The 57,671-nt window shown below is 67.3% G+C and carries 33 protein-coding genes and 4 pseudogenes (1 of these 37 running past the window's edge); 23 read left to right on the forward strand and 14 right to left on the reverse strand.

What is annotated here, in order from left to right; translation table 11 throughout:
* The 3 genes and pseudogenes from ON32_RS24800 to ON32_RS24810 form a co-directional block, all read left to right on the forward strand.
* Nucleotides 1-6,067 (forward strand): type I polyketide synthase (locus tag ON32_RS24800; protein WP_040793448.1); only part of this gene is annotated, 6,067 nt, incomplete at its 5' end.
* 38 nt (nt 6,068-6,105) lie between these two features.
* Nucleotides 6,106-17,034 (forward strand): annotated as a pseudogene (locus tag ON32_RS29190) (type I polyketide synthase); the annotation flags it as partial.
* 71 nt (nt 17,035-17,105) lie between these two features.
* On the forward strand, nt 17,106-18,728 hold the full coding sequence (locus tag ON32_RS24810) for a PfaD family polyunsaturated fatty acid/polyketide biosynthesis protein (protein WP_051133654.1): 1,623 nt from the start codon (nt 17,106-17,108) through the stop codon (nt 18,726-18,728).
* Between the two features lie 16 nt (nt 18,729-18,744).
* Here the strand turns inward: ON32_RS24810 and ON32_RS24815 are convergent, their stop codons facing one another.
* Nucleotides 18,745-18,996 (reverse strand): hypothetical protein, encoded by a 252-nt coding sequence (locus ON32_RS24815; protein ID WP_085995264.1) that lies wholly within the window; start codon nt 18,994-18,996, stop codon nt 18,745-18,747.
* A gap of 17 nt (nt 18,997-19,013) precedes the next feature.
* Between ON32_RS24815 and ON32_RS24820 the strand changes: the two genes are divergently transcribed.
* Nucleotides 19,014-19,664: a hypothetical protein gene (locus tag ON32_RS24820; protein WP_040793450.1), complete on the forward strand. Its 651-nt coding sequence runs from the start codon at nt 19,014-19,016 to the stop codon at nt 19,662-19,664.
* Nucleotides 19,661-21,970: a M20/M25/M40 family metallo-hydrolase gene (locus tag ON32_RS24825; protein WP_040793451.1), complete on the forward strand. Its 2,310-nt coding sequence runs from the start codon at nt 19,661-19,663 to the stop codon at nt 21,968-21,970. The genes ON32_RS24820 and ON32_RS24825 overlap by 4 nt, the downstream gene beginning before the upstream one ends.
* A gap of 61 nt (nt 21,971-22,031) precedes the next feature.
* On the opposite strand, the gene ON32_RS24830 is transcribed toward ON32_RS24825, so the two are convergent.
* Both ON32_RS24830 and ON32_RS24835 read right to left on the reverse strand, forming a co-directional pair.
* Nucleotides 22,032-22,952 (reverse strand): D-isomer specific 2-hydroxyacid dehydrogenase family protein, encoded by a 921-nt coding sequence (locus ON32_RS24830; protein WP_040793452.1) that lies wholly within the window; start codon nt 22,950-22,952, stop codon nt 22,032-22,034.
* Between the two features lie 1,155 nt (nt 22,953-24,107).
* Nucleotides 24,108-24,458 (reverse strand): annotated as a pseudogene (locus ON32_RS24835) (oxygenase MpaB family protein); the annotation flags it as partial.
* Between the two features lie 348 nt (nt 24,459-24,806).
* On the opposite strand from ON32_RS24835, the gene ON32_RS24840 reads away from it, so the two are divergent.
* Nucleotides 24,807-25,604 carry an alpha/beta fold hydrolase gene (locus ON32_RS24840; RefSeq protein ID WP_040793474.1) on the forward strand — a complete coding sequence of 266 codons (798 nt, stop codon included), beginning with the start codon at nt 24,807-24,809 and terminating at the stop codon, nt 25,602-25,604.
* A gap of 2 nt (nt 25,605-25,606) precedes the next feature.
* Nucleotides 25,607-26,851, forward strand: coding sequence for a PP2C family protein-serine/threonine phosphatase (locus ON32_RS24845; protein ID WP_040793475.1), 1,245 nt, complete (start codon nt 25,607-25,609; stop codon nt 26,849-26,851).
* Nucleotides 26,852-26,904: 53 nt separating this feature from the next.
* Here the strand turns inward: ON32_RS24845 and ON32_RS24850 are convergent, their stop codons facing one another.
* From ON32_RS24850 to ON32_RS24860, 3 genes are read right to left on the reverse strand one after another with little or no spacing between them, the layout of a single operon-like run.
* On the reverse strand, nt 26,905-27,279 hold the full coding sequence (locus ON32_RS24850; protein WP_040793454.1) for a DUF742 domain-containing protein: 375 nt from the start codon (nt 27,277-27,279) through the stop codon (nt 26,905-26,907).
* On the reverse strand, nt 27,276-27,692 hold the full coding sequence (locus ON32_RS24855) for a roadblock/LC7 domain-containing protein (RefSeq protein WP_040793455.1): 417 nt from the start codon (nt 27,690-27,692) through the stop codon (nt 27,276-27,278). Before ON32_RS24855 ends, ON32_RS24850 begins: the two co-directional genes overlap by 4 nt.
* The gene (locus ON32_RS24860; protein ID WP_040793456.1) at nt 27,670-30,042 is read right to left on the reverse strand and encodes a sensor histidine kinase; all 2,373 of its coding nucleotides are present in this window, start codon (nt 30,040-30,042) and stop codon (nt 27,670-27,672) included. The genes ON32_RS24855 and ON32_RS24860 overlap by 23 nt, the downstream gene beginning before the upstream one ends.
* 465 nt (nt 30,043-30,507) lie before the next feature.
* Between ON32_RS24860 and ON32_RS24865 the strand changes: the two genes are divergently transcribed.
* Nucleotides 30,508-31,221 carry a class I SAM-dependent methyltransferase gene (locus tag ON32_RS24865; protein ID WP_040793457.1) on the forward strand — a complete coding sequence of 238 codons (714 nt, stop codon included), beginning with the start codon at nt 30,508-30,510 and terminating at the stop codon, nt 31,219-31,221.
* Between the two features lie 58 nt (nt 31,222-31,279).
* On the opposite strand, the gene ON32_RS29195 is transcribed toward ON32_RS24865, so the two are convergent.
* The gene (locus ON32_RS29195; RefSeq protein WP_157224356.1) at nt 31,280-31,765 is read right to left on the reverse strand and encodes a hypothetical protein; all 486 of its coding nucleotides are present in this window, start codon (nt 31,763-31,765) and stop codon (nt 31,280-31,282) included.
* Nucleotides 31,766-32,076: 311 nt separating this feature from the next.
* On the opposite strand from ON32_RS29195, the gene ON32_RS24870 reads away from it, so the two are divergent.
* Nucleotides 32,077-33,060 (forward strand): hypothetical protein, encoded by a 984-nt coding sequence (locus ON32_RS24870; protein WP_157224357.1) that lies wholly within the window; start codon nt 32,077-32,079, stop codon nt 33,058-33,060.
* 184 nt (nt 33,061-33,244) lie between these two features.
* Nucleotides 33,245-34,141, forward strand: a complete 897-nt coding sequence (locus tag ON32_RS24875; RefSeq protein ID WP_051133657.1) for a Vgb family protein — start codon at nt 33,245-33,247, stop codon at nt 34,139-34,141.
* 74 nt (nt 34,142-34,215) lie between these two features.
* On the opposite strand, the gene ON32_RS24880 is transcribed toward ON32_RS24875, so the two are convergent.
* The gene (locus tag ON32_RS24880) at nt 34,216-35,568 is read right to left on the reverse strand and encodes a family 1 glycosylhydrolase (RefSeq protein ID WP_040793459.1); all 1,353 of its coding nucleotides are present in this window, start codon (nt 35,566-35,568) and stop codon (nt 34,216-34,218) included.
* A gap of 173 nt (nt 35,569-35,741) precedes the next feature.
* Here ON32_RS24880 and ON32_RS24885 point away from each other — a divergent pair, with 173 nt between their 5' ends.
* Entirely contained in the window at nt 35,742-36,584 is an 843-nt protein-coding gene (locus ON32_RS24885; RefSeq protein WP_245551281.1) for an SAM-dependent methyltransferase, read from the forward strand.
* 100 nt (nt 36,585-36,684) lie between these two features.
* On the opposite strand, the gene ON32_RS24890 is transcribed toward ON32_RS24885, so the two are convergent.
* Together ON32_RS24890 and ON32_RS24895 are read right to left on the reverse strand one after the other, a co-directional pair.
* Nucleotides 36,685-37,332 (reverse strand): GyrI-like domain-containing protein, encoded by a 648-nt coding sequence (locus tag ON32_RS24890; RefSeq protein WP_040793460.1) that lies wholly within the window; start codon nt 37,330-37,332, stop codon nt 36,685-36,687.
* Complete coding sequence (locus ON32_RS24895) at nt 37,316-37,849, reverse strand: PadR family transcriptional regulator (RefSeq protein WP_040793461.1); 534 nt, start codon at nt 37,847-37,849, stop codon at nt 37,316-37,318. Before ON32_RS24895 ends, ON32_RS24890 begins: the two co-directional genes overlap by 17 nt.
* Nucleotides 37,850-38,114: 265 nt before the next feature.
* Between ON32_RS24895 and ON32_RS24900 the strand changes: the two genes are divergently transcribed.
* On the forward strand, nt 38,115-39,101 hold the full coding sequence (locus tag ON32_RS24900; protein WP_040793462.1) for an MspA family porin: 987 nt from the start codon (nt 38,115-38,117) through the stop codon (nt 39,099-39,101).
* A gap of 112 nt (nt 39,102-39,213) precedes the next feature.
* Here the strand turns inward: ON32_RS24900 and katG are convergent, their stop codons facing one another.
* Nucleotides 39,214-41,454 carry a catalase/peroxidase HPI gene (gene katG, locus ON32_RS24905; RefSeq protein ID WP_040793463.1) on the reverse strand — a complete coding sequence of 747 codons (2,241 nt, stop codon included), beginning with the start codon at nt 41,452-41,454 and terminating at the stop codon, nt 39,214-39,216.
* A gap of 837 nt (nt 41,455-42,291) precedes the next feature.
* Between katG and ON32_RS30930 the strand changes: the two genes are divergently transcribed.
* The 3 genes and pseudogenes from ON32_RS30930 to ON32_RS24925 all read left to right on the forward strand — a co-directional run bounded on the left by ON32_RS30930 (nt 42,292) and on the right by ON32_RS24925 (nt 45,800).
* Nucleotides 42,292-43,332: a zeta toxin family protein gene (locus ON32_RS30930; protein WP_373284367.1), complete on the forward strand. Its 1,041-nt coding sequence runs from the start codon at nt 42,292-42,294 to the stop codon at nt 43,330-43,332.
* Nucleotides 43,262-43,408: pseudogene (locus ON32_RS28315) on the forward strand (LLM class flavin-dependent oxidoreductase); the annotation flags it as partial. The gene ON32_RS30930 and the pseudogene ON32_RS28315, both read left to right, overlap by 71 nt.
* Nucleotides 43,409-43,578: 170 nt before the next feature.
* Nucleotides 43,579-45,800, forward strand: a pseudogene (locus tag ON32_RS24925) (serine/threonine-protein kinase).
* A gap of 31 nt (nt 45,801-45,831) precedes the next feature.
* Here ON32_RS24925 and ON32_RS24930 read toward each other — a convergent pair.
* Nucleotides 45,832-46,338, reverse strand: a complete 507-nt coding sequence (locus ON32_RS24930) for a MarR family winged helix-turn-helix transcriptional regulator (protein ID WP_085995265.1) — start codon at nt 46,336-46,338, stop codon at nt 45,832-45,834.
* A gap of 71 nt (nt 46,339-46,409) precedes the next feature.
* On the opposite strand from ON32_RS24930, the gene ON32_RS24935 reads away from it, so the two are divergent.
* On the forward strand, nt 46,410-46,913 hold the full coding sequence (locus tag ON32_RS24935) for a cupin domain-containing protein (RefSeq protein ID WP_040793479.1): 504 nt from the start codon (nt 46,410-46,412) through the stop codon (nt 46,911-46,913).
* A gap of 254 nt (nt 46,914-47,167) precedes the next feature.
* On the forward strand, nt 47,168-48,064 hold the full coding sequence (locus tag ON32_RS24940; protein ID WP_040793480.1) for a class I SAM-dependent methyltransferase: 897 nt from the start codon (nt 47,168-47,170) through the stop codon (nt 48,062-48,064).
* Between the two features lie 73 nt (nt 48,065-48,137).
* Here ON32_RS24940 and ON32_RS24945 read toward each other — a convergent pair whose 3' ends face one another.
* The gene (locus tag ON32_RS24945; protein ID WP_040793467.1) at nt 48,138-48,392 is read right to left on the reverse strand and encodes a hypothetical protein; all 255 of its coding nucleotides are present in this window, start codon (nt 48,390-48,392) and stop codon (nt 48,138-48,140) included.
* 230 nt (nt 48,393-48,622) lie between these two features.
* Here ON32_RS24945 and otsB point away from each other — a divergent pair, with 230 nt between their 5' ends.
* Nucleotides 48,623-52,591, forward strand: a complete 3,969-nt coding sequence (otsB, locus tag ON32_RS24950) for a trehalose-phosphatase (RefSeq protein ID WP_281032255.1) — start codon at nt 48,623-48,625, stop codon at nt 52,589-52,591.
* Nucleotides 52,592-52,622: 31 nt separating this feature from the next.
* On the opposite strand, the gene ON32_RS24955 is transcribed toward otsB, so the two are convergent.
* Entirely contained in the window at nt 52,623-53,966 is a 1,344-nt protein-coding gene (locus ON32_RS24955) for a wax ester/triacylglycerol synthase domain-containing protein (protein WP_083874779.1), read from the reverse strand.
* Nucleotides 53,967-54,315: 349 nt separating this feature from the next.
* Between ON32_RS24955 and ON32_RS27375 the strand changes: the two genes are divergently transcribed.
* The 5 genes from ON32_RS27375 to ON32_RS24980 form a co-directional block, all read left to right on the forward strand.
* On the forward strand, nt 54,316-54,915 hold the full coding sequence (locus ON32_RS27375) for an Rv1733c family protein (RefSeq protein ID WP_051133655.1): 600 nt from the start codon (nt 54,316-54,318) through the stop codon (nt 54,913-54,915).
* Nucleotides 54,912-55,880, forward strand: a complete 969-nt coding sequence (locus ON32_RS24965; protein ID WP_083874771.1) for a universal stress protein — start codon at nt 54,912-54,914, stop codon at nt 55,878-55,880. The genes ON32_RS27375 and ON32_RS24965 overlap by 4 nt, the downstream gene beginning before the upstream one ends.
* A gap of 96 nt (nt 55,881-55,976) precedes the next feature.
* Nucleotides 55,977-56,429, forward strand: coding sequence for a CBS domain-containing protein (locus ON32_RS24970; protein ID WP_040793468.1), 453 nt, complete (start codon nt 55,977-55,979; stop codon nt 56,427-56,429).
* A gap of 188 nt (nt 56,430-56,617) precedes the next feature.
* Nucleotides 56,618-57,517, forward strand: coding sequence for an ABC transporter ATP-binding protein (locus tag ON32_RS24975; RefSeq protein ID WP_051133656.1), 900 nt, complete (start codon nt 56,618-56,620; stop codon nt 57,515-57,517).
* A gap of 5 nt (nt 57,518-57,522) precedes the next feature.
* A protein-coding gene (locus ON32_RS24980) for an ABC transporter permease (protein ID WP_040793470.1) crosses the window boundary here: on the forward strand, nt 57,523-57,671 show its 5' portion. 646 nt of this gene lie beyond the right edge of the window; the window shows 149 of its 795 coding nt (coding positions 1-149); the start codon lies at nt 57,523-57,525; the stop codon falls past the right edge of the window.

The raw sequence follows: 57,671 nt of genomic DNA on the forward strand, positions 1-57,671 counted from the left end.
GACCAACGGGATGACCGGTGACATGGGTGGTTCCGCGGTGGCGCGGTGGGCTCGGTTGGGGTTGGGCCGGCTCGAGGATCCCGAGGGCGTGCGGCTGTTCGACGAGGTACTCGCCGGCAGTGAGGCATTGCCGGTGGCGATCCGGTTCGATGCGGGTGTGTTGCGTCGTGGGGCCGACCCCGAGGAGGTTCCCGCGGTGCTGCACGGGTTCGTCAAGCGGCTCACGCGCCCGACCCGGACCACGGGCGATTCCGCGGTGGGACGGGCCTCGGGTGTGCTCGGCGCCCGGTTGGCGCAGGTGCCGCAGGCGCAGCGTGGTGATGTCGTGCTGGAGGTGGTGCGTGAGCAGGTGGCCGCTGTGCTCGGCCATGATTCCGGTAACGACATCCGTCCCGATCAGCGGTTCGACGAGATCGGTTTCGATTCGTTGGGTGCGGTGGAGTTCCGTAATCGGTTGGGCAAGGCCACGGGTGTGACGCTGCCGTCGACGTTGGTGTTCGATCATCCGACTCCGACAGCGGTGGCGAAACTGGTGCTGTCCAAGCTCGCCCCGACGGTGGGCCGCCCCGCGAAGAAGGCGGCGCGTCGGGCGCAGGTCGACGAACCGATTGCGATCGTGGGCATGGCCTGCCGATTCCCCGGTGGGGTGCGGTCACCGGAAGACCTGTGGAACCTGCTCGCCTCCGGCGCCGACGCCACCGGGGAGTTCCCGACGGATCGCGGGTGGGATCTGGAGCGCCTGTTCGATTCGGATCCGGACAAACCGGGGACGGTCTACACCCGCCGTGGTGGCTTCCTGTACGACGCGGGTGATTTCGATCCCGGCTTCTTCGGTATCAGCCCGCGTGAGGCCGCGGCAATGGATCCGCAGCAGCGACTGCTGCTGGAAGTGTCGTGGGAGGCGTTGGAGGACGCGGGTATCGACCCGGCCACCCTGCGCGGCACCGATACCGGCGTGTTCGCCGGCGCGGGCTACTCCGGCTATATCGACCGGGTGGTCGGCGACCTGGAAGGCTACCGGCTCACCGGTACCACCAGCAGCGTGATCTCCGGCCGGATCTCCTATGTCTTCGGGCTCGAGGGGCCCGCGGTCACGGTGGACACCGCGTGCTCGTCGTCGCTGGTCGCCCTGCATCTGGCCTGCCAGGCGCTGCGCCAGGGCGAGACCTCGCTGGTGTTGGCAAGCGGTGTGACGGTCGCGGGCACCCCCTACCTCTACGTCGATTTCGCTCGGCAGCGCGGTCTGTCCCCGGACGGTCGGTGCAAGGCGTTCTCCGCTGCCGCCGACGGTGTCGCCTTCGCCGAGGGCGTGGGTGTGCTGGTGCTGGAACGCCTGTCGGATGCCCGACGGCTCGGCCACAACATCCTCGCTCTCGTGCGTGGCACCGCGGTGAACCAGGACGGTGCGTCCAATGGTCTGACCGCGCCCAACGGTCCCTCACAGGAGCGGGTGATCGCGGCGGCATTGGCCAATGCCGGGCTCGAACCGGCGGATGTCGACGCGGTGGAGGCGCACGGCACCGGCACGACCCTGGGTGATCCGATCGAGGCGCAGGCATTGATCGCCGCCTACGGCCAGGACCGGCCGGATCGGCCGTTGCGGATCGGTTCGCTCAAGTCGAATATCGGCCACACCGTGGCCGCGGCCGGCGTCGGCGGTGTGATCAAGATGGTGCAGGCCATGCGGTACGAGATGCTGCCGAAGACGCTGCATGCCGACGAACCCAGCCCGCATGTGGATTGGTCGGCCGGTGATGTGGAGTTGTTGACCGAGGCCCGCCCGTGGCCGGTCGGTGGGCGTCCGCGTCGGGCGGGGGTGTCGTCGTTCGGGGTGAGTGGCACCAATGCGCACGCCATCCTGGAAGAAGCGCCCGCCCCGCAGATTCCCGCCGCTGAGCCCGAGACGGTGAACCGGGAGTTGCTGCCGGTGCCGCTACTGGTTTCGGCCGCCTCCCAGGCCGGATTGCGGGCCCAGGCGGACCGACTGCGGCAGTGGTGGCTCGGCAATCCCGACGCACCGATATGGGACGTCGCCGCTATCCTGGCCCGATCCCGCTCACACCTGGAATGGCGGGGAGCGATCACCGGCACGGACCGGGCGGAACTGCTCACCGGTCTCGCCGATCTCGCCACCGGCACCGACTCCGCCGCGGTGGTCGAGGCCATCGCCGGAACGGGTCGGACCGCGTTCCTGTTCACCGGTCAGGGAGCGCAACGCGCCGGAATGGGCGCGGGACTGTACCGGGCGTTCGAGGCGTTCGCGACGGCGTTCGACGATATCTGCGCCCGGATCGACCCGCTGCTCGGACGGTCGTTGAAAGATCTGATGTTCGACGGTGATCCGGAGCTGCTCGAGCGAACCGAGTTCACCCAACCCGCCCTGTTCGCCTTCGAAGTGGCCCTGTTCCGGTTGCTGGCGTCGTTCGGCGTCACACCGGACCTGCTGATCGGCCACTCCATCGGGGAACTCACGGCCGCCCACGTGGCCGGGGTGTGGTCGCTCGAGGACGCCTGCCGGTTGGTCGTCGCCCGTGGGCGGCTGATGGGGGCTCTGCCCGTGGGTGGGGCGATGCTCGCGGTTGCCGTCGGTGAGGCGGCGGCGGCGGAGCTCGTCGCCGAATACGGTGACCGGCTGTCGATCGCCGCGGTGAACGGCCCGTCGTCGGTGGTACTGTCCGGTGAACTCGAGGCCGTCGGTGAGGTCGAGCGCCGTGCCGCCGTGGCGGGGCGCAAGACCAGCCGACTGCGGGTGAGCCATGCGTTCCATTCGGCGCAAATGGACCCGATGCTGGACGAATTCCGTTCCGTGGCACGGAGTTTGACCTACCACCGTCCGAGTGTGGGGATCGTGTCGAATATCAGCGGCGCGATCGCCGGCGCCGAGTTCACCGACCCGGACTACTGGGTGGCGCAGGTGCGTGGCTGTGTCCGGTTCGCGCCGGGAATCGACGCCTTGGTCAAGTCCGGGGTGCGCCGGTTCGTGGAAATCGGCCCGGATGCCGTCCTGGCCGCCATGACCCGGCAGTGCCTGGCCGAGACACCGGATATCGAGGCGAAGTCGACGGTGCTGGCCGCCGCCCGGCGCGCGACCGATGAGCCGACCCAATTCGTGTCCGCGCTGGTCCGAGCCCATGTGGCGGGGGTGCCGGTGGATTGGCGGCCGCTGTACGCCGGGCGTTCGACCGGTCGGTTCGACCTGCCCACCTATGCGTTCCAACATCAGCGGTACTGGTTGCCGCCGGCCGCCGAACCGACGCGCCCGACCTCCGGGCATCCGGTGTTGACCGAGGTCGTGCGGCTCGCCGACAAGGACCAGTGGATGCTCACCGGCCGGATCTCACGCCGAACCCATCCCTGGTTGGTCGACCACGCCAGCTACGGGGTGGTCGTCGTGCCGAGCACGGCGCTGCTGGAGATGCTGTTGGTGGCCGGTCCGCGATTCGGTTGTGTCGGGGTGGACGAACTCACCCTGGAGGCGCCGGTGCTCCCGCCCGAGGACCGCGAGGTCGAACTGCAGGTTCTGGTCGACGAAGCGGACGAGACGGGACGCCGCCATTTCACCTTCCACTACCGGGTCGCCGGTGCCGGCGACACCGATTGGGTGCGCAACGCCAGCGGTGTCCTGGCCGGTGAGCGTCCGACGGCGGAGCCACTGATGGAACAACTGCGGGCCGAGCCGTGGCCGCCGCAGGGCACCGAACCGGTGGACCCGGACTGGATTCCGACGCATATCGCGGCGGCGGCCGGTCTCGAATACGGTCCCTCCTTCTGCGGCACCGAACGCGCGTGGCGGCGCGGCGATACGGTCTTCTCCGAGGTCGCGCTGGACCCGGCGATCGATCCCGGCGGTTACACCGTGCACCCGGGTCTGATGGACGCCATCGGACATGCCGGGCTCGCCTGCCTGATGCGGCCGGAACTCGACAGCGATCCGAGCCGGGGCAAACTGCTGTTCCGGTGGGGCGGTGTGCGGTTCCACGATGTCGTCCGCCCCGGACCGCTGCGGGTCATCGCCGTGTCGAAGGGCGAGGACACCATTGCGATCGCCGCACTGGACTCCGATGGCAACCCGGTGGTCTCCGTCGACGAGGCCGTTATGCGCTCCTACGACGTCACCCAATTCCGTACCACCCTCTCGGCCGGCGACACCGCGGTCTATTACCTGGACTGGACACGGGCACACCCGCCGTCCGGCGACCGGGCGCCCGATGCCCCCGATACCATCGCCGCCCTGGGCCCTGTCGCGGTGATCGGGGTGCGGGAACGCCACCCGGATATCGGCAGGCTGATATCGGCCGAGGGGACGGCGCCCAAGGCGGTGGTGTGGTCCGGTGCCGATACGGTCGGTGGCGACGGCGATATCCCGGCCGCCACTCACGAGCAGGTGAAATCGGCCCTGCGTACCCTGCAGGAGTGGCTTGGTCGGGACGAGCTGGAGCAGTCCCGACTGGTTGTGGTCACCCACCGGGCCGCCGCACTGCCCGGTGAGACACCCGATCCCGTCGCCGCCGCGGTAGCGGGTTTGGTGCGCAGCGCGCAGACCGAATACCCGGGCCGGATCGTCCTGCTCGATCGGCAGCCGGATACGGCGCCGCTGTCGATCGACACCGTGCAGTCCGTCCTGGCCACCGACGAACCGGAAGTGGCCGTGCGCGGGGACACGATACTGGTGCCCCGGCTGCGGCGGCGGGAGCCCGCGGTCGAGGCGCGACCGGCATTCGGCACCGGCACGGTGTTGATCACCGGCGGCACCGGCGGGCTCGGCGCGCTGCTGGCCCGGCATCTGGTGACCGAACACGGTGTCCGGCACCTGCTCCTGGTGTCCCGGCGGGGGAAGGACGCCCCGGGTGCGGCGGAACTTGCCGCGGAGCTGGGCGAATCGGGTGCGCACGTGCGAATCGAGGCCTGCGATGTCACCGACCGCACCGCGGTTCGGGAACTGATCGCCACGATCGCGCCCGAACAACCGTTGACGGCGGTGGTCCACGCGGCCGGTGCGCTCGCCGATGCGACGATCCGGACCCTCACCGCCGAACAGGTGGATCGAGTGCTGGCGCCGAAGGTGGATGCGGCATGGAATCTGCACGAGGCCGGCCGGGGGACGGATCTCGCGGCCTTTGTGCTGTTCTCCTCCATTGCCGGGGTCCTCGGCTCCGGTGGCCAGGCCAACTACGCGGCCGCCAACGGATTCCTGGACGCGTTGGCCGCCCGACGGCGCGCCGAAGGGCTGCCGGCGGTGGCGATCGATTGGGGCCTGTGGCAGCGGACGTCGGCGGGGACGGGCGGTATGGCCGACACCCTCGACGAGTCGGGTCTGGCCCGACTGGCCCGACTGGGGGTGCATCCGCTGACCCCGGCCGACGGCCTCCGCCTGTTCGACGCCGTGGCCGGCGCCGGACCCGATCCGGCGGTCGTGGCGTTCCGCTTCGACGAGCACACCGTGAGTCGGGAAACCGATGCCGACACCGTGCCCACCGCCTTGCGTGGTTTCCTCCGACCGACCGGGCCGGACACCCCGCGCCGGCAGTCGGGTGGATTCGCCCTGGACCGTATCCGGGAGGACAAGCGGGAACAGGCCGTGCTCGACCTGGTGCTCGAACAGGCCGCGACCGTGCTGGGGTACTCGTCGGCAAGCGATATCCGACCCGACAAGGGCTTCGACGAACTCGGGTTCGACTCGCTCGGCGGGGTGGAGTTCCGCAACCGACTGTCGAAGGTCACCGGTCTGCGGCTGCCGTCGACGCTGGTGTTCGACTATCCGACCCTGGCCGAGTTGGCCGCATATTTGCACGACGAGCTGGCCGCCTCCGCCGCAGCCCAACCGTCCGCCGCCGACAACCCCCCATCGGCGGCACCGGACGAGCTGGCCCGATTGACGGAAATGCTCGACCGCGTCCTCGCCACCGCCGGCGACGACGAGGCCACGGTCACCGCCCTGCTCGGCATCGGCGACCGGCTGCGATCCCATCTCGGCGACCGCTGGCGGGCCGACGAATACGACGACCTCGCCGCGCATTCCAGCAGCGAACTTCTGGACCTGATTGATGAGGAGTTTGGCCGACCATGAGCAACCCGACCACGAGCAACGAGGAACGGCTCACCCGGTATCTGCGGAAGCTCACCGGAGACCTGCGCGCTGCCAACAAACACATCGGCGAGCTGGAGGAACGGGCGCGAGAACCGATCGCGATCGTCGGGATGAGCTGCCGCTACCCGGGCGGAGCCGATACCCCCGACCGGCTCTGGGATCTGGTCGCCTCCGGCACCGACGCGGTCGGTCCGCTACCGACCGACCGCGGCTGGGACCTGGAACGGTTGTACAACCCCGACCCGGACGTGCCGAACACCATCTACACCCGTGAGGGCGGGTTCCTGTATTCGGCGAGCGAGTTCGACGCCGGTTTCTTCGGCATCGGACCGCGCGAGGCCGCCGTCATGGACCCGCAGCAGCGGTTGATGTTGGAGGCGGCGTGGGAGGCGTTGGAGGACGCAGGGGTCGACCCCACCGTCCTGCGCGGCAGTGACACCGGTTTCTTCGCCGGTGTCTTCCACCAGTACTACGGGCCGCGGGTCGGCTCCCCGAGTCTGTCGGCCGAGTCGGAGGGCCACGCATACCTGGGTGCGGCGAGTTGTGTGCTGTCCGGCCGGGTTTCCTACACCTTCGGTTTCAAGGGCCCCACCCTGTCGGTGGACACCGCGTGTTCGTCGTCGCTGGTGGCATTGCATCTGGCGTGTCAGGCGTTGCGGCAGGGGGATACGTCGTTGGCGTTGGCCGGTGGTGTGACGGTGATGTCGGATCCGTCGCTGCTGATCGCGTTCGCGCGGCAGCGGGCCCTGTCACCGGATGCGCGCTGCAAGGCGTTCGCGGCGGCCGCGGATGGGACCGGTTTCTCCGAGGGGTTGGGGATGCTGGTGTTGGAGCGGTTGTCGGATGCCCGGCGTAACGGTCATCGGGTGTTGGCGGTGATCCGGGGTAGCGCGGTCAACCAGGACGGCGCCAGCAAGGGGTTGACCGCACCCAACGGGCCGTCCCAGGAACGCGTCATTACCGCGGCATTGGCGAATGCCGGGCTCGAACCCTCCGATATCGACGCGGTGGAGGCGCACGGCACGGGCACCATGTTGGGTGACCCCATCGAGGCGCGGGCCTTGATCAATGTCTACGGTCGGCGGGGGGACAGCGGGCCGTTCCGGTTGGGGTCGTTGAAGTCGAATATCGGTCATACCTCCGCTGCGGCGGGTGTGGGGGGTGTGATCAAGATGGTGCAGGCGATGCGGTATGGGGTGTTGCCGAAGACGTTGCATGTGGATGCGCCGACGCCGCATGTGGATTGGTCGTCGGGTGGGGTGCGGTTGTTGACCGAGGCGGAGGCGTGGCCTGTGGGGGAGCGGGTGCGTCGGGCGGGGGTGTCGTCGTTCGGGGTGAGTGGGACCAATGCGCATGTGATCGTGGAGGAGGCGCCCACCGAACCCGCCACCGAGGAGCGGGCCGGCATCACGATATCCGCACCTGCCGCGGAGGCCCCCGAGCGAGCCGACAGCGCGGAGACCGCGTCGGCCGGGCCGGAGATCGACACCGATGTCGTGCCATTGCTCGTCTCGGCGAAAACCGAGTCGGGTCTGCGGGCGCAGGCCCAACGATTGCTCGAGCGGCTGGCCGCCGATCCCGAGGTGGACCTGTGGGATGTGGCGTATTCCCTCACCACAGCGCGGGCGCTCCTGGATCGACGGGGTGTGGTGGTCGGTCGGGACCGGCACGAGCTGCTGACCGGACTGGCCGCCCTGGCCGACGGCTCGGCCACCGACGGGGCCGGGGTGGTTTCCGGGGTGCTCGGGAGCGGGCGCACGGCATTCCTGTTCACCGGGCAGGGCGCGCAGCAGCCCGGAATGGGTCGCGAACTGTATGCGGCGTTCCCGGTGTTCGCGGCGGCATTGGATGAGGTGTGCGCCGAATTCGACCACCACCTCGGGCGATCGCTGCGGGAGCTGATGTTCGCCGACGACTCGGCGGCGTCGACGCTACTGGACCGCACCGAATACACCCAGCCGGCGTTGTTCGCCTTCGAGGTGGCGCTGTACCGGCTGGTCGAATCGTTCGGTATCACCCCGGATGTGCTGATCGGGCATTCGATCGGTGAGCTGGTGGCGGCGTATATCGCCGGGGTGTGGTCGCTGCCGGACGCATGTGAGTTGGTCGCCGCGCGGGGCCGGCTCATGGGCCGATTGCCCGAGGGTGGGGCGATGGTGGCCGTCGCCGTCTCCGAGGAGGATGCGACCGCGGTGGTGGCCGATTACGGCAACCGGCTGTCGATCGCCGCGGTGAACGGGCCGACGTCGGTGGTGCTGTCCGGAGACGAGGATGCCGTCGACGAGGTCGAACGACTCTTCGCCGGCCGGGGCCGCAAGACGACCCGGCTGCGGGTGAGCCATGCATTCCACTCCGCCCGAATGGAACCCATGCTGGACGAGTTCCGTTCGATCGCGACCCGGATGAGCTATCGGGTACCGGCCGTTCCGATCGTGTCCAACCTGACCGGTCGGGTGATGGACCAGGAGCCGACCGATCCGGAGTACTGGGTGCGTCAGGTCCGGTCGGCCGTGCGTTTCGCTCCCGGTATTCACACGGTGGTCGCGTCCGGAGCCCGGCGATTCCTGGAACTCGGCCCGGACGCCGCCCTGTCCGCGATGGTTCGGCAGTGCCTGGCCGTCGACCCCGAGGTGGAGGCGCGGGCCGTGGTGGCCGCAGCCGCCCGGCGCGGCGCGGACGAGGTCTTCCGATTCACTACTTTCCTCGGCGCCGCCCACGCGGCGGGCCTGGACGTGACCTGGCAACCCCTGTTCGCGGGACGTTCCCCGCGCCGGGTTTCCCTGCCGACGTACGCGTTCCAACGCAGCCGGTACTGGTTACCCGCCGGTGGTGACAGCGGCGATGTGAGCCGAGCCGGTCTGGTCCCGGTCGACCACCCCATGCTGGGGGCTTCGACCGCCATACCGGGCAAGGACGAGTGGTTGTTCACCGGTCGACTCTCCGCGCACACACACCCGTGGATCGCCGACCACCTGGTGTTCGGCACGGTGCTCCTGCCCGGAACCGGTTTCGTGGAACTGGCCTTGGCGGCGGGTGCCCGCGTGGGCGCCGAGATCGTGGACGAGCTGGTGCTGGAAGCGCCGCTGCGGATGGACGACACGGATATCGATATCCAGATCGCGGTCGAAGCACCGGATACCGACGGTCGGCGACGCTTCATCGTGGCTTCCCGCCCGGTCGGTGCCGCCGACAGCGGGTCCGGCGCCACCCATGCCCGTGGTGTGCTCGCACCGGGTGTGGTGCTCGACACCCCGGTCGCCGGTGGCGTGAGCGAGCCGGCGGTGGACCCGACCTCCGGTGCGGTGCTGTACGACGCTCTGTCCGCCCGCGGATTCGGCTACGGCCCCACCTTCCAAGGAGTGCGACAGGTGTGGCGGGACGGTGACGACGTGGTGGCGGAGGTGACCGCACCCGGCGATATCGATTCCGATGCCGCACGGTTCGGTATCCATCCCGCGCTGCTGGATGCCGTACTGCACGCCGGGGTCCACGATTGGATCGCCGACCTGCCGGGTGACGAACTCCCGCTGCCGTTCGCGTTCAACGGGGTGCGGTTGTTCCGGGCGGGGGCCACGGCCGTCCGAGCCCGGATCCGACGCACCGGAGCCGACGCCCTGCGGGTCGAGACCTTCGACGCGGCGGGAGCGCCGGTGCTGACCATAGGCTCGTTGCAGGCCCGACCGGTGAACAGCAGGGTCCTCGACGCGGGCCGTTCCGGCACCCGCCGGCCGCTCTACGAGCTGCAATGGACCCCGGTCGAGGCCGGTGCTTCGGGCGCGATTCGCCGTCTCGCCGTGGTCGGCTCGCCCACCACGAGTGGGTTCGACGAGACATACCCGAATATGGCCGCCCTGATCGAGGCGATCAGGGGCGCCGACGCGGGTGACGTGGAGCGGGACCGGGTGGATGGGGAAACCCGGCCACCCCACCCGGAGGCGGTGGTGTGGTTCGTCGAGGACGCCGAGCCGCAGCCGGAACAGGACATCCGCGCCACCGACGCGATTCGCGGCCGTGTACACGCGGTACTGGCCTCGGTTCGGGAATGGTTGACGCTGCCCACGACGATCGAGACCCGCTTGGTCGTGGTGACCCGTCGGGGCGTCGGCCTTCCGGGCGAGGATCCCGATCTGGGGGCGGCGGCGATCCTGGGTCTGTTGCGCAGCGCCCAATCGGAGCATCCCGGACGAATCGTCCTGGTGGACAGCGACGGTGAGATCACCCCCGAACTCGTCACCGCCGTCCTCGCGGGGGAGGACGAACAGGTGGCGGTGCGATCCGGTGAACTGCTCATCCCCCGCCTGGCCAAGCGGGCGCCCACGACCGCCGACCCGGACCCCACCTTCGGAACCGGTGCGGTCCTGATCACCGGCGGTACCGGGGGACTGGGCGCGCTGGTCGCCAGGCATCTGGCCGCCGAACACGGAGTGCGGGATCTGGTGCTGGTGTCCCGGCGCGGCGAGCAGGCCGAAGGAGTCGCCGAACTCGTCACCGAACTGGCGGGGCTCGGGGCGCGGACGCGGGTGATGTCCTGCGATGTGAGCGACCGATCCGCGGTGGCGGCGCTGCTCGACGAACTCGCCGCCGGGCCCGCACTCACGGCGATCGTGCATGCGGCCGGGGTCCTGGCCGACGGTACCGTGGAGACCCTCACCACCGACCAGGTCGACCGGGTGCTCGCGCCCAAGGTGGACGCGGCCCTGCACCTGCACGAACTCACCCTGCACCGGGATCTGACGGCGTTCGTCCTGTTCTCCTCCGTGGCGGCGGTGGTGGGCTCACCGGGGCAGGGCAACTACGCGGCGGCGAACTCGGTGCTGGACGCCCTGGCGCAACGGCGCGTCACCGCCGGACTGCCCGCGGTATCGGTGGCGTGGGGGCCGTGGGAGCAGAGCGGAGGTATGACGGCCCGGCTGGATCGAGCGGCGGCCGAACGTATGTCGCGGATGGGATTGCGTTCGCTCGCCCACGCCGACGGGCTCGCCCTGCTCGACCTGGCGGTCGGGGCGCGGACCCCGTTCGTCGCCGCGGTCGATCTCGACACGGCGGCCATGTCCATCCAGGCTCGGGCCGGACTGTTGCCCCCGCTCATGCGGTCACTGGTACCGCAGGTGCGCCGCGCCGAGGGCGGTGGCGCGGACCTGCCGCGACAGCTGGCCGCGGCGTCCCCCGACCGGCACGACGCGATCGTGCTGGAATTCGTGCGCGCCCAGGTCGCCGCTGTACTCGGTTACTCCTCCGGCGCGGAGATCGACATCGACAAACCGTTCGGCGACCTGGGGTTCGATTCGCTGGGCGCGGTGGAATTCCGCAACCGGCTGGGTAAGGCCACCGGCCTGCAACTCCCCTCCACCCTGGCCTTCGACCATCCCACCTCGGCGGCGATCGCCCGCTACCTGCGCTCCCGCCTAGACGGTGCGACGGCGTCGGCCCCGCGCCGCACCCGGCAGCGGACCCGGACCGACGAGCCGATCGCCATTGTCGGTATGGCCTGCCGGTATCCGGGCGGTGTCGAATCGCCGGACGAACTGTGGGACCTGGTGGTGTCGGGTCGGGACGCCATCACCGAGTTCCCGTCGAACCGCGGCTGGGATCTGGAACGACTGTACGATCCCGATCCCGCGCATCCCGGCACCTCCTACACCCGGGAAGGCGGATTCCTCACGAATGCCGCCGAATTCGACGCGGCCTTCTTCGGGATCGGGCCCCGAGAGGCCCTCGCCATGGACCCGCAACAGCGGCTGCTGCTCGAGGTGTCCTGGGAGGCGCTCGAACACGCCGGTATCGACCCGACCTCGTTGCGGGGCAGTGATACCGGCGTCTACACCGGCGTGATGTACCAGGACTACGACGTGCTGACCCGGAAGGCGGGTCCCGAGATGGAGGGCTATCTCGGGACCGGCGCCGCGGGCAGCGTGGTGTCGGGTCGGGTGTCGTACGCGCTGGGCCTGGAAGGACCGGCGGTGACCCTGGACACGGCCTGCTCGTCGTCGTTGGTGGCCCTGCACGTGGCCTGCCGGGCGCTTCGCTCGGGCGAGAGTTCGTTGGCCCTGGTGGGTGGGGCGACGGTGATGTCGACCCCGACGGTGTTCGTGGACTTCGCCCGCCAGCGCGGATTGGCGCCCGACGGTCGGTGCAAATCGTTCTCGGCGGCGGCCGACGGGGTGGCGTGGGCCGAGGGCGCGGCCGTACTGGTGGTGGAACGACTGTCGGACGCACGGCGGTTGGGCCACCGGGTACTCGCCGTGGTGCGGGGTTCGGCCGTCAACCAGGACGGTGCGTCCAACGGCCTGACCGCGCCCAACGGACCCTCACAGGAACGGGTGATCGAAGCGGCGCTGGCCGACGCGGGTCTGGAACCGTCCGATGTGGACGCGGTGGAGGCACACGGCACCGGAACGGCGCTGGGCGATCCGATCGAGGCCCAGGCCCTGATCGCTACCTATGGACAGCACCGGCCGCAACCGTTGCGAATCGGGTCGCTGAAATCGAATATCGGCCATTCGCAGGCGGCGGCCGGGGTGGGTGGCGTCATCAAGATGGTGCAGGCGCTGCGGCACGAACTGCTGCCCCGATCGCTGCACTCGGCGGAACTGTCCCCGCATGTCGACTGGTCGGCGGGCGCGGTACGGGTATTGACCGAGGCCGAGCCGTGGCCGGCCGCCGCCGATCGGGTGCGTCGGGCGGGCGTCTCGTCCTTCGGGATCAGCGGGACGAACGCACACGTGATCCTCGAGGAGGCACCGGCGACCACCGAGGAGCAGGCATCGGATCCCGGTACCGGACCCACTGGGCCCACGGTGGTGCCCCTGATGATTTCGGCGAAATCCGTGCCGGCATTGCGGGCGCAGGCGGATCGACTGCGTACCCGACTCGCCGCCGACCCGGATCTCGACCCATGGTCGGTGGCCGCGACATTGGTCCGGTCGCGGGCACTGCTGGAGCGGCGCGGTGTCGTGATCGGCCGCGACCGGAACGAACTGTTGGCGGGTCTGGCCGATCTGGCGTCGGGTTCGGTGCGGCCGGGCGTGATCGATGGTGATCGGGTTTCCGGGAAAACGGCATTCTTGTTCACCGGTCAGGGAGCCCAACGGCCCGGTATGGGACGGGACCTGTATCGGGTGTTCCCGGTTTTCGCGGCCGCATTGGACGAGGTGTGCGCGGAATTCGATCCGCTGCTGGGACGTTCGCTGCGGGAGCTGATGTTCGCCGACGACTCGGCGGAGCTGTTGAACCGCACCGAGTTCACCCAGCCGGCGCTGTTCGCCCACGAGTATGCGATGTTCCGGCTCGTCGAATCCTTCGGGATCGTCCCGGATGTGCTGGTCGGGCATTCGATCGGGGAGCTGACGGCGGCGTTCGTGGCGGGAGTGTGGTCGCTCGCTGATGCCTGCGCCCTGGTGGCGGCACGTGGTCGCCTGATGGGCGCGCTACCGGAGGGCGGGGCGATGGTGGCCGTCGCCATCGACGAGGACGAGGCGTCGGAGGTGGTCCTCGAGTACGGCGACCGGGTGTCGATCGCGGCGGTGAACGGACCGTCGTCGGTGGTGTTCTCCGGGGAGGAGGACGCGATCGACGAAATCGCCGAGCGATTCGAGGGAGAGGGGGTGCGGACCTCGCGGCTGCGGGTGAGCCATGCGTTCCATTCGGAGCTGATGGAGCCCATGCTCGACGAATTCCGGGATATCGCGGCGGGATTGACCTATCGGGAGCCGCTGCTGCCGGTGGTGTCGAACGTCTCGGGCGTATTAGCCGGCGACGCGGTGACCGACCCGGAGTACTGGGTGGCCCAGGTGCGTGGACGTGTGCGATTCGCACCGGGGGTGCAGACATTGGTGGATGCGGGGGTGCGGCGGTTCGTCGAGATCGGACCGGACGCGGTATTGACCGCCATGACCCGGGATTGTCTGGCCGAAACACCCGATGTGGCGGACGATTCGCTGGTGGCGGCCACGGCGCGACGTACCGGCGACGAGGTGACGGCTCTGCTCACCGCTGTCGCCCAGGCCCACGTGGCGGGACTGCCGGTGGATTGGACCCCGTGGTTCGCCGGACGTGCCACCACGCCGGTGAGCCTGCCCACCTATGCCTTCCAACGCCGCCGCTTCTGGCCGCAACCTACTCCCGAGGCGGTGGCCGGTTCCTTCGGCCATCCGCTGATCACGAACGCGGTCCCACTCGCCGGTAAGGACGAATGGCTGTTCACCGGCCGGCTTTCGCTACGCACCCATCCCTGGTTGGCCGATCACGCGGTGTTCGGCACGGTACTGCTGCCGGGGACGGCGTTCGTGGAACTGGCCCTGACCGCCGGGGCGCGGCTAGGGGTCGATGTCCTCGAGGAATTGGTGTTGGAGGCCCCACTGGTGCTCACCGAGGGGGTGGAGGTCGACCTTCAGCTGAGTGTCGCCACACCGGACGGCGCCGGCCGGCGATCCTTCACCGTCCACTCCCGGACCGTCGGTGCCGACGAACCGGGTGAGGAGGCCGACTGGACACTGCACGCCGGTGGTGCGCTCACCGTCGCGAGCGAGGTTTCGGCGCCGAGCAGTGCACCGACCTGGCAGCTGCCGGACGGACGGGGATCGGACGACGGCTCCCTCTACGCGAATCTGGCGCAGCGCGGATTCGACTACGGTCCTGCCTTCCAGGGCGTCACCGCACGGTGGACGCGCGGAACCGAGGTCTTCGCCGAGGTCGCCCTCGCGGATACCCTCGCCGGTTCGGAGTCCGCGTTCGGCATCCATCCTGCGCTGTTGGACGCCTGCCTGCATGCCGCCGTCGACGGTCTCACCGAGGAATCGGCCGAGGGCCGGGTGCCGTTGCCGTTCTCCTTCTCGGGTGTGCGGTTGTGGCGACGGGGTGCCGGGGCTGCGCGGGTGCGCATCGTCCGTCACGGCGGCGGACAGGTCGGCATCGAGGTCGTCGCCGACACCGGATCACCCGTGGTGACCATTGATGCGGTCACCGCCCGCGGCGTGGACCCGGCGATGCTCGTCACCGCCGGCACCCGCGCGGTGGCGCCGTTGGCCCTGCGTTGGGAGCAGGCGGAATCTCCCGTTCCCGCAGCATCCGCCGCAACGGTGGTGACGATGGGCGCGGCGTCGCTGCCCGGATTCGACGGCCACTACTTCGATATCGCGGCCCTGGCCGCGGCGCAGACGGTCCCGGACGCGGTGGTCTGGGCGTTGCCCGACGATCTCACGCTCGCCGGTTCGACGGCCGCCGAGGCATCCGATGGTCGGGCCGCGACGGTGCGCGGGGCGGTCCACGCCGCATGGCGGCTGCTGTGGTCCTGGCTCACCACCGATCGGTTGGCCCGCACCCGGCTGGTGATCACCACCCGCGGCGGTGCGGGACTTCCCGGGGAGTTCGTGGACCCGGCCGCCGCCGCGGTGGCCGGCCTGGTGCGCAGTGCCCAGTCGGAGAATCCCGACCGATTCGTGCTGCTGGACCTCGACGGCCACCCGCACGTCGAACTGGTGCGTGGAGTGCTCGATTCGGCGCAGCCCCAGGTCGCGGTCCGCGACTCCCGGCTGTTCCTACCGCGCATCACCCCCGTTGCGCGGTCGGCGGACACACCGTCGGCGGCCGGGGCGTTCGGTGACGGCACGGTGTTGATCACCGGCGGCACCAGCGGTCTGGGCGCGGTGATGGCCCGGCATCTGGTCACCGCGCACGGCGTCGAGCATCTGCTGCTGGTATCCCGTCGCGGGGAAACGACCCCCGGCGCCGCCGAGTTGGTCGCCGAACTGGCCGAGCTGGGGGCCCGGGCCCGGGTCGTCGCCTGTGATGTCTCCGATCGGGCGAGTGCGGCGGCGCTGATCGGGTCGATCGGGACCGAAGTTCCGCTGACCGCGGTCATCCACTCCGCGGGTGTGGTCGACGACGCCACCATCGAGAAACTGACCGCGGAGCAGATCGATCGTGTTCTGGTGCCCAAGCTCGACGGCGCGCTGAATCTGGACGAGCTCACCCGGGGACACGATCTGGCGGCATTCGTCGTCTTCTCCTCGGTGGCGGCGGCCCTCGGCGCGCCCGGGCAGGGCAACTACGCGGCGGCCAACTCGTTCCTCGACGCGCTCGCCCACGCCCGCCGAGCCGCGGGCCTGCCCGCTCTGTCGGTGGCCTGGGGACCCTGGAATCAAGAGGTCGGCATGACGGGAGCCCTGGACCGGGCCGCGGTGGCCCGCCTGGAGCGACTGGGTATGCGGCCGCTGAGCGACGACCAGGGTTTGGCACTGCTCGACGCCGCGGTCACCACGGACGAGCCCATGGTGCTGTGCGTCGAGTTCGACCGGGCGACCCTGGCCGCGCGGGCCCGCGCCGGTCAACTTCCCGAGGTGCTGGAGGGGCTGGTGCCGGCCCGGGCACGGCATACGAGGACCGACACCGGTTCCGCGGCCGCCGGGGATCTGGCCGCGCGCTTGGCCGCCGTGGCGGAGGACCGGCGCGACGCTCTCGTCCTGGAAGTGGTGCGCGAACACGCGGCGGCGGTATTGGGCTACTCCGATATCGAGGCGATCGCACCCGACACACCGTTCCAGGAACTGGGGTTCGATTCGCTCGCCGCGGTCGAGTTGCGCAACCGCCTGGCCGAGGTGGCGGGGGTGACCCTGCCATACGCGTTGGTGTTCAACTATCCGACCGCCGCCGCCGTGGCGGGCATGCTGCGCACGATGGTGGCGGAGGCAGCGGCCTCGGCGGCTTCGGCTTCTGCGCACACCGCATCCTCCTCGGCGGTCGACGACGAACTCGCCGCGCTGCGAACGCTGTTGAGTGAGCTGTCGTCCGCGGAGGACAGATCGCGGTTGACCGAGGGGTTGCGCGCGCTCCTGGCCGAGGCCACGCCCGATCCGGGTACCGAGTTCATCGGCGACCGCGCCGCTGTCGAAACGGCCGGCGCCGAGGAACTCTTCGCGCTCATCGACCAGCAGCTGACCAAGGAATGAGCCGTGGGGTGGGGCGGTCGTCGTCCCACCCCACGGCACCCGGCCCAGGACCTCCGCTCGAAGGATTCGGTATGACTTTCCCCGCCGCTCGGCAACAAACCCTGTCCGCGCCTGTCGCGGGTGACCACGACCTGTATGTGCGCGCCCCCGAGGTGGTGTGTACCGATGCCGATGCCGCCGCCGAGTTGCTGGCCGAACCGGACCGGCGACTGTATGTGGTTGCGGTGGGCGCGGATTCGGCGCTCGCCGTCGGGGGGAGACCGCTCCTCGCGCACGAGGCGGCCGCCGGGGATCTACCGATGCTCGGGGTGGTCGACCCCGTCCGGACGGAGACGCTGGGCTCGGCGGCGTTTCGCCGCGCGCACGGTGTCCGGCTGTCGTATGTGGTGGGGGAGATGGCGCGCGGCATCGCCTCCGCCGATATGGTCACCGCCGCGGCGCGGGCGGGGATCCTCGCCTGTTTCGGGGCGGGCGGGCTGGGCCCGGACCGGGTACGGGAGACGGTGGCCGAGCTGGCGCAGCGACTCGACGGGCTTCCGTGGGGGGTCAATCTGCTGCACAACCCCGCCGAGCCCGATCTGGAAGAGGCCACCGCCGAGCTGCTGCTGCAGCATCGGGTGCCGGTGATCTCGGCGTCCGCCTATATGGCACTCACATCGGCGCTGGTGCGTTGCGCCGCGACCGGTCTGTATCGGGACGTGGAGGGGCGGATCCAGCGCACCACCAAGATCATGGCCAAGATATCCCGCCCCGAAGTGGCGCGGTTGTTCCTGTCGCCTGCTCCGGAGAAAATTCTGCAACGCCTGGTGGCGGATGGTCGGTTGCGGCCAGAGGAGGCCGAACTGGCCCGGCAGGTTCCGGTGGCCACCGATATCACCGTGGAAGGCGACAGCGGCGGGCACACCGACGGCCGTCCGCTGGTGGCGATCTTCCCCCGCCTGATCGCCCTTCGCGACGAGCTCGGTCGCCGGTACGGCTACGGCAGTATCGTCCGGCTCGGTGCGGCCGGAGGGCTGGGCACCCCCGAATCCGTTGCCGCGGCCTTCGCGATGGGCGCCGATTACGTGCTGACCGGTTCGATCAATCAGCTCTCCATCGAGGCGGATCTGTCCACGGAGGCGAAGAAGTTGCTCGCCGCGGCGGACGTCGCCGACTTCACCACCGCCCCGGCCGCGGATATGTTCGAGATCGGCGCCCGAGTGCAGGTGCTCAAGAAAGGCACCCGTTTCTGGACCCGCGCCCAGTGGCTCTACGACCGCTACACCGCGCACGCCGGGCTCGAGGACCTCGGTCCCGCCGATCTGAGGAAACTGGAGAGCGAGATATTCGGGACCACGGTGGACGACGTGTGGGAGCAGACCCGGCGCTTCTGGTCCGACCGCGACCCGAAACAACTCACTCGCGCCGAGAGCGACCGCAAACACCGGATGGCCCTGTGCTTCCGCTGGTATCTCGGGATGTCCACCCATTGGGCCACCACCGGCGAGACCGAGCGGCGCGGTGACTATCAACTGTGGTGCGGGCCGGCGATGGGCGCTTTCAACCGCTGGGCCGGTTCGGATATCGGCGCGCCGAGCGTGGTCGAGATCGCGGAGAACCTCATGCGGGGCGCGGCGGTGCTGGCCCGACACGACGCGGCCGCGCGGCTCGGCATCGTCGACGGTTTCCCAAGGGTCCGTTACCGCGCGGGATAGGTCCGTCGGAGCCGGGTCACTCCGACCGATCGGATCGACGGCGCAGCAGTCGCCGCGCCCATGCAGCGCGGCGAGTGGGACGTGATTGCGGTTCCGCGGTCGCTCCGGTGCCCGCGGCGGCCGATGCCTGCGCATATCGGACGTGCAGTTGTTCGCGGACCTGGTCCGGGGTGTAGGCCCGGCGGCGCCGCTCGGCGCGCACCACCACCACACCGGTGGCCACCACACCGGCCGCACCCGCCAATCCCAATACCTTCCACCACCTCATACGCATAGGCTACGTCCATGGTGGGTGCCGAGATGGATCTCGAGCGAGCTGTCGAGATCACCAGAACAGGAGACATCTGGTTGTTCCGTGGGTATTCCACGGCCGATCGGATGATCCGGATGACCACGAACAGCCCGGTCAACCACGTCGGCATGTCCGTTGTGATCGATGATCTGCCCGCGCTGATCTGGCATGCGGAACTCGGTCGCTCACTACCGGACATGTGGTCGGGCACCGCGCACCGCGGCGCCCAGTTGCACAATCTGCGCGACGCGGTGCTGGTCTGGGCGAACCGTTACGGTCAACAGGCCTGGTTACGCCAGCTGGACCCACCGGCCACGCGGGAGATGGAGGACGGTGCGCTGCGTGCCATCGCCCGACTCGACGGCACCCCGTTCCCCTCCACCGCCGCATTGGCCGCGCGCTGGTTCCGCGGCCGACTTCGGCTGCCGCGCCGCCGATCTCGACGGACCACCGCTCAGCGGGTGGAGAACGCCTACTGCGCCGAGATCGTGGCCGCCACCTACCAGGCGATGGGGCTGCTGCCGGACAACCGCAGCCCCGACTGGTACGACCCGGGCCGCTTCTGGAGCGGTGATCGTCTGCGGCTCACCGACGGTCATGTGCTCAGCGGTGAGATCGCGATCCGCGTACCGGCCGAGTCGTGATCCGGAAACCGACCGAGACGGTCCACCGTGTGGTCGCGGGTCTGCTGGTACTGCTGGTTCTCGCGAGTGCGGTGTGCTGGTCACTCCGCGCGGAGGGCAACGACCGGCCGCTGATTCCCGCGACGGTACCGGGACAGTTCAGTGCCGAACGGGCCCGCGCCCACCTGGATCGGTTCGCCACCGAACCACGGCCGCTGGGCAGCCCGGCAAGCGATCGGACGCGGGACTACATCGCCGCGCAACTGCGGTCGTCGGGTTTCACAGTGGAGAACATGCACGCGCTCGGTGCCCGATCCGCGAAGGGATCGGCGATTTTCGGCCGGGTCGACAATGTGATCGCCACCCTTCCGGGGCGGGCGGCCACCGGAACCGTGCTCCTGGCCGCCCACTATGATTCCGCGGCCACGGGTCCGGGCGCCTCCGATGACGGCGCCGCGGTCGCCGCCATGCTGGAGGTCGCCCGATCGATCGGCGCGGACGGCGGATTACGCAACGATCTGGTGCTGCTGTTCACCGACGGCGAGGAGGACGGCCTGCTGGGCGCGGAGGCGTTCGTCCGCGAACATCCACTGGGCCGGGCGGGCGGTGTGGTGCTCAATTGGGAGGCCCGCGGGGTGAGCGGGCCATCGCTGATGTTCGAGACGTCCCCCGCCAATGCGGAACTGGTCTCGCTGTTCTCGAAGGCGGTGCCCGACCCCAGAGGCGACTCGTCGATGGTCGAGATCTACCGGTATCTGCCGAACGACACCGATTTCAGCCAATTCTCCGCCGCCGGCTTCGCCGGACTCAACTTCGCCTATATCGAGCAGCCGTCCTACTACCACACGGCCGGTGATTCCCTGACCAATCTGGATCCGCGCAGCCTGCAGCATCACGGTGAGAACATGCTGTCGCTCACCCGCGCGCTCGGCGCGGCCGACCTACCCGCCCTGCGCTCCGATCGGGACGCCACCTATTTCCGATTCGGCACGGTGCCGGTCACCTACTCCAGCACGCCGGCCCGGCCGCTCGCGGCGCTGGCCGTGGCGCTCGTGGTGGCACTGGCCGTGCTCGCCCACCGGCGGGGCCGGGCGAGCGCGTCCCGGATGATGTGGGCGGCGGTGGCGGCGGCGCTTCCATTCGGTGTATCGATCGCATCGGCCCAGGTGATCTGGCTGCTGATCGCGGCCCTGCGCCCGGATTACGCGATGATGAACGGACTGCTGTACCGCCCGTACTCCTACCAGGTCGCCATTGCCGCCCTGACCACGGCCGCGCTGCTCCTGTGGTATCTGCTGCTGCGCGCTCGTCTGGGGTCGGCCGCGCTCGTGACCGGGGCCCTCGTCTGGCCGGCCGGTGCGGGTGTGGTGTGCGCGGTGATCGCGCCCGGTGCGTCGTTCCTGTTCGTCCTGCCGACGCTGTTCGCCGCGGCCGGTGTGTTGGCGGCCATGCTTCCGGTGCGCCGGCCCGGATGGTCGGCGGTCTGCCTGGCGGCGGGGCTTTCGGTCTCCGCCGTAATGCTTCCCGTCATGGCACGCGGTTTGTTCACCGGGGTCGGGTTGGCATTCGGCGGCGCCGGCGCTGCCTGTCTGACCCTGTTCGGTCTGCTGCTACTTCCCGTCGTCGAACTGCTGTTGCCGGAGTCCACCATTACCCGTCGGGCCGTCGTGGTGGCCCCGATGCTCGCCGTGACGGTGGCGATCGCCTCGGTCGGTGCCGGTCTGGTCCTCGATACCGTCGATGCGGCACACCCGCGGCGTAGTCACCTCGCCTATGTGCTCGATGCCGATACCGGGGCAGCGCACTGGGTCAGCGGGGAACGCCATCCCACTACCTGGACCCGCGAATACCTCACCGGCCACGATCTCTCCGGACTTCCCCCGGGGTACACACGTGGTCCGTTGTGGACCGGGCGCGCCGAGCCGCTCGCCGTCGCGGGTCCCCGGCTCGCGATACGCCATCGCGAGGGGGACACCGTGACGGTGCACGTGGATTCTCCACGTTCGGCCGAGTCGCTGACCTTACGCATCGACCATCCGATCGATCTGGTCACCGCAAGCGTTCCCGGCACGGCACCGGTCACCGTGGCCGTTTCGGGGTCGCCCGCCCACACCTGGCCGGGTGAGATCCGTTTCCGCGATCTCCCGTCCGAAGGGGTCGAGCTCACCATACGCACCCCGGGCGCGCACCGGGTCCGCGTCACGGTGATCGATGAAACCCGTGATATCGCCGCCGCTCCCGGGTTCCGTCCTCGGCCCGAGGATGTCGTGGCCGCACCCCACGGCGACGGTGATCTGATAGCAGTGGCGCGAACCTACGAGATGTGATCCGTGAGCGGGTGGGCCCGCGATCGGTGACCGTCCCCCAGACCGCTACCTGAGACCGCGGTCAGTAGCCGCGCTCGATATCGATGATCGCGCGCAGCGGTTCACCGGCGGCGAAACGTGCGACATTCTCCCGAACATGGTCGGCGAGCAGAGCGGTGAGACCGGAGGGTGGATTGGCGATATGAGGGGTGATGATGGCGTTCGGCAGCGTCCACAGCGGGTGGCCGTCCGGAAGCGGCTCGGGGTCGGTGACATCGAGCGCCGCGCCGCCGATGGAGCCCTCCCGCAGCGCCGAAACCAGGGCGTCGGTGTCGATCAGCGAGCCGCGGGCGATATTGACCACCCAGGCGGTCGACTTCATTCGACCCAGGGCGTCGGCATCGATCAGCCGTCGCGTCGCCGTCGTCGCGGGTGCCGCGATGACGAAATGATCCGCGCGCGACCATATTTCCCGGATACGTTCGGCGGGTAATGTCTCGTTCGCGCCGGCGACCGGCGCACCCGACCTGGTTACGGCCAGTATTCGCGCACCCAAGGCGGTGAGCTGCGGAATCATCGCACGGCCGATTCCTCCGCATCCGACGATGGCGGCGGTCGAGCCGTGCAGTGTGCCCACTCGGGGGTCGAATTCCGCTTTGCGCCACGACACGGCTCGTATCTGTTCGCCGAGGGCTCGCACCCCGGCAAGCAGGAGCAGCACGGCGTGTTCGGCGACGGTTCTCGCGTACGCACCAGCCGCCGATGTCCACACCCGTCGGTTGTCGATGATCCCGGCGGCGAACCACGATTCCACTCCCGCGGACGGCAGCTGCACCCAACGTACGGTGTCGGGTAGATCGATGGGAAAGGAGTCGATCCCCCCGGCCCACACCACGGCTTCCGCTTCGGTCCAGGGGACCAGTTGTCCGCCGGCTCGTTCGATACCACGGGCGAGATGGGGGTCGAACCGGGGGCCGAGGTGGATGAGTGGGGTGCGGGGCATCGGGTCTCTCGTTTCCTGGTGTGTCGTATGCGTCGACCCACCGTATGTCGGGACAGCGGTCGATGGCATCGCCCGATCGGAGTCGGTTCCCCTCTCGGTCCGTATCCGCGACCGTGCCGGAGGGAGCCGGTGGCCGCTGGCCACCGGCTCTATCGTCACGGTGATCGCGATATCGACCGAAATCGGGTCGGCGAGTGGTTCCGATGGCTCGTCTTCCCCTCCTCTCGTCCGGACAAGCGTTGCTCGGAGCGGCTTGTCGCGCACCCGATTTCCGAATACTCCGCTCCGGTGCGTTGGGATATGGGAGGACGCTGCGCATTACGTCGGTGCGAGCCCGGAGGGTATCGATCTCGTTGACCTGAAACGAGTTCCGGGAATGCTCGTGATCGAATAAAAGGAGATGTATCCAAATATCATACCGCGCAATGAATTAGGCAATCGATCCGTTTTCATGTGGAAATATCGATGTGCCGATCAGGTGTCGGTGGAGCGAAACAACGGTGATGTCGGTTCATTGCTCCCGGGTGGAGTGCTCGGATTCGGCAAGGGTCGTTGTCGTCGGCCGGATCAATGGCAAAGTAGCTGGTAGATCCATGGAAAAGGCGATCCGCCGGGAGTTGTCCCGGCGGATCGCCTCGTGTGGTCTCTGTGCCGATCTACGTATTGCCCGCCCTACGTATTACTCGGCGGAAAAGCTCGACAGCACGCCGATGCCGCCGAAAATGTCACCCAATGCGCTCAGGATGTCCGCGAGGCTGCCCAGATCCACTGATCCCATGTTTCCACTCCTGTTGTATGTGTTTGCGCACGACGTCTTTACGCCGTCACATACTTTGGTAATTCCGTGATCTGAACGTTATTGTCGAGTTTTGTTAACTCGGCCTGATAAATGGGTGAACAGGAGCTGAACCGGCAGCGATGGAAGAGAAAATTATCCTGGATTTAAAATTACAGGCCTGTGAGGCGGGTCAATTTGTGTCCACGCTCACAGTGAATTTGTAATTCTCGTTCCGGTGATGTGTTCTTCGGTGAATGCGGATATCGAGATGTCCGGCCGGATCGGCCTTCCCGGATCGGTGGCTCGGCCCCGACCGGGGATGGTCGGGGCCGATGCGTCCCGGGTGGGGGTGCGAACTCGCGATGTGAGGACTGGCTTCAGCGTGGCCGTTGAGTCATATCGCGGTTGGCGGTGGGCGCTTCGATGCTGATGGGCATGCGGAGTTCGGCCAGATACCACAGGGCGAATTGGCGGAGGAACTCGTCGAACAGCCAGTAGGCCTCCTGTGCGGGTGGGGCGATGGTGAGAATGCCTTCGCGGACGGCGACGAACGGGCCCCAGCTCAGGCGGAGCAGGGGATCCCAGATCGGTTCGCGGGCGATGCCCAGTCCGTCGGCGATGGGATCGCCGAGGAGGAAGCGGGTGAACGCGCCCGGTACAGGGTTGCTCAGGATCGCCAGATCCAGGTTGGTGCCCAATCGCAGGAGTCGGTCGGCGAGCCGGGCGCCGACTCCTGCGGTGACCACGTCCGCGGCACCGCCCGGGCCCGCCCCGGGGTTATCGCCGCCAATGCCCCACCGCCCCGGCCACTCCGTAATACCGCGCGCCTGTCCGAACTGTCCAGGACCCATCACTCCTCGTCGAGCTCGGATACCACCGATGGCCGTGGTGGCGGCGCCGCCACGAACGGTCACCCGGGCGCACCCATCGAGACGGGCGGAAACGGTTCCGCGGTGGGTGTCCCGAGTCGCATTCGTAAGGCCATACCGGTACGCACCCATCGATCTGCCTGCGAGAACGAAGAGAAAACGAACCTCGGCGTCGGTTTCTGTCAGGATGGGAGTGTGAGCGACGTGATGAGCAGGAACCGTGTGGTGGTCTCGGGGCAGGCCGATGCGCCGGTGGTGGTGCTGGCCCATGGGTTCGGCTGTGATCAAGGCCTGTGGCGGCTGGTGGCGCCGATATTGGCCGAACGGTTCACGGTGGTGCTGTTCGATCACGTGGGCTCCGGGGGGTCGGATCTGTCGGCCTGGACCCCCGAGCGGTATTCGACGATGGAGGGTTACGCCGAGGACATTCGACAGGTGTGCCGAGCGGTGGGTTCGGGGCCGGTGGTCCTGGTCGGGCATTCGGTTGCGGCGATGATGGGCGTCCTGGCCGCCGGGGCGGAACCGGAACTCTTCCAGGGATTGGTGTTGCTGGCGCCGAGCCCGTGCTTCCTCGACGACCCCGACACCGGGTATCGCGGCGGATTCAGCGCCGCCGACATCGATGAACTGCTCGAGTCACTGGATGCCAACTACCTGGGATGGTCGGGAGCGATGGCGCCGGTGATCATGGGCAATCCGGATCGTCCCGAGCTGGCGCAGGAGCTGGAGAACAGTTTCTGCCGCACCGACCCCGAGATCGCGCGGGTGTTCGCCCGCGTGACCTTTCTCTCCGACAACCGGGAAGATCTGTCGGCGGTGAAGGTGCCGACCCTGGTGGCCCAATGCTCGAACGACGCGATCGCGCCGCCGGAGGTGGGGGAATTCGTTCATGCCAACATTGCCGGCAGCCGATTGGTGACCTTGAACGCGACCGGGCACTGCCCCCAGCTGGCCGCTCCCGAGGAGACCGCCGAGGCGATCACCGAGTTCGTGCGTAGTCTGTGATGATGTGCCGCGCGAGTGGGTCGGATTCCGATCGTTTCGGATTCGAGTCCGGCGACCCGGGCCGTCGCGCGGAGTTCGCGGCGCTGTTGGAGGACGACGTCGAGGATCTGTACGAGAACGCGCCCTGCGGCTATCTGTCGACGATGCTGGACGGACGCATCGTGAAGATCAATGCCACCCTGTTGGGCTGGCTCGGGTATCGGTGCGAGGAGGTGGTGGGCCGGCGCTGTTTCAACGATCTGCTCACCGTCGGTGGGCGGCTGTACCACGAAACCCATTTCGCACCGCTGCTGCGGATGCAGGGCCAGATCAGCGGTATCGCCCTCGAACTCCGGGCGGCCGATGGCTCCCGGCTGCCCGTCCTGGTGACCTCCACGGTGAAGGCCTCGTCGGATGGGCAGCCGCTGCTGGTTCGGACCACGATATTCGATGCCCGGGAGCGTCGTGCCTACGAAACCGAGTTGCTGCGCGCCCGCCGGGAGGTAGAACGCGACCGGGAGCGGCTGCATCGGTTGAACACCACCCTCCAGCGCACCCTGCTGCCCTCGGCGCTCGAATCCATCGAGGGCATGGACGTCGCCGCGCACTACCACGTCGCTTCCGCCGACGAGGTCGGTGGAGACTTCTACGATCTGTTTCCCATTTCCGCCGGCGCGTGGGGGTGCTTCCTGGGTGACGTCTGTGGTAAAGGGGCCACCGCCGCCACGATCACCTCCCTGGCCCGGTACACGCTTCGCGGGGCCGCGGTCCACGATCCCGATCCCGCCGCGGTCCTGACCCATCTCAACACCGTCATGGTGCGGGATCGCCAACCCGGAACCCTTCGCTTCTGCACCGTGCTCTACGGACTGCTCACCCTCGACCTCGAGTCGGAGCAGCCGCATGCCACCGTGACCATGGCCTCCGGCGGACACCCCCCGGCATTGCTCCTGGGTGGTGACGGTACCGCCGAATACCTACCGACCCCGGGCGGACAATTGATCGGAGTGTTCCCCGGCGCGGATATCGTGACCATCACCTTCGACCTGCATCCCGGCGATACGCTGTTGCTCTACACCGACGGCGTCACCGAGGCCCGCACCACCGACGGGTTCTACGGGGAATCGGCCCTTCTCGACTTCGGTCGCGCGCTGGCTCCGGCTTCGGCCACCGAGACGATTGCCGCGTTCCGGGAACTGCTCGTCTCCTTCGGTGACGACGTCACCGACGACACCGCGTTACTGGCCCTCCATCTGCTGCCTCGGTGAGATCACCCGATCCGCGCGGGTGCGGGTGATCGCGGTTTCTCCGGCGGCTCGGATCATCCTCCACGCAAACTGTTCGCGATCATCTGCAGCAGCCCGAGATCGGCGGCGTCGTTCGTGGCCTCGACCGGAGCGCGGACCACCAGCCGGCCGTCATCGATCAGATCCCCGATGAGGACCTTGGTCAGCGTGAGCGGGAGACGCAGCTGCGCCGAAATCTCCGCTACCGATTGCGGAGAACGGCACAGCCGGATGATGTCGAGATACTCGGGTTCGGTTCGCCGTGGAGCGAATCCGGCTCTGGCGTCGACAACCATGGTGTCCAGGCTCAGGTCCGAACGGGTGCGACCCCGGCCGCGGGTCAACGCGTAGAGGCGTACGACGGGGCCGGCGTCCTCCTCGTTCCACGGGTCGGTGCGCGGATCTTTCACTGCTGAAGTGTGCCGTTCGGGTTGGGTCGGGTGTCGACGGCGAGATGAGAGCCGACACGTTGGACCGTGCGGTTCACCTCGTAGGCCACCATGCCCATATTCGCGCCCTCTGCGGCCAACAGGGCGAGGCAGGCGTTGTTACCGGCCGCGGTGATGAACAGCACCGCGCGATCGAGCTCCACCACGGTTTGGCAGACCCCACCGGCCTTGAAATGGCTTCCGGCATTGCGCGCCAGGCTGTGGAAGGCCGATGCCATGGCGGCGAATCGTTCGGCATCGGTCCGGTCCATCCCGGCCGAATGGCCCATCAGCAGTCCGTCGGTGGACAACAGCACCGCCGACTCGGCCTCCGGTAACCCACTGACCAGTTCTTCCAGTAGCCAGCTCAGGTCAGTGCGTGGGGGAGTGGTCATCATCACCTTCCTGTCGAGTGCGATCGCTTGCGGTCGAGTCGGGATGCGGACGGCGCCCCGACCGGGTGCCGTTCTCGATCGCGGCCATCAGGTTGCGTGCCTGTTCGGGTGTGCGCGTCCGGGGCGTCTCGACGATCGGAAGCTTCTCGGTGTCCGCTTCCGTGGACTGTCGACGCCGCCGCGGCAGCGGGGGACGGGCCCCCGGTGCGGGCTCCGCTGTGGATTCGACGGTGGCCGGCTGCGCCGGCGCGCCGGCCGACCGGGTCGGCGCCGAAGCGTTCTCGGACGCTGGGGTGCGGGTTTCTCGGGAGGCGACTGCCGTCGCCGCGGCATATGCGGGTTCGGAGGTCGGGACCTGGGCGGGCTCGACGGCCGGCTCGGTGGGGGGATCCTCGGAGGAGATGAGCGTATTCGGAATCACCACGACCGCCATGATCCCGCCGGACGCGGATTCCGCCAATCGCACCGAGACACCGTGCCGGGCGGCCAAGGTGGCCACGACGAACAGTCCCAGGCGAGTGCCGCCGGTCAGCGCCGCCATCCCGAAATCCGGGGGTTCGGCCAGGAGCTGGTTGCACGCGGCTATCTCCTCCGCAGGCATTCCCAACCCGTTGTCGGCGATTTCCACCGCAACCCCGCGGCCGACGATGGTGGCCGATACCTCGACCCGGGATTCCGGTGGCGAGAACGCCGTGGCATTGTCCATCAGCTCCGCGAGCAGATGGATCAGGTCGGCCGTGGCCTGGCCGGTGATATGCAGATCGGGAATGCGACCGGTGTGGATCCGGGGGTAGTCCAGGCTTTCCGCCGCCGCGCCGCGGACCAGATCCCACAGCGGAATCGGCTTGCGCCACTGTCGCCCCGGTTGTTCACCGCCGAGGACGATGAGGTTCTCGGCGTGCCGTCGGGCTCGGGTGGCCAGATGGTCGAGCTGGAAGAGGAGTTCGAGTTGATCGGCGTTCTCCTCGCGGCGTTCGGCCCGGTCCAGCAACGCCAGTTGTCGGTGCACGGCCAGCTGATTGCGCCGGGCGATATTGAGAAAGACCGTTCGGGAACCGGCGCGTGTCTTGGCTTCGGCGACCGCCGCCGAGACGGCGGCCACCTGGGCTCGGTTGAACGCGTCGGCCACTTCACCGAGTTCGTCGGTACCGAAATCCAGCCGCGCCACTTCGGCGGCCGTGTCGACGTTCTCCCCGCTTTCGAGCCGGCGCATGAGATCGGGCAACCGCTCGTCCGCGAGTTCCAGGGTGTCGTTGCGCAGCCGACGCATCCGTCCGATGAACCGGTTGGCCATGATCAGCGCCGCGACGAAGGCCGAGGTGGTGAGGATCAGCACCACGATCCCGCCGATCAGGGATTTCGTCGCCGTATCGGTGCCCTCCGCCCGTGCGATGGCGTGCGCGTCTCGGCTCTGGTCCTCCCAAAGTTTCAGCAGAGCCGAGTTGACCTGCTCGGATGCCTCCTGCCATTGCTGAACGGTGATCGGTAGGGCGGGGGCCTCCGTTGCCTCGGGCCGTTCGGTGTCGTAGTCGGTGTCCGCGGCGGAATCGTCGACCGGCAGCGGACCACGCAGGATGATGGCGTCCTGCATGGCGGTCACCTGCTGCCAGGCCGGTGAGTCGGTGATGGCCCGCAGCTGTTCCAGGCGTGATCCCGTGAGCACCGACGCGGAGTAGGTGACCTGTTCCCGGAACTGACCGGTGTGCCGGGTGAACTCGAGCAGCTGTTCCGGTGTCAGCTCGCCGCGTAGAAGGGCCACGGCACCGAGGGTATCGGCCTTCGACAATGCCTCGGCGGCGCGCAGCGGTTCGATACCGTAACCGAGCGCCACGGCGATACCGGCCTCGGGCGCCACCCGGGCGGCCACCAGCGACGCCTGGAAAATGGTCTCGATCACCGAGCTGAAGAAACCGAACGCCTCCTTGTGCGGCATCGCCCGGGCGTCGATCGCGGTGCGCACCCCGGGAACCCGGTTGTACAGCGGGCGGAAGGCCTCGAGGTCGTCCGCCGAGCCATCGGGGTCGAGACGTTGGGCTGCCTCGCCCTTGGCGATCACCGCGGCCAATGCGGTGTCCGAGCGCTGCCGCGCGTCCACCAGCCGGTCCGCCGCGTCCGGATCACCCGCCAGATACAGCAGTGACAGTCGGCGTTCCTCCTCGAACGCCTGCACCATCGAGATCACCGGGGTGGTGGTGCTGCTGATCAGATTGGCCCATACCGTCGCCGACAGGCTGGTTTTCACCAGATACCCCGCGGCGCCCACACCGACCACCAGCAAGGTGACGCTGGTGATCAGCACGATGGACAGCAGCCGGGTCCGGATTCCCACCCGGCCGCGGGTCTCCTCCACTCCGGAACGGAATGCGCGAACAAGTAATTCGGGGATATGCCACCGAATAGCCACTGTAGATCAACTCGTTCCCGGGGATGCGCGCGTGCGACAGCATCGTGACCGGCCCACCACCCAACTTCTTCGGCACTGCGGTTACCCGCCGATACATCAGTTTTCGTTTCAGACACTAACGAAAACGGCGGCCGGAGTCTCGGAAATCCCTCTCGGCTGCGCTATTTCGGGCGCCGACCTGCTCCTCGCACCGGTCACCGAACGCTTCGAGCGGTGCCGTGCGGTACGCCCATCCGTTCGCTCCTGCCTCACGGAAACACAGCATTCGGCCACCGTACCCGGTCGATACCGGTTACGGCGACCCCTACCGCCGGCCGGTAGCCGGGAGAGCGCTCGGCGGCGTGGCCGGGCCGGAGATCCGAAACCGGTGAGTAACTGTACATACGCCGGATCGGCTGATAGGGGTGGATCATGACCAATCCGGGCGATTTCGAATTCGAAGAGGTCTACCGCGGCACGGCCGGTCCGGTCGGGCCGGGCGGTAAGGCGCCGTGGAGTATCGGCGAACCCCAGCCCGAGCTCGCCGTGCTGATCGAGCAGGGCAAGTTCCACGGGGATGTGCTCGATGTCGGATGCGGGGAGGCAGCCATCTCGTTGTACCTGGCCGAACGGGGGTACACCACCGTCGGGCTGGATATCGCACCGACCGCCATAGAGTTGGCCCGCGCCGAAGCCGCCCGCCGCGGTCTGACCAACGCCACTTTCGAAGTGGCCGACATAACCTCGTTCGGTGGCTATGACGGCCGCTTCGGCACCATTGTCGACAGCACGCTGTTCCATTCGATACCGGTTGAGGCGCGCGAAGGGTATCTGCGCTCGATCGCCCGAGCCGCCGCGCCGGACGCATCGTATTTCGCGCTTGTTTTCGACCGGTCCGGCCTGCCCGAAGTGTCCGGTCCGGCACCTGCGCCGGTCACCGAGGACGAGCTTCGTGAAGTGGTGTCGAAGTACTGGGTGGTCGACGAGATCAGGCCGGCCCGTATCCACGCGAACCTGCCACCCGAGCTCGAGCAGCCCACGGATGGTCCCGCCGTGCGGTTCGAGGGCATCCGCGAGGAACCCAACGGCCGTAAATCGGTACCGGCCTGGCTACTTTCGGCTCATCTGCCCCCATCTGCTCGGTAACGGTCCATAGTCCGTGGCCGCCTTCTCCCGACCGGTCACGGCCGACGCGCGACATCTCTTACGGGTGGCGCGCTTCGACGCGCGTCTCGGGAACATCGACCTCGCGTCGCTTTTCGAGCCATACGCTGACCGCCACCGTTACATACGCGGCGACGGCCGCCATGCCCGGCAGCATGAGCATGAGCGTGAGAAATGAAAGCATCGAAGACACGAGCCCTCCCGAAACGAGCAATGGAAACCAACACACCGGCGCGCCGCGTTGCGTCACCGTCACGCCCCCGACATACCCACCATCGGTCGTCCAATCTCGCTCGAGCCGCCGAGACGGTGTGATACATCCCACTGTCCTCGTCTCGTGCCCGTCTCCGGGGTGAGAACCGGAGGTCCGGCTCGAAATCGCGTCGGACGAGTCCGGTCGAGACCTGGGATGGGCGATCTCGTTGCCGTCACGAATATTGTCGAGGCCTCTTTCTTGGCGACGCATATCGCGTGTCGGATGGTTATTTTCTTCTTCCAAGGCCGTGTCGGTGATCGAACGCACCACGCGACCCATGGAATTCGCTAAAAGATTGAGGCCCGGGAGGTTTCGTTATGACCGAGGCCGGCATTCTCACGGCGTGTATGTCCGCGCTGGATCACCTGATTCGGCTCGACGAGGACGGGGAACTATCCACTGAATACGTGCGATCGGTATCGCGGAAACCGGGGACGAGCGAACGGGGGTTATGGCGGTGGTTGGTGTCTCATAGGGCGAAGAATACTTCCGCACCACCGGCCGAGATATCGGAGGTCGGTACTCGGGAAATCGGATATCGGCAGCTCGTCGGTACGCGGATAGTGGGAGGCACGGTTTCGATGGTCACCGCGGACGAGACGCTGCCTCGACTACCCGACAGCGATGTCGGCACCTTCCGCGCCGACGCCTACCGAGGCCTTCCGCCGGAACAGTTCACCCGGGTCGACGCGGTATACAACGAAGGCCTCGAGTGGACCTGTCGATGGTTCGCCGCCCGGGCCGGCCACCCCTGTCGGCACGATTTGGACCAGAAACCCGAACCGTACTGGCTCGGACCGGATGATGTGGCCCTGGCAGAACACATGCGGGGTGTGCTGCGCTCCCCACGTGCGGTCCGGCGCCGGCTCCCGGAGCGGTCCTATGCGGGGCAGATCGATGAATGGCACGATATGCTCGGCCTCTACCGATTCCTCGGCGAAATCGTCGCCGACAGCCCCGGTCGTGCGCACACCGTCGCTCGACTCCGCGGTGCGCAGGCGGCCTTCCTCCTGCACGGTATGCGATTGGATCTGCCGCCGGACCTGCTCTACTCGGTGGGACCCGGGTTGACCACAACCCGGCTCGATGCGGAAACGGTCGAGCGCATTCGGGTGCGAACCGACAATCCGGTCGACGCCGCGGCCCTCGTCACGGCGCTCTTCACCGGTGCCACCAGCATGGAACTCAATGCCGTCCCCTGCGCATCGCTCACTCCGGAGGAGCTCGTTTTCGCCGGTCCGATCGGCTGTGCCAGAGCGGCCGACGTATACGTGTGGGTGATACCCCCGCCGGCGCGTCCCGTGCTGCGGGCCGCCCGTACATACCAGGAGACCCGCGCGGACCCCGCTCCGAAACTTCTCGCCGGCGCCGTCGGCGGGGCCGGTCAGCGGCTGCGGGTCCTCGCCGATCTGTGCGAGGTGACCCTTCCGGAACCGCACCATTGGCACCACAGTTGGATACGTCAATCGGGGCTGATCCGCCATATCGAACAACCGCATCATGTCCGCAACTCCGATCTGTTGTTCGCACTCCACCTCGCCCCACGCCCCAGATTGTTCGGGTAGTGCTTTTCTCATCGATATGCCCGGTCGGTCCGTCCGTCGGATAAACGAGTTGCGTTGTTGTCGGGGGAGCGGGCACAGTGTCGTCCTGCGCCGGGGCGGCCACCCACCACGATCACCGTGGCGCGATGGGGCGGGCCATCGGCGATCGGTCCGGCCCCGGGCGGAAGCAACCGAGAGGATGTCGATGACGCAGCAGGGTGATGACCACGGTATTCGGATCTTCCCGTTGTCCGATGCCGAGGCGGGCCCCTACGACCTCACCACGGGGGCCGACGAAGCGCTGTGGATCACCCTGGTCCACAGTGGTGAGGTCGCCCGCCTGACCACGGACGGTGGGATCGACCGTTACCCGGTGGGGGCCCCGGGGTGCCGACCGACCGTCATCGCCGCAGGTGTGGACGCGGCACTGTGGTTCACTCGCTACGGGGACGGCCATATCGGCCGCATCACCACCGACGGCGTCGTCACGGCGTTCGGGCTGCCGGAGTCGGGTAGCGGACCGTTCGGAATCTGCGCCGGTCCTGATGGCGCCATGTGGTTCACCGAGACGAACGCCGATCGAATCGGTCGTATCACCGTCGAGGGACGGATCACCCATTTCGACCTGCCCGTGCGAGAGGCGTTCCCTTCCGCCCTCACCTGTGGCCCCGACGATGCGTTGTGGTTCACCCTCAACCGGGCCGATGCCATCGGCCGTATCGATCTCGACGGCGAGATCGCCCTGTATCCCGTCCCCGGTTCCGGTGCGCCGGTGGGAATCACCTGCGGCCCGGACGATGCGTTGTGGTTCGTGGATATCGCCGCCGGCCGTATCGGCCGAAGCGATTGCAGCGGCGCCATGCAACTGTTCCCGCTGCCCGATCCCATGGCGAAACCGCATGCCATCACCGCCGGGTCCGCCGGCGACTGCTGGTTCACCGAATGGGGCGCCAACCGCGTCGGACGTATCGAACTCACAGGAGCCGTCACCGAATACGACCTGTCCACAGAGGTATCCGAACCGCACGGCATCACGGTCGGGCCCGATGGCGCGCTGTGGACGGCACTCGAAACCGGCGCGGTCGCCCGTATCGCACCGTAACCCCGAGGAAGGAACGGACGACGGTTCGTGACGGGCGGAGTCGATCCCAGAGCGACCCCGGTCCGATGTCCGTATTACCGCACCGGGGCGGCGATCGGGGTCAGGCAGCTGGCCGGGGGATCGATCAGGATGCACAGAGAGGGACCGCGGGTCGGGCGGTAATCGGCGGGAACACCGCCCGCGGCGACGATCTGCGTGTAGGTGCCCACGGCGTCGGTGGGGCGACGGGCGAGGGTCGGATCGGTGCGCACATCCACGGTGTAGAGACCGAATCGGGGGTTGTAGCTGCCCCATTCGTAGTTGTCGGTGAGGCTCCAGTAGTTGTAGCCCATCACATTCATGCCATCGGCCTTGGCGCGCTGGATCCAGTAGACGGTATCGCGGAGATGGTCGCTGCGGGTGTAGCCGTCGGGGCGGGGACGACCGTTGTCGGTGGGCATGCCGTTCTCCACGATATAGAGCGGTTTGCCCGGAAAACGGCGCGAATAATATTGCAGCGCGAAGTAGATGCCTTCCGGGCGCAGCGGCAGCTCCCACATCTGCGGTCCCGGCAGGTTCGGCATCGAGGACCCGCCGGCGCTCATGATGGATTCGAGCAGAGGGCGCACCGGATCGTAGGCGAAGTAGTAATCGACACCCACGTAATCGAGTCGACCGGCGATACGGTCGACGAGAGCACCGTTTACCTGGACATCCGAGCCGGCCACATAACCGATATTGCTGGTTACCTGGGCACTCGGCCGCACCTGGTGGATGTAGTCGTAGATGGTGTTGTGCGCCTGGGCGATACGATCCAGCATGACAGGCGCGTCGGCGGCGCCGTGGCGGGCCTCGTGCGCTATATAGGCCACCGGTTCGTTCACGGTCACCCACAGCGGGTCGACATCCGCGTAGCGATCGACGACCTTGCGCATATTCGCCAACCAGTCGTCGACCATGCCGGGGCTGCGCCAGCCGCCGCGGTCGACGGCCCAACCGGGATACACCCAGTGATCCAGGGTGATCATCGGTCGCATTCCGGACTGCACGATCGCCGAGACGACGGCGTCGTAGAAGCGGAACGCGGCATCGTCCCAGGCCCCCGGTGCGGGCTGGAGCCGAGCCCATTCGATCCCGATCCGGAAGACCCGAACGCCCAGGGCTGCCGCGAGCCGGATATCCGAGGCGTAGCGATCGTAGAAGTCCACCGAGTCCTGCAGCCGGTCGTATCCGGGGTTCGCGGCGATATAACGGGTCCAATTGCTGTCGGGTGCATGTCCTTCGGATTGGAAGCCCGATGTCGAGACGCCCCAGAGGAATCCCGAGTCCAGCGCGGGTAGGGCGGCCGGTCGTAGCGGTGGGGCGGCGGGGGCGTTCGAGCAGATGAGTAGGGTCGACACGGCGGAAACGAGCGAGACCGAAAGGTACCGACGGAGCCGAGATCGCATCGGCCCAGGGTAACGCCACGGACCGCCGGATCGGCGTAAATCCGGGAGATCATATGTTCGGCGGCGGCAACGGATATGCGGATGTCGCCACCGCAGCCCATGTGAATCCGGTTGTGCGTTCGGGGGATCGGGGTGGTTGACTCCATACGGGGCCCGATTGCCGGAGTGAGGAGATGGCTGTGGTCGATCACGACGGGTCGATGGATATCGGGCAGGACCGTGCCCACAGCGCGCGTATCTACGACTATTTCTTGGGTGGTAAGGACAATCACGCGGTCGACCGGGAGGCCGCGGCGAAGATCGAGCAGGCCATTCCCTCGGTCCGGGTCGTGGCCAAGGAAAATCGCGCGTTCATGGTGCGCGCGGTGCGGCACCTGAGCGAGTCGGGGGTGCGTCAGTTCCTCGATATCGGCACCGGTATCCCGACAGAACCCAATCTGCACCAGGTCGCACAGGAAATCGTGCCCGACGCTCGGGTGGTGTATGTGGACAACGACCCGATCGTGCTCGTTCACGCCCGGGCATTGCTGAAGGGCACACCGGAAGGTGTGGTCCGCTATGTCCGGGCCGATGTCACCGAACCGGAACGCATCCTGGACGATCCCGCGGTCCGGCAGACCCTGGATTTCACCGAGCCGGTCGCATTGAGCCTGATCGCCCTGTGCCATTTCGTTCCCGGGGATCGGGTCTACGAGATCGTCGATACGCTGTTGGCGCCGCTGGCGTCCGGGTCGTTGCTGGTGATGACCCATCTGACCACCGATTTCGATCCGGCCGTGGTGGAGGGCACGGTGCGTGCGTATCGGCAGAGCGGTATCGAGATGGAAGCCCGTACCTACGAGGGGGTTTCTCGCTTCTTCCGGGATATGGAGTTGCTCGGACCCGGTATCGTCGCGATCGAGTCCTGGTACCCCGACGGAGTGGAGCCGCCGGCGACGACCGGTACGGCGGTATTGCGCGTCGGTGCGGCCGAACCGCCCGCCGTCGGGTACGCGGTGATCGGGCGCAAGAAATAGTCGGGTCGGCTCCGAATCACGGTGCCGGCCCCTCGGACCGGCCCGATCGCCACACGGCGACGGGGCGGTTCCGGGCCGAGGGACCGGCGGGTTCATCGGTTCAGGAGTCCGCTTCGGCGACCGGCTGTCTGAGGATGGTGCGGAGCTTGTCGGGCGCGACCTTGCGGAAATCGTTGAGGTAGATCTCGTGATGTCTGCCGACCATCCGGAGTCCATGGCCCGGGATGAACTCGTGGTGCATACGGGCCAGCACTTCCGCCTCGTCGTCGTAGGAGCCGATATGTAATGTCTGCGCGCAGCGGCCCTCGGACAGCGAGTCCAGCCGCACCTCGTGGAGACGTCGGGGCCGGTTCTTCGCCGCGACCCGTGCGACGGCATCGGTGAACATGTCCTGGTCGATCCAGTAGGGAACCATGATCATCAATGTCCAGTCCCATCGGGACTTGTCCCGCGCGGATGTGAACGTATCCATGTCGTCGGACCACCACAGGCCTTCCAGAGGCATGACGACGTAGTCGCGGCCCAGGTCTTGTTTGCTGGTGAACTTGAGCTTGTAGGCCAGTGGATAGAGCGCTCCGGCCGCTTCGGCGAAGGACGGATCGGTATTGGGGTCGCCGTGCCCGTCGATCATGAGGTACTGCAGATCGGGCACGTCCACCAGTTGGATCTGCCCGTGGCGGGCGCGGTAGACGGCCATTTCTCTTTTGAAGTCGATCTTGGCCGTCGTGTGGTCAGTTCTGTTCGTCATCGGACACCCGGACTCGCGCCGCGAGCCACGACCTTTCCGCCTCCAAGAGGCACGATGAATAGGAGAACACTTCCCAGGCCGGTAACGGGAGCGGAGCCTGGGCCTCCTCGGCGGCTCGGACGGTGGCGATGCGGGCCTCGATATGGGCGAGTCGCTTCCGCAACGCCCCCGTGTAGTCCGGCTCCGGGAGCAGGGACAGATTCGACAGGCCCACCAGCAGGGGGTGTGGGACGAGGCGTGGCTCCGCGATGAGGGCGAGTGCGTTGTGCGCGGCGGTCTCCCGTCCCGCGTCCGTGGCGTGGAAGACGCGTCGGGACTTCGGGGCCGTGGGGGCGTCGGGAACATGGACCAGCCCGCGTTTCTCGAGTTTGGCGAGCAGGTAGTACAGGGACGAGAACCCGATTTCGGTCCATTGGCGGATACCGCGCTGCTCGATGACCTGCTCCAGGTCGTAGCCGTGGCGGGGGCGTTCGATGATCAATCCGAGGACGGTCAGCTCGGAGGGAGTGAGTTCCACAGCCAGTATTCTAGCACTAGAATACTGGCCTGCAAGCGTTTCCGCGCGGATCGGCCGCTGTGGCCGGTCGTTGTGGTGGTTACGATGGCCGCGAGCGCCGCGTGTCGCGCATCTCGGCAAATCGCCGGTGCGGTACCAATACCGCCGTCGACCCGCCGCGGCCGATAAATTCGGTTTCGTCTACGTGATAGGGAACTCGCGGCGGTCGTCGGTATGTGAGTTCGTCTGTGCAGTTCCGATTCGATCACGACTCGATTGGAGCCCTATGAACCGCAAGCATTCGTATCCACTGACCGTGGTTGCCGCGGTTGTGTTGGCTACCACCGGTGTTGTCGATACCGCGGCCGCCGCGGCCCCCGCGGAGGTCGAGTCCGGCGGGTTGCGCATGGTCGCGGCCGTGGATTCCAATACGGTCGAACGGTCCGACGAAACGACGCTGGGCGTGCCGTTCGCACACGCGGTCAAGGTCTCGGGGAATTTCTCGGTCGCGCTGGATACTCCCGTGGCGCTGCGCGGCGGAGAGATCGTCGCCGGGTACCTGGTCGGCTGTGCGGTCGATATCGCCAATGGCATCTCGGTTGCCATCGCGCCGAGCGTCGCCGTCAATACCGGAATCGCCCCCTCGTTCGGTTTCGACTTCGGTCTGGAGGATTTCGGACTCGGAGAGTTCGGGTTGGGAGATTTCGGGTTGGGGGAGCTCGTGCCGGGGGAGCTCGTGCCGGGGGAATTCGGTCTGGGTGAATTCGGTCAGGAGGGGACCAGTCCCGAAATTCCCGGCCGGAACGGTGCCGACCGGGGTGACCCCCGACGGGGCGGCTCTCGGCATGGCGGTTCCGACCAGAGCGGTTCCGGTCGGCATGATTCCGGACAGAACGGTTCCGGTCGGCATGATTCCGGACAAAACGGTTCCGGTCTGGAGGATTTCGGTCTGGAGGATTTCGGCCTGGACATACAGGTTCCACCCAGTATCGGCGTCGGGGTGGGGATCGAGCCCGCCGTCGGTGTCGAAGGCGGGCTCGCGGGCGAACTCGCGCTCAATCTGGCACCCGGCACCGTGACGGCGGCGGTGATCGGCGCGACGGAACTCGGCGAAGGGGCGGTGTTCCCGTATACCTTCGCGCACAGCAACACCCCATTGAACGTCAACGGTTGCCTCTCCCCGGCCTCGGCCATGCCGTTCATCACCGTGCGCGCCGATTCGCCGAACGGCACCGTGCAGACGACGGGTTACGGCGACAAGTTCGAGTTCTGAGGCGGCCTGTTCCGGTGGACCGTTCGAACCGAAGGGATTGCACACCAACCGATATCGGAGACGGAAACGAAAACGGGCCGCCCCGACGGGGCGGCCCGGGATTTCGGTTCGATTATGCGGATCGGGCGAGGTCGAACCGGTCGTTGTCTACCACCTTGACCCACGCGGCGACGAAGTCGTTCACGAACTTGTCCGCGGCGTCCTGCTGTGCGTACACCTCGGCCACCGCACGCAGCACCGAGTGCGATCCGAAGACGAGATCGTTGGTGGTGGCCGTCCACTTGGCCTCACCGGTGCGCCGGTCGAAACCTTCGTAGACGTTCTCCGCCGTCTCCGATGCCTTCCACTCCGTGCCCTGGTCGAGAAGGTTGACGAAAAAGTCGTTCGTCAACACGCCCGGCCGATCGGTGAACACGCCGTGCTCGGTGCCGCCATAGTTGGCGCCCAGGGCACGCAGACCGCCGACCAGCACCGTCATCTCCGGAGCGGTCAGGCCCAGCATGTACGCCCGGTCGACCAGCAGCCGTTCCAGGGGCGCCTTCTCGCCGGGCCGTGCATAGTTGCGGAACCCGTCGGCCTGCGGTTCGAGTACCGAGAAGGATTCCACATCGGTGGTCTCCTGCGTGGCGTCGGTTCGTCCGGGAGCGAAGGGCACCGTGATGTCGTGTCCCGCGTCCCGGGCCGCCTTCTCGACTGCCGCGGATCCGGCCAGGATGATCAGATCGGCCAGGGAGATCTTCTTGCCGTCGGTGGCCGAGGCATTGAAGTCCTGCTGGATCTGCTCCAGCACCGGCAGCACCTTGGCCAGTTCCTCCGGCTCGTTGACCTCCCAGCTCTTCTGTGGCTCCAGGCGGATCCGAGCACCATTGGCGCCGCCGCGCTTATCGGTGTTGCGGTAACTGGCCGCCGAGGCCCAAGCGGTTTTGACCAGCTGTTGCACCGACAGGCCGGATTCGAGGACCTTGCTCTTCAGCGCCGCGATGTCCTGCTCGTCCACCAGCTCGTGATCGACGGGAGGAACGGGATCCTGCCACAGTTGCGGCTCGGGCACCCACGGGCCGAGGTAACGGCTGATCGGTCCCATATCGCGATGCAGCAGCTTGAACCATGCCTTGGCGAAGGCATCGGCCAGCTCCTCGGGGTGCTCCAACCAGCGGCTGGTGATCTCCCGGTAGATCGGGTCCTCCCGCAGTGCCAGGTCGGTGGTCAGCATGGTGGGCCGCCGCGCGGGACCGTCGAAGGGATCCGGAATGGTGCCCTCGCCGGCGCCGTCCTTGGCCTGCCACTGCCACGCTCCGGCGGGGCTCTTGGTCAGCTCCCATTCATAGCCGTACAGGTTCTTCAGGAAGCCGTTGCTCCACCGGGTGGGGGTGGAGGTCCAGACGACCTCCAGACCGCTGGTGATGGCGTCCTTGCCTTTGCCCGTACCGTAGGAGCTCTTCCAACCCAGACCCTGCTGTTCGATCGGGGCGGCTTCCGGCTCGGGGCCGACCAGGCTCGGGTCGCCGGCGCCGTGGGTCTTGCCGAAGCTGTGGCCACCGACGATGAGCGCGGCGGTTTCCTCGTCGTTCATCGCCATACGGCGGAACGTCTCGCGGATGTCCCGGGCGGCGGCGAGCGGATCGGGTCGACCGTTGGGACCCTCCGGGTTCACATAGATCAGGCCCATCTGGACATTGGCGAGCGGGTTCGCCAGTTCCCGGTCGCCGCTGTAGCGTTCGTCGCCCAGCCAGGTGTCCTCCGGCCCCCAGAAGATCTCTTCCGGTTCCCAGATATCGGGACGGCCGAAAGCGAAACCCAGGGTTTTGAATCCCATCGATTCGAGCGCGACATTACCGGCGAACACCAGGAGGTCGGCCCAGGAGATCTTGTTGCCGTACTTCTGTTTGACCGGCCACAGCAGTCGACGGGCCTTGTCCAGATTGGCATTGTCCGGCCAACTGTTGAGCGGGGCGAAGCGCTGGGCGCCCTGACCGCCGCCACCGCGGCCGTCGGCGATGCGGTAGGTGCCCGCCGCGTGCCAGCTCATACGGATGAACAGACCGCCGTAGTTTCCGTAATCGGCCGGCCACCAGTCCTGAGAGTCGGTCAGGACTGCCGCGACATCGGCCTTGAGGGCCTCGACGTCGAGTTTCTCGAATTCCTTGGCGTAGTCGAAATCAGCGCCCAGCGGGTTGGACTTGGGCGATTGAGTGTGCAGTATCGAGACATCGACCTGCTCCGGCCACCAGTCGCGATTGGTGCGGGGGCGAAGGTCGGTCTTGGGAGTGGGAGACGGGATCGCCGGGTTCTCGCTCTCGCTTGCGCTTCGTGTCTCGGTATCGGGAGTGGGTGGACGGCTATCGGATGTCACGACATTCCTTCCTGGGTGGATGGTGCGGTTTTCGATCGAAGAGGGTGTGCTGCCGCGCGATCGGAACGCAGACCCTGGTTGGTGATCGCGGCTTCCGCGACCGAGCGACCCTGGTCGTCGGACGCAGTCGAGCGGAAAAGCCCGCCCGACCGTGGGGCCGACAGGGGTGATCGACCCGCAGGGCCGATATATGCAGAGCCGATATATGGCGTGGTTGGTGGCGGTCGCTGCCCCGCGCTCGGTAACGCGTCGCCGGGCCGGTCGGATGGACCGGTCCGCCCCGCGGCGGTGCGTGTGTAGGGCCATCGTGGACCGTTCGGCCCGAGGTCGAGGCCGGGCGAGGTCCCGTGGCCCGGACGAGCGAATCCGTGTCGGTGTGCGGATGATCGTGTGCCGCGCTCGACGCCGTGACACGCGCAGCGGTCACACGCGGCGAGACTCCCCGCAACATCTGCTGGAAGTCCGTGGTTGTGTGCACGCCTGCAAGTCTCGTCCGTTTTCTGGAATGAGTCAAGCATTTGCTGTGTGATTGCCAACTCGCCCCCGGCGTCATCCAGTCCCCTCGATTCACCACGATGTGATCATCGTGGCGACCGTTCCTGGGTTAGCACATTCCGCCGGTATCGGTGGCGATATTGCCGAAACTGGGAACATGGAATCATTCGATCGGTGAGGACGTCGGCTTCGACTGCCGCGGTCTCAGCGGTGATGAGTCGAGGGACGCGCCAACTCGAGGTGGCGTTGGGGCGAGCCGGTGCGAACCTCGGCAGCACCACTCGCGAGTTCGCCGATACGGTGCGTGACACCGCCCGGAGTGTGCAGCTGTCCGCGCAGGAAATGCGGCATATCTTCGAGGAGCAGATCGTTCGCGAGCTACTCGACGGCACAGCGGTTCCGTTGCGCCGGCCCGAGTTGATCGTGGTGAGCGGGCAACCGGCGGCGGGGAAGACCACGGTCATCCACAGGCTCGCCCGGTCCTATCGAGACCGCGGCGGCGCGGTTGTTCTGATCGCCGACGATTACATGCGGTACCACCCCCGGTTCCACCGCCTACGGGTCCGGGACGATTCCACCGCCGGCGACCATATCTATCCGTTCGCGGAGAAATGGCTCGATATGGCGGTCGACCACGCGATTGCCGGCCGCCGCCGTGTCATCCTGGAAGAGGGAGTGGGCAACCCCGCTCGGGCCGTCGATATCGTCCGCCGTTTCGGAGACAACGACTATGCGGACTATGCGTCGCGTCTCGATATCCTGGCCGTGCATCGCGAGCGGAGTCGACTGTCCAATCTCCTGCGCTACCTGGAGGAGCGTCTACGGTACGGTACCGGTCGATATGTTCCCCTGCGAGGCGCAGGACGCGTGTTTCGACGGTTCCGCCGATCTGCTTCGTCTGCTCGAATCCGCCGAATCGCCGGTGCCACTCGGCGGCCTGAGCGTGCGGTCACGTACCGAGGTGCTCTTCGAAAACCATCGCCTGCCCTCGGGAGAATGGGCCGGTCCGACGCGGGGCTCGGAACTTCTGGACCGGGAGCGCGGCCGGTCGCTTACTCCGATGGAACAGCGGGAGTACATCCAACGGATAGGGCAGTTGCGCCCCGGTATCGCCATCGGTCGACGGCTGCTGCCCGACGACGAACACGTCTGGACGCGTCTGTCCGGGGAGGCCGACGAACTCGCCGCCCTGGCGTACTCCTGGAACTGAGGACGCCCGTCGCGCTGTTGACCGGGAGCGCACTCCGGCTCATAGCGTACGTTTCATGGGTATTCGACTGGGTTATCGGATGCCGAATTTCAGCCATGCGGCCTCGCCGCGCTGGCCACCGCCACCGAGCGTATTCGGTTGTCCACCCTGGTCACGGGCAATACCTACCGTAATCCGGCGATGTTGGCCAAGGCCGTCACCACCTTGGACGTGGTCAGCGGTGGTCGGGCGGTGGCCCACCTGTCGGCATTCGCGCGGCCACGAAGTCGTTCTCCCGGGCGCGATACCCTTGGAGAGGAAATTCGGGTAGGGAACTTCAGCGGCTTCGACAGCAAGGAGTTGATGTTGAACACCTACGAGGAAGGTCGCATCGGGGGCGGCCATCGGATGATCGACCCCGGTTGATCTCGGGTCACCCGATGCGCGAATGGCCCGATGCGGTCGATTCGGCCGAACGCACTCGCACAGCGCTCGCCGATATCGTGGCGCTGTTTTCTCGGGCGTGGGCGTCGGGATCCCCACCCGAGCTGGCCACCTACCTGCCCCCGGCCGGGCCGAGCGGCGCATCGTATTGATCGAACTGATCAAGATCGACCTCGAGTATCGCTGGCTTCGTTTCCACTTTCCCAAGAGGTTGCTCGACTATCGGGCGGAATTTCCCGAGCTGCGCGACGGTCCACTCCCGGCCGATCTGGTCTACGAGGAGTTCCACGCCATACGCCGCAGCGGACACCAACCCGACTCGGCCACCGCCGTCGCGACGACCGGTCCCGAGACGGACCGGTTCACCGACGAATACCGCAGCACGATGATCGCCCGTCCGCGGGCCCAACTCGCTCTCGACGCCATCGAGGTCGGCGACCAGGTCGACGACTTCCATCTGCTGATGCGAATCGGTGTCGGCGCCTTCGCTCATGTCTATCTCGCGCGGCAACAGTCGATGCAGCGGCTGGTCGCGGTCAAGATTTCCCATAATCACGGCACCGAACCGCAGACCCTCGCCCAACTGGACCACGAGTACATCGTGCGCATCTTCGACCAGCGGCTCATCGCCGACGGCGAGCTGAAACTGCTCTATATGCAGTACCTGCCCGGGGGAACCCTGCTGGACGTGCTGCGATTGTCGCGCGCGACGCCCCCGGAGCGACGCAGTGGGCAACTGCTGCTCGAGGCCGTCGACAAGGTGCTCGCCGACAAGGGCGAGGTCCGGCCCACCGAATCGGCCGTCCGGGCCCGAATCGCCGCCTCGACCTGGCCGGAGACCATCGCCTGGTTGGGTCGCCGGCTCGCCGACGCGCTGCAACACGCTTCCGAGCGCGGGGTGCTGCATCGCGATATCAAACCCGCGAACGTGCTGATGAGTGCCGAGGGAATCCCGAAGCTGGCCGATTTCAACGTCAGTTTCAGCACCCACATCAAAGGCTCCAGCCCCCTGGCCTACTTCGGTGGCTCGCTGGCATATATGTCACCCGAACAGCTCGAAGCCTGCCACCCGGACCTGCCGGCGACCGCTGCGGACCTGGACACGCGAAGCGATATCTTCGCGCTGGCGGTCATGCTGTGGGAGCTGCTCACCGGACATCGCCCGTTCGCGGACGAAATGGCCGCAGGTGAGTCGGAGACGTCATTGGCCCGCATGATCGAACTGCGGCGCAGGCCGGTGGCGCCGGAGTTCCTGTCGCAGCTTCCGCCGGACTGCCCCATGGCCTTGCGTCGAGTGCTGTTGAAGTGTCTGTCACCCGACCCGGCGGACCGTTACCCCTCCGGTTCGGAATTGGCCCAGCAGTTCGATCTGTGTCTCGAACAGCGGGCCCGTGATCTCGTCTATCCGCCGCCGGAGAGTTGGCGGGCCCGACTTTCCCGCTGGCCCACCCCGATCCTGTGGATGTCTTCACTGGTCGGTGTCGGCTCGGCGACGGTGTATCTGGCCATGCACGTCCAAGAACTGATCAGAGAGCGCCTGTCCGACGCCGCCAACTGGGAGCTCAACAGGGGCGTCATCGTTTTCCTGCTCTGCGCCCTCCCACTGTCGGTCCTCATCTACGCGTACATGTCACACGGTCTGCACGAGGTGCCTCGCGGTCTGCGCGCCGGCAGATCCTACGACAAGGCGTTACTCGCGCGAGCGCGGTCGAGAACCCTGTTCTGGGGTGATCTGTGCGCGATGAACACCCTGTTGGCCGCGGTTCTGGCAACCGTCACCGGGGTGGTGCTGTTGTCGCGGTACACCGATCTGCCGGCCCGACTGCTGATCCACGGGGCGGCGACCGTGCTGGTGGCGGGCACCATATCCGTCGCCTACACCTTCTTCCTGTCGACGTTCTACATCGTGCGCTGCATCTATCCGGTCTATTTGCGTCACAGCGGTACGACGGCGCGCGATCTCGCCGATATCCGCACGCTGCGGCGCCGGACCACGGTCTATCTCGCGGTCACGGCATCGGTGCCGTTGGTGGGGGTATTGGCCGGATTCTCCCTGCTCGAGCCCGAGGAGCTTCCGCTGGTACGCGATTCGGTCCTGGGGCTGTGCGCGGGTGGCGGGCTCGCGTTCGTCGCCGTCTACTGGCTGTATCGGACACTCGACGCGGATCTGCGCGCCCTCGAGCGGGTGGTCGGTGGTTCGTCGACGGGTATGCGTTGAGCGGTGGGCCGCCGCCCCGGGCCACGGTGATCTATGCGTTCGATTCCAAACCGTTCAGCAGGATGCGGGTGAGGCGGTCCAGTTCCCGTCGCTCGTCGGGGGTGAGGACGGACAGGATTTCGGCCTCGTTCGCCACGTGTTCGGTGACCACGGTGTCCACCAGTTCTCGTCCCGCGGGGGTGAGGGCCACCCGTACCGTTCGGCGGTCGTGGGTGTCCGCGACGCGGCGTACCAGCCCCACCGATTCCAGCCGGTCCACGCGTCCGGTCATACCCGCCCGGGAGAGCATCAGAGTGTCGGCGAGCGTCGACGGGTTGAGTTCGAACGGTTCGCCCGAACGACGGAGCGCCGCGAGTACGTCGAACTCGCCGCGACGCAACCCGTGCCGGGTGAACACGGTTTCGATCGCGCGCTGCGCGAGCACCAGCAGCCGGCCCAGACGTCCGACCACGGCCACCGCTTCGAGGTCGAGGTCCGGGCGTTCCCGCTGCCACTGCGCCACGATCGCGTCCACGGGATCGGTCTTCGGCTCGCTCATGGACATCATTCTATTCGATAGGATATAGTTCGGTACCTAATTATTAGTTACCAAACTATATGGAGCTCTGTATGAGTATTCCCGCCCCACGCAAAGACGTCGCGATCCGGCAGCCGCAGGACGCGGAGACCTTGCGGACGCAATCGGCCACCGCGCGATTGCTGATCGATGCCGAAGAGGCCGGCGGCGGCGTGAGCACGCTCGAGGTGAGCATGGCTCGCGGCGCGGACGGCGCGGCGCCGCACTATCACACCCGTTCCGATGAGCTGTTCTATGTGGCGGAGGGGGAGCTACAGCTACTGGCCGGTGATCGGATCGTCACCGTCGGCGCCGGAGGGGCGGTTGTGGTGCCGAAGTTCATGACGCACGCGTTCGGCGCCACCCCGGACAGCACGGCGCGAATCCTGATCGCGCTCACACCCGGCGTGCAGCGTTTCGAGTACTTCCGACTACTGGAGCGGATCGCCACGGGCGAGGCCGAACCGGCCGACCTCGTCGCGGCCCAGGACGAATTCGACAACCACTTCGTCGACGCCCCCGCCTGGTGGGCGGAGCGTAGTTCCCAGCGGCGCTGAGCCGACCCGACCGCGCAGCCGACACCACCCGGATGCGGGATCGTTACCGCGAACCCGCTTCCGGGCGCAAATGCCGCCTTGCCGCAATGATGTCGCACCCTCATCCCGGCCGGCCGGTCCTAGAATTATCTGCGGTTCTCGTTGTCCACGGTTTGCGGTGGGCAAGAGGTTCCGGCCGTAGCGGTATTGCCAGATCTTTCGCCCGAACAAGTCATATCCCTATCCGGAGACACGATCGGGGAGGTGTTTCGGCCATCCGAACCGAAGGAGACGCATGGGACATCGTCACCAGCGTAGGGCTCACCGCACTGGGGGTCGCGACGTTCCGGGCGCTGGAATCGGCCCACCCCGATCCGCTGATCCGTGACGAATACGCATCACTGTTCGTCCGCGCCGCGGGCGAACCACATTTCCTGGACATACTGGCCGACCCGCCGAAGATCGGCGATACGTCGCTGATTCCCGGATTCATGGGATTTCGGACCAAATTCTTCGACGACTTCTTCCTCTCGGCCGCCGCGGACGGAATCCGGCAGATGGTGATCCTGGCCGCGGGGCTGGATGCGAGAGCCTATCGACTCGACTGGCCCGCCGGGACCACTGTCTTCGAGATCGATCAACCCAAAGTGCTCGAGTTCAAGGACCGGGTCCTCACCGAACATGCGGCTGTGCCGAAGGCCGAGCGTCGGACCGTGGCCGTCGATCTGCGTGACGACTGGCCCGCGGCACTCTCGGCGGCGGGGCTGAACGCCGACGAGGCCACGGCGTGGTCGGCCGAGGGGCTGCTGCCGTATTTGCCCGGTACGGCGCAGGACGCGCTGTTCGAACGTATTGATGCGCTTTCGGTGCCCGGCAGCCGGCTCGGGGTGGAGAACGCCCCGACGGGTGCCGCGACCTTCAATTTCGCGAATCTCGAATCCAAGTACTTCGACAAGAACCCGTTCGGCGATATCGATCCGGCCGATCTCTTCTACCACGATGAAAGAACCGATCCGGAACAATGGCTGCTCGACAACGGGTGGTCGGTGCGCGCCACCGGCATGGTCGAGTTGGCGGCCGAGTACGGTCGGGCGATCCCCGAACTACCCGATGAGATCGAACGGGAGTTGCGACGCCCGCGGTATCTGTCCGCGGTCCGCGGTCCGCGATGAGACCGGCATCGGTAGGTGGCCGCACCGGTCGAGGGCCGGTACGGCGGCGGGCGGCGACAGGAGCAGGTCGTGATCAGCGCCGTGCGGTGATCACGACCGGGTCGGTATCGGTGGGTGTTCCGGCCAGAGCCGATTCGGGAACGTCGAGTACGGTGGCGAGTACCGAGCGGGGAAGAGCGTTGATCGCAGCGCGGATACCGATATCGTCGATGGTTTCGGCGGCGCCGGCCCCGATCGCGGCACGGCGGCCGACGCCCTCGTTGTCGTCTCCGGATACCGAATCGTCCGATATTCGCTTCTCCGTTCCCGGTCGAACCGGTGAGCGCATAGATGATCCGAGCCGATGAAACCGCTCTATACCCTACGGGCCGGCCGCCCCCGTCCCGGTGAGAACTCTGTCCCGATCGGCCAACGATTCGATGGGGTACGGACGGTTCGCCGTCGCGCTCGAGAATGTCGACCGCTTCCCGATTCCTCGGTTGTCGCCACCTGCCCTCGGCACGGACGAGCGGGCCCGGGTTCCTGTCGAAAGCCCTCCGGTCGGTTCACACTGAAGACGTGACCGACAGTGCGGTAGTGGGATCGCCACGAATCGATATCCGCCGTCACGACGCGGTGATCTTCGATATGGACGGGGTGGTGACCGACACCGCCACGGTGCACGCCGCCGCGTGGACGGAGCTTTTCGATACCTATCTGGCCGGTGTCCCGGCCGTTCCCGGACGTGATCTGTCACCGTTCACCGAGGCGGATTATCTGCGATATGTGGACGGCAAACCTCGGTACCGCGGGGTCGCCGATTTTCTTGCCGCGCGCGGTATCGAGCTGCCGTGGGGCGATACCGCCGACCCGGAGACCGCCGAGACCGTATGCGGCCTCGGCAATCGCAAGGATCGTCTGTTTCGGGAACGGATCGCCCGCGACGGCGTATCGGTGTTCGCCTCCACCGTCGCGCTGGTCCGGCGTCTTCGCTCCGCGGGGATCCGTACGGCGGTGTTCTCCGCCAGCCGCCACTGTGCGCAGGTGCTGGCGGCCGCGGGACTCTCCGGATTGTTCCCCGTCCGTGTCGACGGGGTGGATGCGGACGAGCTGGGCCTGGCCGGGAAACCCGACCCGGCGATGCTGCTCGAAGCGGCCCGCCGACTGGGTGCCGACCCCGCCCGCGTTGTCGTGGTGGAGGACGCCGAGGCCGGGGTCGCGGCGGGTAGAGACGGAGGCTTCGCGCTGGTCATCGGTATCGACCGAGGCGCGCACGCCGGCCGATTGTCGGCGGCCGGAGCCGATGTCGTCGTCGACGACGCGGCCCGTATAGAACTTCTCGCCGGGTTTCGGCGGGTGGCCGAGGTGCCGGATGTCTTCGAGCGGTGGCCGATGTTCGCCGATCTGCTGGAGTCCGAGAAACCCGCGGTTCTGCTGGACTTCGACGGCACCCTGTCCGAGATCGTCCCCGACCCGGCGGCCGCCCGGCCGGTTGCGGGCATGGACGCCATACTGGCCGAGTTGGCAGACGAATGCCCCGTCGCGATCATCAGCGGCCGCGACCTCGATGACCTGCGCGAACGCATATCCGTTCGTGGGGTCTGGCTTGCCGGGAGTCATGGATTCGAGTTGATGGCACCGGACGGCGCGCGCCATGTGCCCGATGCCGTTCCCGGGGTGGAGCGGGAGTTGGCCGCCGCCGAGGGCGAGCTGGGCGCTCGACTACGGCAGATCGAAGGTGTCCGGATCGAGTCCAAACGATTCGCGATAGCCGTGCACTACCGGACGGTGCCGGACGAGGCGGTGGGTCGGGTATCGGCCGCGGTCCACAGCATCGGACGGGCCCGGGGGCTGCGGGTGACCATCGGTCGGAAGGTCGTCGAATTACGCCCGGACATCGACTGGGACAAGGGAACCGCGCTGCGGTGGATCATGCAACGACTGGCCGTTCCGGTACTGCCGATCTATCTCGGTGACGATATGACCGACGAGGACGCCTTCGACGTCGTCGAAACGGATGGCCTCGGCATTGTCGTGCGTGCGACCGAGAACGCAGACCGGTTCACCGCCGCCCGGTTCTCCGTCGCCGGGGTGCCCAGGGTCCGCGACCTCCTCGAACGGATCACACGACTGCTCCGCGACTCCGGCGCCGATACGTGGTCGCTCATCTTCGAAGGCTACGATCCGGACCGGGAGAAACTTCGCGAAGCGCTGTGCACGGTCGGCAACGGTTATTTCGCCACCCGTGGCGCGGCGCCGGAATGCCGGGCCGGGCGGTATCACTACCCGGGCACCTACGTCGCCGGTGTGTACAACCGGCTTCGAGATCGGGTGGCGGGCCGGCTCATCGACAACGAGAGCCTGGTGAACCTGCCGAACTGGCTGCCGGTGACCTTCCGGATCGATGACGGTGACCGGTTCGATCCCGATACCGCTGAGCTGCTGGAATACCGACAGCGAGTAGACATACGCCGGGCCGAGCTGATCCGCCGATTCCGGTTCCGGGATGCGGCGGGGCATATCACCCGGGTGACCCAGCGACGATTCGCGGCCATGCACCATCCGCATCTGGGCGCTCTGCAGACGACGATCACCGCCGAGAACTGGTCGGGCCGGTTGCGGATCCGCTCGACGATCGACGCAGCGGTACGCAACGATCTGGTGGAGCGCTACCGTGGTCTGTCCGATACACATCTGACCGATGTGCGCACCATCGCGCCCGCTCCCGGGGTGGTGCAGGTGGCCGCGCAGACCAACGAATCACGGATACCGGTGGCGGTGGCCACCCGCAACAGATTGCGTCGCAACGGGAAATCCACCGGGACGGTCGGGGAAACGGTGCGCGGCGACGGGTTCATCGGACACGAGTTCGACGTCGATATCCGTGCCGGCGACTCTGTCGTTCTGGAGAAGACGGTGGCGGTGTTCACCGGACGTGATCCCGCCTCCTCGGGGCCCGAGGACGAGGCCACCCGGTGGGTGTCGGTGGCCGACGACTACGCGACATTGTTCAAGGGGCATATCGGCGCATGGGAACACCTGTGGGCGCGGCTGCACATCGACCTCGACCACGACGACAACGCGGTGCGCGTCCTGCGCCTGCATATGCTGCACCTGCTGCAGACGGCATCGCCGAACACCGTGGAACTCGATGTGGGCGTGCCCGCTCGCGGTTTGCATGGTGAGGCCTACCGCGGGCATATCTTCTGGGACGAACTGTTCGTCTTCCCCGTGTTGACGCCGCGTTTCCCGATCCTGACCCGCTCCCTGCTGCGGTATCGATATCGCCGGCTACCGGAGGCGCGGCGAGCCGCCGCGGAAGCCGGCCTCGCAGGAGCGATGTTTCCTTGGCAGTCCGGCAGCGACGGACGTGAGGAGAGCCAGCAACTACATCTGAATCCGTTGTCGGGTCGATGGAATCCGGATCCGAGCAATCGTGCCCACCACATCGGGTCCGCCGTCGCCTACACCGTATGGCAGTACTACCAGGTCACCGGTGATCTCGAGTTCCTCGCCGAATGCGGTGCCGAGCTGCTGGTGGAGATCGCGCGTTTCTGGGCCGGTCTGGCCGACCACGACCCTCGGCGCGACCGTTATGTGATCTGTGGGGTGATCGGGCCCGACGAATTCCACTCGGGCTATCCGCAGGCGCCGGGCGCCGGTGTCGACAACAATGCGTACACCAACATCATGGCCGCCTGGACCATTCTGCGGGCATTGGACGCGCTCGAGGTGTTACCGCCCCGAACCCGCGCCGAGCTCCTGGAGAAACTCCACGTGCATCCGGCGGAACCACCGTACTGGCACGAGGTGGCCCACCGGATGTATGTGCCGTTCCACGACGGGGTCATCAGCCAGTTCGAGGGCTACGACCGATTGCGGGAACTGGATTGGCAGCACTACCGCCGTCGCTACGGCAATATCCAGCGGCTGGATCGAATACTGGAAGCCGAGGGCGATGACGTCAACCGCTATCGCGCGGCCAAACAGGCGGATGTGCTCATGCTGTTCTATCTGTTCTCCGCCGATGAACTTCGCGATCTGCTCGGGCGCCTCGGCTACGAACTCCCCGCCGAGATGATTCCCCGGACGATCGACTACTACCTGTCCCGGACCTCACACGGCTCGACCTTGAGCATCCTGGTGCATTCCTGGGTGCTGGCCCGGGCCCACCGGGACCGGGCCATGGAATTCTTCCAGCTGGTACTCGACTCCGATGTGGCCGATATCCAAGGTGGTACCACCGCCGAGGGAATACATCTGGCCGCGATGGCCGGTAGTGTCGACCTGCTCCAACGCTGCTTCACCGGACTGGAGATCCGCGGCGACCGGTTGATCTTCTGCCCGTACTGGCCGAAACCGCTGGGGGCTTTGTCGTTCCCCATGGTGTATCGCGGCCACCGATTGACGGTGTGCGTCAGCGGTGACCATGTGGAGGTGTGTTCGGAGCCCGGCGGCGCGCCCCCCATCGAGGTGGTCTGTCGCGAGCAGGTGGTGTGGCTGGCGCCCGGGGAAACCATTCGGATGGTGGGTTGTCCACAATCGTGAGCGGAGGTATCCGTCAACGCGATGCGGATGATCACGAGCCCGAATTCAGCACCCGGTCGAAGCCGGTGTCGAGGCATTTTGCGAACACCGGCAGGTCGGGTATCGCCGCCGTATCGATGTTCACCCCGATACAGCAGGTGCCCATATGCGAGATGAGGGTGGCGTTGAAAGCCGTGCCCAGGGTCGGGCCGAAAGCATGGATACGTTCGACCTCCGCGCCGGCGAGGTACAGCGGCACCGGTGACCCTGGCACGTCGGAAGCGACGAAATCGACATGTTTCAGCATCTGCGCGAACGCTTCGCTCGGCAGCCGATTGAACACCGCCGCCACCGCATTGGACCACGGTATGGCCGGTTCGTGCCGCCACTGCTCCACATGCGAGTGCACGGTCCGCATCATGTCGTCGACATCATCGATATCGGCGGGAAGACCGAACCTCGCCAAGGTGATGCGGTTACCGCCGATGGGATCCGCGCCCCCGCGGACACTGATCGGCATGGTCAGACGGACCCGTTCCAGCGGTGCGTCGTGCCGGAGATGGTAGGCCCGCAGCCCCAGCAGCAGTGCGGTGAGGAAGGCGTCGTTCACGGTGCATCCCACCCGGCGGGCGGAATCGGACAGTCGATCGAGCGGGACCTCGAGCACCGTCAAACGCCTGCCCAGACCGCGTGCGGTCATCAAGGGGGAAAGCGTCGTGACGACCGGCCGGGCCAGCCGGGCCACGGAAAGGGCCAGTGCCGCCCCGTCACGGACGGCCCCGACCGGGTCGGTCAGTGTCCGCCGCGCTGCGCCGGCCGCCGTTGCCAACCCGCCGCGAAACAGTCCGTATCCGGTGGACCAGTTCCAGGTCACGATATCGCCGAGCGTCCCCCGGGTGGGCTCCCCCGATTCGGGGGCCGGTTCGCGTGCCGTCCCCTCCCGTGTGAAATCCAGTACTTCCTCGGCGATCTGGATACCGCCGACCCCGTCGGTCAGGCTGTGGTGCACCTTGAGCACGGCAGCGCTTCGGCCCTCCGGCAGTCCGGTCAACACGGTGAACGTCCACAGGGGACGGGCCGGATCGAATGCGGTCATGATCTCGGTCCGGGCGAATTCGAGCACCCCGACCGGATCGGCCGGAGGCGGCAGGGCAACACGGCGCAGATGCCAGGACAGATCGAAATTCGGGTCCGGCCGCCAGCGGGGCGGGGTGAGATCCAGCGGTGCGGGAGCCAGGACATGGCGCAGTCTCGGTACGACGCGGGTCCCCCGGTCCAACAGGTGGACCAGATCCTCCCACTCCGGTTCCGTATCGAGCATCAGCACCGTGGTGATGGTCGAGCGCAACGCCGGGTCCCGCTCCATACTCCAGGCGAACAGGTCCGATTGGGTCATATGGGAGGTCATATGGGAGTCGGACGAGCCCATGGCCGCCTGCTTTCGGACGTGAGGGAATCGGGATCCACCGACACCTTCAGCGTGCCGTACCGGCCGGGTTCGCGGCAGAGTCGAACGTCCTTCGAGGTGGTGACACGTTGCACTGCCGTCGGGCGTCGTGGACGCGAGATCGTGAAGAGTGGTTCGAACGTACGAAAGGACAGGTCCTGCCACCGGCCCGTACCGCGCGCCGGGGCGTGATGGCCGTTTCGCCGCGCCGGCGGGCCGGTGCCCTGTCGAACCGGGAGCAGCGAAGCGCATCCGGTTCGCGTCGGGGTGACCGCACCGTCGAAAGAGGTGGATCCAGATGTTGCGCTACCCATCGCTGCCGGTTCGACTGTGGCGGCGGCCGTGGAGTACCAATCCGCTGATGCGCGGCTCGGATCGCCTGGAAAGTGCGGTGTGGCTGGTGGCCGTGCTGGTGATGTCGGCCGTGATACCACTGGCCGGGGCGGCGGGTACCGCGGAGTACACCTCCGCCGCGGAACGTATTCGAGCGGAGAACGCGACCAAGTCGGCGGTGACGGCGGTGGTGCTCGCGGAGCCGCGTCGGATCACCGACGCGGAGGCCGAGCAGGCGGTGATCGCTCGTTTCGAAGCACCCGTTCGCTGGGTTCACGAGGGGCGGGAACACACGGCCGCCGTCGAGGTGTCCGCTGCGGCGAAACCCGGTGATCGGTTGCCGATATGGATAGGCGGCGACGCCGCTTTGACGACCCCGCCGCAACCGTCCGCCGCGGCCGTCTTCTCCGCGGCCGCTGTCGCCGTGGGACTGCTGATCGAGGTGTGGATCGGCGCGATGGCCCTCGCCTGGTTCGCCGGCGCGCTACTGAACGTGCGTCGGCGTAGGCGATGGGACCGGGAGTGGCGGCTCATAGCCGGGCCGATGGGGAAGGAATACCGATGAGATCGCATACCGAGAGCTCGCACACCGGCGATCCCGCGGGCGAGACCGCAGGAGACGCCTCACCGGCGAATCGGCCCGACTCGGCGATCGTTGTCGCCGTCGACGGATCGGGGACCTCGTATCACGCGGCGGCCTGGGCGGCGGTCGACGCGCGGCTGCGGCACCGTCCGCTGCGCATCGTGACCTCCGTGGGGATTCCTCGCCGGTTCGGCCCCGCGCTGGTCCTGAACGACGAGGACCTCGGGTTGCTGCGCGAGGAGGGCGCCCGAGTGCTCGCCGAAGCCGCCCGAGTGGCCCGGGAATCGGGCGGGCAGACACTCGATATCGCCACCGAGATGACCGACGAGTCGATCATCCCTCACCTGATCGATCGGTCGCGGAGCGCGGTCGTCCTGGTCGTCGGCAGCCGGGGAGTCGGTGCGATTCGGCGCGGTCTGCTCGGCTCGGTGAGTTCGGCGATCACCCGACACGCGCATTGTCCGGTCGCCGTCATCCACTCCACCGCGGCCACCGATCCGGTATCGGCCGGTAAACCCGTCCTGGTCGGAGTCGACGGCACTGCCAACAGTATGCCCGCGATCGAATTCGCCTTCGAGGAGGCATCGTGGCGCGGGGTCGGGGTGACCGCCCTGCATGTGTGGAGCGATACCAGCGGAATAGATCTGCCGTTGTTGGAATGGGAGCCGCTCCGGCAGCGGGAGGCCGCGCTGCTGGGGGAGCGGCTCGCCGGTTTCGGGGAGCGCTACCCGGAGGTGCCGGTTCGGCGCATCCTCATACGGGACCGCCCCGTGCGCGCATTACTCGACGAATCGGACAATGCCCAGTTGCTCGTAACGGGCAGCCACGGCCGCGGCGGATTCACCGGCATGTTGCTGGGCTCGACCAGCGCGGCGCTCCTGCATTCGGTGGAGTGTCCCATGGTCGTGGTGCGCGACGAGCGAGCGGAACCGGTGCGCCGCCCCTGACCCGCTGCGCGCGGATTGTGACTTTCTGCCCTGACCACATATCCGCCCGAGACCCGATGATCGATCCCGCAGAGCCCGTCGAGACGAGGAGGGAAGATGAGTACAGCGCGTGAGGTCATGCACTCCGATGTGGTGTGTATCAGTGTGCGCGACACCATGAACACCGTCGCCGAACAGATGCGACAGCGCGATATCGGTGCCCTGCCGATCTGCGACGGCGAAGGACATCCGGTGGGGATCGTCACCGATCGCGATATCGTGGTGAACTGCCTCGCCCTCGGCCGCAATCCCGCAACCTCCACCGCGGGGGAGTTCGCGCAGGGAGACGAGCTGCGCACGGTGGACGCCGACGCCGATGTGAACGAGGCGCTCGCGGTGATGGAGCAGTATCAGGTTCGGCGGCTACCGGTGACCGATCAGGGCCGTCTCGTCGGGATCATCACCGAGGCGGATATCGCGCGGCACCTGTCCGCGGAGGAGACCGGCGAATTCGTCGAGAAGGTGTGCGAGCAGAAGTTGCCGATACGGGCAGGGGAGCCCGTGGGGTGACGGATACCGATTCGTTCGAGGACCTACGTCCCTCGGGCATGGCCCGGTGGGCCCTGTGTCCCTCCGAGGATCGTGGGGAATAGTCGGAAAGTGCCGGTCGCCGAGAAAGTTCGGCGCTTACTCGTTCTTCGCCGGTCCGCGGGTAACCGATCCGTTGCGGCGGCCGGCGCCACGACGATCCGTATCCGATGCGAAAGGGCCCCGTGATGATCGAACTCATGGGGCTCACCAAGGCCTATCGCGGTTTCCGTGCACTGGACGATGTGACGGTGCGAATCCCCGGTGGGGTGGTCTTCGGTTATGTGGGGCCGAACGGTGCGGGCAAAACCACCACCATTCGCATTCTGGTCGGCCTCATGCGCCCGACGCACGGTTGTGCCCGCGTCTGTGGTGCGGATACGGTGCGCGAACGGGAAACGGCACAGCGGCATATCGGGTACCTACCGGGCCGGTTCGTGGCCTATCCCGACCTGACCGCCGAACAGTATCTGGACTATCTCGCCCATCTTCACGGCGGTGTCGACCCGACGGTGCGCCGAAGTGTGGTCGACCGGCTCGAGCTGGATCCGACGATCCGCATCGGCGCGATGTCGCACGGTAACCGACAGAAGGTCGGTATCGTGCAGGCCTTCATGTCCGAGCCGGACGTCCTGGTGCTCGACGAACCGACCACCGGCCTCGATCCGCTGGTGCAACGGGAATTCCTCGACATGGTGCGCGAGGTACGCGATGCCGGACGCACGGTCTTCCTGTCCTCGCATGTGTTGTCGGAGGTGGAAGCGGTGGCCGATACCGTCGGCATGCTGCGCAAGGGGCAGCTCGTGGAGGTCCGTTCCATCACCGAACTCACCCGGCGGACCCACCGTCGCCTCGACCTGCGGTTTGCCGCGACACCACCGGACTCGGCCTCCTTACGGCATCTCCCGGGTGTCCGACAGGTCCACCACAACACGCACGGAATGCAGGTCGAGGTGGAGGGCTCGACCGCGGAGCTGCTGAAAGCGATCGCCCCGTACGACGTCGTCGACATCGTGAGCCATGAGCCGGACCTGGAGGAGATATTCCTCGGCTACTACGGACAGGACTGACCATCGTGCTGCGTACCGTGTACTCGAAATCCCTACGCGATCAACGCCGTGGTCTCCTCGGGTGGAGCCTGGGAATCGCCGCGCTCGTGGTACCCGTGAGCGCGCTGTGGCCATCGGTGTCGGACACGGCGGGAATCCGACAGCTCCTGGAGAA

Source organism: Nocardia paucivorans NBRC 100373, assembly GCF_000308675.1.
GTDB lineage: Bacteria > Actinomycetota > Actinomycetes > Mycobacteriales > Mycobacteriaceae > Nocardia > Nocardia paucivorans.

Coding starts and splice junctions, on each gene's coding strand:
- ON32_RS24810 (WP_051133654.1), top strand. CDS start 17,106: ATGACTTTCCCCGCCGCTCGGCAACAAACCCTGTCCGCGCCTGTCGCG.
- ON32_RS24815 (WP_085995264.1), bottom strand. CDS start 18,996: ATGAGGTGGTGGAAGGTATTGGGATTGGCGGGTGCGGCCGGTGTGGTG.
- ON32_RS24820 (WP_040793450.1), top strand. CDS start 19,014: ATGGTGGGTGCCGAGATGGATCTCGAGCGAGCTGTCGAGATCACCAGA.
- ON32_RS24830 (WP_040793452.1), bottom strand. CDS start 22,952: ATGCCCCGCACCCCACTCATCCACCTCGGCCCCCGGTTCGACCCCCAT.
- ON32_RS24840 (WP_040793474.1), top strand. CDS start 24,807: ATGAGCAGGAACCGTGTGGTGGTCTCGGGGCAGGCCGATGCGCCGGTG.
- ON32_RS24845 (WP_040793475.1), top strand. CDS start 25,607: ATGTGCCGCGCGAGTGGGTCGGATTCCGATCGTTTCGGATTCGAGTCC.
- ON32_RS24855 (WP_040793455.1), bottom strand. CDS start 27,692: ATGACCACTCCCCCACGCACTGACCTGAGCTGGCTACTGGAAGAACTG.
- ON32_RS24865 (WP_040793457.1), top strand. CDS start 30,508: ATGACCAATCCGGGCGATTTCGAATTCGAAGAGGTCTACCGCGGCACG.
- ON32_RS24870 (WP_157224357.1), top strand. CDS start 32,077: ATGGTCACCGCGGACGAGACGCTGCCTCGACTACCCGACAGCGATGTC.
- ON32_RS24875 (WP_051133657.1), top strand. CDS start 33,245: ATGACGCAGCAGGGTGATGACCACGGTATTCGGATCTTCCCGTTGTCC.
- ON32_RS24880 (WP_040793459.1), bottom strand. CDS start 35,568: ATGCGATCTCGGCTCCGTCGGTACCTTTCGGTCTCGCTCGTTTCCGCC.
- ON32_RS24885 (WP_245551281.1), top strand. CDS start 35,742: ATGGCTGTGGTCGATCACGACGGGTCGATGGATATCGGGCAGGACCGT.
- ON32_RS24890 (WP_040793460.1), bottom strand. CDS start 37,332: ATGACGAACAGAACTGACCACACGACGGCCAAGATCGACTTCAAAAGA.
- ON32_RS24900 (WP_040793462.1), top strand. CDS start 38,115: ATGAACCGCAAGCATTCGTATCCACTGACCGTGGTTGCCGCGGTTGTG.
- ON32_RS30930 (WP_373284367.1), top strand. CDS start 42,292: ATGCGGCATATCTTCGAGGAGCAGATCGTTCGCGAGCTACTCGACGGC.
- ON32_RS24930 (WP_085995265.1), bottom strand. CDS start 46,338: ATGAGCGAGCCGAAGACCGATCCCGTGGACGCGATCGTGGCGCAGTGG.
- ON32_RS24935 (WP_040793479.1), top strand. CDS start 46,410: ATGAGTATTCCCGCCCCACGCAAAGACGTCGCGATCCGGCAGCCGCAG.
- ON32_RS24945 (WP_040793467.1), bottom strand. CDS start 48,392: ATGCGCTCACCGGTTCGACCGGGAACGGAGAAGCGAATATCGGACGAT.
- ON32_RS24955 (WP_083874779.1), bottom strand. CDS start 53,966: ATGACCCAATCGGACCTGTTCGCCTGGAGTATGGAGCGGGACCCGGCG.
- ON32_RS27375 (WP_051133655.1), top strand. CDS start 54,316: ATGTTGCGCTACCCATCGCTGCCGGTTCGACTGTGGCGGCGGCCGTGG.
- ON32_RS24965 (WP_083874771.1), top strand. CDS start 54,912: ATGAGATCGCATACCGAGAGCTCGCACACCGGCGATCCCGCGGGCGAG.
- ON32_RS24970 (WP_040793468.1), top strand. CDS start 55,977: ATGAGTACAGCGCGTGAGGTCATGCACTCCGATGTGGTGTGTATCAGT.
- ON32_RS24975 (WP_051133656.1), top strand. CDS start 56,618: ATGCGAAAGGGCCCCGTGATGATCGAACTCATGGGGCTCACCAAGGCC.